The sequence below is a fragment of the Variovorax sp. GW821-FHT09A10 genome (genome assembly GCF_059418385.1).
The window spans coordinates 700225-741503 of the sequence record NZ_JBWKPT010000003.1; the positions used below are offsets into that span (position 1 = coordinate 700225).

Below are 41279 nucleotides of genomic sequence, written 5' to 3' on the forward strand. Positions count from 1 at the left end.
GGTGCCGTTGAAGTTCGGGTTCGGCGTGTAGACGTAGGTGCCATCGGGATTGACCGTGACAGAGCCGTTCGAAGGATTGCTGCCCTTGGTGTAGGTCAACGTGTCACCGTCGACGTCGCTGCCGGTGACCTTGCCGTTGACAGGCGTGTCCTCGTTCGTGGTCTGGTTGTAGTTGGGCGCCGTGGGGGCATCGTTGACCGGATCGACGGTGACCGTGATGGTGCTGGTTGTCGTGCCACCGTGGCCGTCGCTCACCGTGACGGTGAACGTATCGGTGCCGTTGAAATTCGGGTTCGGCGTGTACGTGTAGGTGCCGTCGGGGTTGACGACCACCGAGCCATTCGAAGGATTGCTGCCCTTCGTGTAGGTCAGCGCATCGCCGTCCACGTCAGCGCCCGTTACCTTGCCGTTGACAGGCGTGTCCTCGTTCGTGGTCTGGTTGTAGTTGGGCACCGTCGGTGCATCGTTGACCGGGTTGATGGTCACGTTCACCGTGCTGGTGGTCGTTCCACCGTGACCGTCGCTCACCGTCACGGTGAAGCTGTCGGTGCCATTGAAGTTCGTACCCGGGGTGTAGGTGTACGTGCCATCGGGATTGACTGTGACGGTGCCGTGCGCTGGATCGCTGCCCTTCGTGTAAGTCAGTGCGTCGCCATCGACGTCGCTGCCGATCACCTTCCCGCTGACTGGCGTGTCCTCGTCCGTGGTCTGGTTGTAGTTGGGTGCCGTCGGTGCATCGTTCACCGGATCGACGGTGACCGTGATGGTGCTGGTGACCGTGCCACCGTTGCCGTCGCTCACTGTCACAGTGAATGTGTCGGTGCCGTTGAAATTCGGGTTCGGCGTGTAGACGTAGGTGCCATCAGGATTGACCGTCACCGTGCCGTGCGCCGGATCGCTGCCCTTCACGTAGGTCAGTGCATCGCCATCGACGTCGCTGCCGATCACCTTCCCGCTGACCGGCGTGTCCTCGTTCGTGGTCTCGGTGTAGTTCGGTACCGTCGGTGCGTCGTTCACCGGAGTGACAGTCACGTTCACCGTGCTGGTGGTCGTGCCGCCGTGGCCGTCGTCGACGATGACGGTGAAGCTGTCAGTGCCGTTGAAGTTGGTACCGGGGGTGTACGTGTATGTGCCGTCGGCATTGACCGTGACCGTGCCGTGCGCTGGATCGCTGCCCTTCGTGTACGTCAGCGCATCACCATCGATATCGCTGCCGATCACCTTCCCGCTGACCGGCGTGTCTTCGCTCGTTGTCTCGGTGTAGTTCGGCGCCGTCGGCGCATCGTTCACCGGATCGACCGTCACGGTCACCGTGCTCGTCGTCGTGCCGCCATGACCATCACTCACCGTCACGGTGAAGCTGTCAGTGCCATTGAAGTTCGGATTCGGCGTGTAGACATACGTGCCATCGGGATTGACCGTGACCGTGCCGTTTGCCGGGTCGCTGCCCTTCACGTACGTCAGCGCATCGCCATCGACGTCGGTGCCGACCACGCTTCCGTTGACCGGCGTGTCTTCGTTCGTCGTCTCGTTGTAGTCGGGCGCCTCGGGCGCGTCGTTGACGGGCGAGACCGTCACCGTCACCGTGCTCGTCGTCGTACCGCCATGGCCATCGCTCACTGTGACAGTGAACGTATCGGTGCCGTTGAAGTCCGGGTTCGGCGTGTACGTGTACGTGCCGTCCGGGTTGACCGTCACCGTGCCATGCGCCGGGTCGCTGCCCTTCGTGTAGGTCAGCGTGTCGCCGCTGTCGATATCGCTGCCGGTCACCCGACCGCTCACGGGCGTGTCTTCGGCCGTGGTCTCGGTGTAGTCGGGCGCGGTGGGCGCGTCGTTCACGGGCGAGACGGTCACGGGCACCTTGACGGTGGTGGTGCCGCCCTTGCCGTCGCTGACGGTCACTTCGAAGCTGTCGGGCCCTTCGTAGCCGGGCTTGGGGGTGTAGACGAACTGGCCGGTAGACGGATCGACGGTGACGGTGCCGTGCTCGGGGCCCTTGGCGACGGTGTAGGTCAGCGTGTCGCGGTCCGGGTCGGTGGCATGCACCTGGCCCTGCACGGGCTTGTCCTGATCGGTGACGACAGGCTCGGCCTTGCCTTCGGGGCCGCGGTTCTGCGCGGGAAGCAACGGCGGGATGAAGGCCGGGCCACCACCGCCGCCGCCACCACCACCGCTCGCGGCGGCACCGACGCCCAGCACGCCGAGCGCACCCAGCAGCCAGCCCGGCACGCCGTCGGGCAGCAGGGCGCCGCCGGCGTCGTTCCATTCGATCTCGGTGAAGTGGAAGTCCTTCCAGGGCGCGGTGTACTGACCCCACCACTGCACGCCGGCGCCGTCTTCGAGCACGAGGTCGTTGCGGCCGCCGTCGGGGTACTCGGCGAAGAAGCCGCGCACGGCGACTTCCTGGCCGTCGCGCAGCACGAGCACGAGGTCGTCGCCGCGGCGCTCGAACTTGAGCACGCTCTCGGGCGCGATCTTCAGCGTGACGATCGACGGGCGATCCAGAACCAGAGGGGCTTCCGCCGTCGCTTTGCGGGATGACGCGCCACCAGACTTGTAAACAGCTTCCATGATTGGTCTTTCTCCTTGACTCCGGACCTCGGGCCAGCCCTCGCTTTCAGCGAACAGCCCGGGTCGCACGTTGGGAAATCTCGAAGGCCGCGGGTGGCTCTCGAGGACTCGCCGGCACGACCCGGTGCGCGGGTCACGCAGGCTTGCGCTTGCATGGGGCCGGATTCTTGGTTCGGGGGGGTGTCCGGACTTTTGCCGGAGAGGCCGTGGCGTTTGCCGTGGCGTACAACTGTTCACAAACGTGTGTGAATGTCGAATACTTCACACGATTGGCCAAAGAAATTCAGCAATTCGCAAGTTAGGAAAGCGAGCGCTGGCGGCCTTTTGGCTTACGCGCTTTTGCTGGAGCGTCCAATTCTTTTGATGGACGGAATCGGTCCGGCTATTTCCTGCAATACCGATCGGACCCTGTCCAGCCCCCCGTTTTCCCTCTGACAGACCCCCTCGCCGCGGCACCTTTTTTAAGGCCTCGGGCGGCAATGGCGGGTGAATCGATCAGGAATGAAGACCTGTCATTGGATGAATTTGCATTTCTTGTGACAATGATTACCAAATTAATTTCTTGGTTACATTGTTTCGGTCACAGGGCGTTCACACGCGGTGCCGGCGCCCCCTCTTTCCATGTCCTATTGGTCACCTCCGGAGCCCCGGAGAGCTCATCTGCTGGTTGTCGACGACAACGTTGACGAACTCAAGCTCTTGCTGGAAACGCTGCGGGGCACGGGCTACCGCATCACGCTCGCCTTCGACGCGATGGAGGGCTACCGGCGCGCGACGACGCTGCAGATGGACCTGGTGCTGCTGGACGTGCGCCTGGGCGGCACCGACGGGTTTGCCGCCTGCCGCCTGCTGAAGGCCGACCCGGCCACGGCGGACATTCCGGTGATCTTCGTGACCTCGTCGGCCAGCCTGGAAGAGCGCCTGACGGGCCTGCGGGCCGGCGCGGTCGACTACATCGTGAAGCCCTTCGACCCGGCCGAGGTGATGGCCCGCGTCGAAATTCACCTGGCGCTGGCGGAATCCCGCAGGGCGCGCACCGCCCCCGCCATGCAGGCGGCGCCCCCGCCCGATGACCCCGCCGCGAACGACGGCGGCGCGCCGGGCTCGGGCATGGACCGCGCGCTCATGCAGGCGGCGGAGCGACTGATATTGGCCGACCTGAGCCGCGTGCTGCCGCTGCGCGAGCTGGCGGCGCGCGTGGGCACGCACGAAAAGCGCCTGTCGCGCGTGTTCAAGGAGCTCGCGAACCGCACGGTGTTCGAGTTCGTGCGCGAGGCGCGGCTGCACGAGGCGCAGCGCCTGCTGCTCGAATCGGCCATGCGCATCGAGGAGATCGCCGCGGCGGTGGGGTTCTCGAGCGCCGCAAATTTCGCGACAGCGTTTCGCGAGTACTTCGACTGCACGCCCTCGGCCTGCCGCCAGGCCGGTGTCGAACGCTCCGGCACCTGACGCGCGATGCATCCGGTGCGCCCCCTGCCCCGATGGGCAAGCTGTCTGTTGCTGGGCCTCGCCTTGTGGCTGTGGACCGGAACGGCCAGTGCAGCAGCAGAAGCGATCAAGTTCAGTGCGCTCGCCCAAGGCAAGCTCTCTGTCGCGCAAGCCGTCGAGGTGTGGGAAGACCCCACGGCCCGCCTGTCGGCCAGCGAGGTGCTCGCCTTGCCGAGTGGCGGTGCGAACGGGCTCGTGCCCGCCACGCCCGACCAGTTGATGCGCGGGTTCTCGACCTCGGCGGTCTGGCTGCGCCTGTCGCTGGTCAACGATGCGCAGGAGGTGCGCACGGCGCGGCTCGGGCTCAATGTGACGTGGCTGCGGCATGTCGACTTTCATCTGCTGCGCACGCGCAATGGCCAACCCGCATGGACGCACGCGCAGGCCGGCGTGTCCGACCCGATGGACAGCACGCATCGCTACGACCGCATTCCGCAGTTGCAGATCGACCTGCAGCCGGGCGAGTCGGTGCAGGTGCTGGTGCGCGTCATAAGCACGGGCCAGATCAAGCTGGTGCTGGAGTTGCACACCGACGAGGCGTGGCATCACATCGAACGCAACCATGCGCTGCTCAGCGGCCTGCTGATCGGCGGGCTGCTGGCCTTCGCGGTGTACTCGGCCGCGCTGTGGTGGATTTCGCGCGCGCCGATGCTCGCGTTCCAGGCGGGGAGCTTTGCGCTGCTGGCGCTCTACGAGGCCACCTACCGGGGCTATGCGCGCATTGCGCTGTGGCCCGACAGCACGGTCTGGAGCTACCGCGGCCACAGCGTGATGGTGGCGGCCACGGCGTTGTGCCTGCTGCTGTACTTTCACGAGCGCGGCCGCCAGAGCCCGGTGCGCGTGCCGGGGCGCCCGCTGCTGTTCGTGCTGGCCGGCGTCGAGATCGTCGTGCTGCTGGGCACCCTGCTCGGCCCCTACGCGACCTTCGCCGCCATCGGCATCGTGAACGCGCCGCTGATCGTGCTCGCGCTGACGGTCTGCACTTTCATCTACCAGCGGCGCGCCGGGCCGGGCGGGCGGCTGTCGCTGATGGTGATGCTCGTGATCTGCGTGGGCGCGCTGATGCGCATGTCGGCGCTGATGTTCGCGGAGCGCTCGATGTCCGACTTCGACCACTATGCGCTGGCGTTCCCGGGCATGCTGGTGGGCGCGTTCGCGATCACGGCGTGGTCATTCCAGGAAACGCGCCAGCGCAACGCGGCGCAGCAGACGCTGCTGGCGTGGCAGGCCCAGGAGCAGCAGCGGCTCGAGGAAGAAGTGGTGCGCAAGACCCGCGCGCTGAGCGAGGCGCTGGGCCAGGCCGAGCAGCGCACGCGCGAGCAGAAGGAGCTGCTGGCCTACATCAGCCACGACCTGCGCGCGCCGGTGGCCACCATCCTGGGCAACCTGCGGCTGATGCAGGACGCCGGCGACATGCCCGCGCCGACGCGGCTCGCCACCATCGAACGCAGCGCGGCCTACCAGCTGGAGCTCATCGATGACCTGGTCGACTACGCCAAGGGCGAGCTGGCGCCGCTGGCCGTCGAAGCGCAGCCGGTGCAGCTGCGCACGCTGGTCGACAACGTCGCGCAGTACGCGGACGCGCTCGCGCAGCGCCAGCACAACAGCTTCGAACTCACGATCGACGGCGAGTTGCCGGCCCTGGTCCACCTCGACGGCAAGCGGCTGCAGCAGGTGGTGCTGAACCTGCTGTCGAACGCGGCCAGGTTCACGCGCAACGGCGCCATCGGGCTGCGCTTGCAGGCGCAACCGTCCCACGGCGCGTGGCTGTTGCATTTCGAGGTGACCGACAGCGGCACGGGCATCGACACCGACACGCTCGATCGCATGACCCGCCTGCTGGCCGACAACGCGCCCAGCATGGCGGGCGGCGGGCTCGGGCTGGTGATTGCGCAGCGCATCGTGCAGCGGATGGGCGGGCGGCTCGCCATTCACAGCGGCATGGGCACGGGGACGCGGGTGGTCTTCTCGCTGTCGACCGAGCCGGCGCCTTCGTCGGATGCGCCTGCACCGCCGTTGCCGGAACCCATCGCCGCGCCCGGTCCGCGCCCAAAGCCTAGGGCACGCCGGCCACTTCCGGTGTTGACGCCGTTGTCGCCGGCGCAGAAGGACGAACTCGAAGCGCTCGCCCGCGACGGGCGCTGGAGCGACCTGCACGAATGGGTGAACCGGCTGGCCGCCGAGGCGCACAGCCAGCCGATGGTGTTGACGCTGCGCCAGGCGCTGGACCGGCTGGACTTCGAGCAGATCCGCCTGATGGCGCGCGCGGCGCCTTTGCGTCCGCTGTAGCCCGCTCTCGCCCGCCGGCGCTGCGCCGCCAGAACCCATGCGACCGACAGGGTCGCCCGATGGGTGGGCTTTCGCTTTCTATTTCGATATATCTAGAATAGTCTCGACCCACTCAAGAAAGCCATCCCCATGCGCCACCTTCACCACGCTCCGCACCACCATCACCACCGCCACGCCCCGCGCGGCGAACACGAAGACGGCCTGGCCGGCGGCGGCCGCGGGATGCGCGGCGGACGCGGCGGCGGCGCGGGCCGGGTGTTCGGCCACGGCGGGCTGCGCTTCGTGCTGCTGCAGCTCATTGCCGACAAGCCCTCGCATGGCTACGAGCTCATCAAGGCCATCGAAGACCGCCTGGGCGGCACCTACGCACCGAGCCCCGGCGTGGTCTACCCCACGCTCACGCTGCTGGAAGAGCTGGGCTACCTGAGCGTGGAAACCGCCGACGTCGGCGGCCGCAAGCGCTACAGCATCACGCCGAGCGGCCAGGAGTTTTTGGCCGCCAACCGCGAGACGGCCGACGCCATGATGGCCCGCATGGCGGGCGGCGTGGACGGCGCCGGCCCGCGCGCCGGACGGCCCCCGCAAGTCACCCGCGCCATCGAGAACCTCAAGCTCGCGATGCGCCTGCGCCTCGGCGGCGCCCCCCTCACCGAACAACAAGCCCACGAATTCGCCGCGGTGCTCGACAGCGCCGCACAACAGCTGGAACGCATCTGAACCCATCTCTGCAAATGACTGACTTCACTACGACTCCCTCTTCCAACACGCCCGACCGCACGCCCCGCCGCGTGCGCCACGAACTGCGTTTTCGCCAGCTCACGGTGAAGACCGTGCAGCGCGTGACGCCGCACCTGATCCGCATCACGCTGACCGGCGACGCGCTCCAGGGCTTCACCAGCCCCGGCTTCGACGACCACGCGAAGCTGTTCTTTCCCGACGCCGCCACCGGCCAGCTCACGCTGCCGACCGCCGGCCCCGACGGCCCCGTGTGGCCCGAGGGCGGGCGCCCCGCCATGCGCGACTACACGCCGCGCCGCCACGACGCGCAAGCCAATACGCTGGAGATCGACTTCGCGCTGCACGACGCCGGCCCCGCCACGCAGTGGGCCGAGCAGGCCAAGCCCGGCGACATCGTCGGCGTGGGTGGCCCGCGCGGCTCGTTCATCGTGCCGACCGAATTCGACTGGCACCTGCTGATCGGCGACGACACCGCCCTGCCCGCCATCTCGCGCCGCCTGGCCGAACTGCCGGCCGGTGCGCGCGTGGTGGTGCTGGCGGAAGTCGACAGCGACGCCGACGAGATTCCCTTCGAGACGCAGGCCGAGCTCACGCTGCGCTGGGTGCACCGCCAGGGCGCCGCGCCGGGGCTGAGCCCCGTGCTGGTCGACACGCTGAAGGCGATGGCGCTGCCGGCGGGCGACTTCCATGCGTGGGTCGGGTGCGAATCAGCGATTGCGAAGGCGCTGCGCGCGCACCTCGTGGGCGAACGCGGCGCGAACCCGAAGTGGGTTCGGGCGTCGGGTTACTGGCGCCGCGGTGCGGTGGCAACGCACGACACGCACGACGAGTAAGTGTTGGTATTGCTCCTTCCCCTCCCGGGGGAAGGCTGGGATGGGGGCAAGCGGCCTGCGTCAAGCCGCTGAGGGTGGAAGCGCCGCGAGCCCCCACCCCAACCCTCCCCCGATGGGGAGGGAGAAAGTCATGTCAAAGCCAGCCGACGCGCCTGAACCGGTAGTACAGGTAGCCGCAAGTACTGACGATCAACCCCAGCGCCATCGCGTACCCATAGCGGAATTTCAGCTCAGGCATGTGCTCGAAGTTCATCCCCCAGATGCCCGCGAAGGCCGTGCACACCGCGAAGATGCTGGCCCAGGCAGCGAGCCGCTTGGTCACTTCGCTCTCCTCGATGGTGACCATCGAGAGGTTCACCTGCACCGCCGTGGCGATGGTGTCGCGCACCGCATCGATCGAGCCGTTGATGCGCACCAGGTGGTCGCCCACGTCGCGAAAGTACTCCTGCGTGCCCACGCAGATCTGCGGCACGCGCCCGCCGTGCAGCTTGCCCGCCGCCTCCACCAGCGGCGCCACCGCGCGCTTGAGGATGAGGCTGCGGCGCTTCAGGTCGTACAGCTGCTTGATCTTGTCGCGCGCCGCGCCGCCCTGGGCAAAGATCTGCTGCTCGATGGATTCGAGTTCCACTTCGAGCGCGTCGATCACCGGAAAGTAGCGGTCGACCACCGCGTCCATCAGCGCATAGAGCACGAAGCCCGCGCCATTGCGCAGCAGGTCGGGCTCGCGCTCGCAGCGCTCGCGCACGCCCAGGAAACCCTGCTGGCTGCGGTTGCGCACCGACAGCACATAGTTGCGGCCGACGAACACGTTGACCTCGCCCACGTTCACGCTGTGCTCGCCGTCGGCTTCGGTCGAAGGCTCGACCAGGTGCATCACGACGAACAGCGAGTCGCCGTACTCCTCCACCTTGGGCCGCTGGTGGCCGTGCTGGGCGTCTTCGACGGCCAGCGGGTGCAGGTCGAACTCGTCCTGCATCTGGGCCAGCTCTTCGGGCGTCGCGTCGCTCAGCGCCACCCAGACGAAGCAGCCGGCGCGGGAGATGTAGTCGCTGATGTCCTCGACGGGGATGTCGGCGAGCTTGGCGCCGTTTTCATAGGCCACGCAGTTGATCAGCATCGGGACGCTTCCCTCTTCGAACTTGGAATGAACTCAGGCGGCTGCATCGGTCGATGCGGTCGCGGCCAGGGCGGCCGTGTCGGCCAGCGAGGTCTCGATGGCCTGCGTCTCGCGCGCGAGCAGGGCCAGGCCCTGGTCGGCGAATGCGCGGTGGCTGTCCACGTCGGCCCACAGGCTCGCCGCGGCTTCGGCACACGTCAGCGACGTGAAGCGGATGCGGCCCTTGGCCAGCGCGACGAAGCGCTGCTCGCGCAGCGGATCGGCCCGGTCCCAGGCGCCGCCGATGAGCACGCGCTTGCCGCGCTTGATGCGCGGTTCGCGCTCGGCGAAGAAAGGCAGCTTGGCGCTGACCCAGCCCAGCAGGCCGGTGTTCAACGCGGTGTCGAAGGCGGAGGGGGCGGCGTTCGCCTTGGCAAATTCGCGCAGCGTGCCGAGCTGGTAGAGCGCCGGGTCCTTGGCGCCGCCCGTGCCTTCGACCGGCCGGATGACGGACGGGCCGCTGTTGCCCGCGCCCGGGCGCCCTTCGGGCCGTTTCGACTTGCGCAGGTCCGCCAGTTGGGCCGGCGACATGCACAGGTACAGCGCCGCGAGTTCGGCGGGCAGGGTGGCGGTGTCCGGGAGCGCGTCCGCTGCAGGGCCTTTGATTTCATCCGACGGGGCCATGGGCGCCTTTGTTCTTCACGCGGGGTTTGCGCCGAGGGATTTTAGGAGGGGCGATGCAGGCCGCCCGGCCGCGCCCGCCCGCGTCAGTGCCCGGGTCCGGCCTGCCCGTCCGGCTCGGGCGCCTCAGCCGGCAGCCATTGCAGCTCGTCCGGCAGGTAGGGCCGCGACCAGTTCATGCCGTCCAGCCGCACGCGCAGCGTGAGCCCCCGCACGGTGGTCACGGTGCCGGGCTGCCCGTGCACCAGCACCCTGGCGCCCTTGCGGGCAGGCACATGAAATCGTTTCCGGATGTCCTCGTAGCTCACTGGGGTCTCCATCGATGAAGGTCGCGCGCGCCCGCGTAGTCATGCGCATGCGCACGACTACGCGCGGGGGAAGCGTCTGGATTCAGGAACGGCCAAGAAGCGCGTGCGGCGGGGCGCCGCGCCTGGAACAGGCCACGTGGTGGATCTGCGCTGGATCCCCACAAAGTTCACGGTCATCGGGACCGGCATGGTGCCACGCGACGCGACAACCCCCGGCGCTTCTCGACAATGCCGACCCGAGCCAGAAGCACACGACCGCCCGGCAACCCCTCTCAGGAAGAACAGGCCATGAAGACCGACACCGCCATCCGCCACGTCACCCCGCCGGGCACCAACCTCTTTTTGGAACTGCGTTTTGCGCCCCCCGAGGCTCGCCGCCTGCAGGCCGCATCGCACAAGCAGATCGACGACGCGCGGGTCGCAATGCGCAACCGCATCGGCAAGCCGGTCACACCGACCGTCGGCTGATCCCCGTTCGCCCGTCCCCGATAATCCCCGAGTGAAAACGACGACTGCCCACCCCGCCCCCTCCTCCAGCGACTTCTCCGGGCACACGCCCATGATGGCGCAGTACCTGGGCCTCAAAGCCGACCACCCGGACACCCTGCTGTTCTACCGGATGGGCGATTTCTACGAACTGTTCTGGGCCGACGCCGAAAAGGCCTCGCGCCTGCTCGACATCACGCTCACCCAGCGCGGCCAGTCGGCCGGGCAGCCGGTGCTGATGTGCGGCGTGCCCTTCCACTCGGTCGACACCTACCTCGCGCGGCTCATCAAGCTCGGCGAATCGGTCGCCATCTGCGAGCAGGTGGGCGAGGTCGGCGCCAGCAAGGGGCCGGTCGAACGCAAGGTGGTGCGGGTGGTCACGCCCGGCACGCTGACCGACTCGGAACTGCTCAACGACAAGAGCGATTCGCTGCTGCTCGCGGTGCATGCGGGCACGCGCAATTTCTGCGGCCTCGCCTGGCTCAGCGTGACGGGTGCCGAGCTGCGGCTGGCCGAGTGCCCGGCCGACGCGCTCGAAGCCTGGATCGCGCGCATCGCGCCGAGCGAGCTGCTGTACAGCGCCGAGGTCACGCCCGCTTTCGAGCAGCGCCTGAAGGCCGCGCGCGCGGCCGTGCCGTTCACGCTGTCGCTGCGTCCGGCCTGGCAGTTCGACCCCGGCCTGGGCGAGCGCAAGCTCAGCGAGCAGATGGGCAGCCACAGCCTCGCGGCGTGGAACGCCGAATCGCTGGGCAACGCGCACGCCGCCGCCGCCGCGCTGCTGGGTTATGCCGAGCACACGCAGGGCCGCGCGCTGTCGCACGTGCAGCGGCTGTCGGTGGAACGCGACGGCGACCTGATCGAGCTGCCGCCGACCACGCGCCGCAACCTGGAGCTGGTGCAGACGCTGCGCGGCGAAGACGCGCCCACGATGTTCTCGCTGCTCGACACCTGCATGACGGGCATGGGCAGCCGCCTGCTCAAGCGCTGGCTGCTCTCGCCGCGCCGCGACCGCAGCGAAGCCCAGGGCCGGCTCGACGCCATCGGTGCGCTGCAGTCCCCCGGGCCCGGCGCCACCGCCGCGCCCTGGCGCACGCTGCGCGAGCAGCTGAAGAACACGAGCGACGTGGAACGCATCGCGGCGCGCATCGCGCTGCGCCAGGTGCGCCCGCGCGAACTGGTGGCGCTGCAGCTCGCGCTGGCGAAGGCCGAGCAGCTGGCGCCGCTGCTGCCGGGCGCCGCCGCGCTGCTGGCGCAGATCACCGAACGCCTGGCACCGCCGCCGGGCTGCGCCGACCTGCTGGTGCGCGCGATCAAGCCCGATCCGTCGGCGCTGGTGCGCGACGGCGGCGTGATCGCCACCGGCCACGACGCCGAGCTCGACGAGCTGCGCGAGATCAGCGAGAACTGCGACGACTTTTTGCTCAAGCTCGAGATCAGCGAACGCGAGCGCACCGGCATCAGCAACCTGCGCGTGCAGTTCAACCGCGTGCACGGCTTCTACATCGAGGTGACGCAAAGCGCGCTCTCGAAGGTGCCCGACAACTACCGCCGCCGCCAGACGCTGAAGAACGCCGAGCGCTTCATCACGCCCGAACTCAAGGCCTTCGAAGACAAGGCGCTGAGCGCACAAGACCGTGCGCTGGCGCGCGAGAAATGGCTGTACGAGCAGCTGCTCGACGCGCTGCAGCCTTCGGTGCCCGCACTCACGCAGCTGGCCGGCGGCATTGCCGCGCTCGACGCGCTGTGCGCGCTGGCCGAGCGCTCGCACACGCTGAACTGGCGCGCGCCGACCTTCGTGTCGCACCCGTGCATCGAGATCCAGCAGGGCCGCCACCCGGTGGTGGAGGCGCGGCTGGCCGAGAAGTCGTCGGGCGGCTTCATCGCCAACGACACGCAGATGGGGCCGCAGCAGCGCATGCAGATCATCACCGGCCCGAACATGGGCGGTAAGTCGACCTACATGCGGCAGGTGGCGATCGTGGTGCTGCTGGCCTCCATCGGCTCGCACGTGCCGGCCACGGCCTGCCGGCTCGGGCCGATCGACGCGATTCACACGCGCATCGGCGCGGCGGACGACTTGGCCAATGCGCAATCGACCTTCATGCTCGAGATGACCGAGGCCGCGCAGATTTTGCACAGCGCCACGGCGCAATCGCTGGTGCTGATGGACGAAATCGGCCGCGGCACCAGCACCTTCGACGGCCTGGCGCTGGCGGCCGGCATCGCGGCGCAGCTGCACGACCGCAGCAAGGCCTTCACGCTGTTCGCCACGCACTACTTCGAGCTGACCGAGTTCCCGGCCACGCACCACGGCGCGGTGAACATGCATGTGAGCGCGACCGAATCGGGCCGCGACATCGTGTTCCTGCATGAGATGCAGCCGGGCCCGGCCAGCAAGAGCTACGGCATCCAGGTGGCGCGCCTCGCGGGCATGCCCGCGGCGGTGGTCAACCACGCGCGGCAGGCGCTCGATGCGCTCGAATCACAGCATGCGCAAACGCGTGCACAGGTCGACCTGTTTGCGCCGCCGCCCGCCGCCGAAACCCCCATGGCCAGCGCCGTAGAATCCGCGCTGGCTGCCCTCGACCCGGACACCATGAGCCCGCGCGAAGCCCTCGACGCGCTCTATGCCCTCCAGAAACTGAACGCACGTGAACGCAGTACCGCATGAGCGGGCCCAGTTCCTGCAAGGCGAACCCATGACTTATTGCGTAGGCATCAAACTCAACGCCGGCCTGGTGTTTCTCTCCGACTCGCGCACGAACGCGGGGGTCGACCACATCAGCACCTTCCGCAAGATGATCGTCTACGAGCAGCCGGGCGACCGCGTCATGGTGCTGCTGTCGTCGGGCAACCTGAGCATCTCGCAGTCGGTGCGCGAAATCCTGCAGATCGAAGAGCTGCGCGAAACGCGCGAAGACGGCACGCAGGGCGAGCCGATCACGATCTGGAACGCCAAGAGCATGTTCGACGCCGCGCGCGTACTGGGCTCGGCCGTGCGCCATGTGTACGACCGCGACGCCGAGGCGCTCAAGCATGCGGGCCTCGATTTCAACGTGTCGTTCATCTTCGGCGGGCAGGTCAAGGGCGAAGGCATGCGCCTGTTCCTGGTCTACGCCGCGGGCAACTTCATCGAAGCCACCACCGAGACGCCCTACTTCCAGGTGGGCGAGTCGAAGTACGGCAAGCCCGTGCTCGACCGCGTGCTCACGCCCGAGACGCCGCTGGACGAAGCCGCCAAGTGCGCGCTGGTGTCGATGGACTCGACCATGAAGTCGAACCTGTCGGTCGGCCTGCCGCTGGACCTGGTGGTGTACGAGGCCAACAAGCTCGAGACCGACCGCGTGATCTGCATCGACGCCGACAACCCCTACTACCGCATGATGCACAACAGCTGGGGCCAGAAGCTGCGCGAGGTGTTCGACAGCATCGAAGACCCGGTGTGGGACGACAGCGCCACCGAACACCCGCTGCGGATGCCGGCCACGCGCCACAGCCCGCTGCGGAAAATCTCGACTCCAGACGAAAAGCTCATCTGAATCTGTCCGTGCCTCCTGTCATCTTTTCGCACGGCAACAGTTTTCCGGCGAGCACCTACCGCGTCGTTCTCGACAGCCTTCGCAACCGGGGCTTCGAGGTCGACGCCATCGAGAAATTCGGGCACGACCCGAAGTACCCCGTCACCGACAACTGGCCGCACCTGGTGCAGCAGCTGGCCGATTTCGCCAAGCTGCGCGCCGACCGCGCGGGCGGCCCGGTGTTCCTCATCGGCCATTCGCTGGGCGGCTTCCTGAGCCTGATGTGCGCGGCGCGCCATCCCGAGCTGGCGCGCGGCGTGCTGCTGATCGACTCGCCGATCCTCGGCGGCTGGCGCGCGAACACGCTCAACGTGGTCAAGCGCACGCCGCTCATGAAAAGCATCTCGCCCGGCGCCACCAGCCGCAAGCGCCGCAACAGCTGGGAGCACCGCGAGGCAGTGTTCGAGCACTTCCGCAGCAAGAAGGCGTTCGCGAAGTGGGACGAGCAGGTGCTGCACGACTACATCGACCACGGCACCTTCGACAGCGAAGACACGCGCGCCCTGAGCTTCGACCGCGACGTGGAAACCGCGATCTACAACACCCTGCCCCACACGCTGGGCGGGCTGCTGCGCCGCCACCCGATCAAGTGCAAGGTGGCCTTCATCGGTGGGCGCCAGTCGGTCGAGATGAAGCAGGTGGGCATGGCGATGACCGAGCAGGTCACCAAGGGCCGCATCACGATGCTCGACGGCAGCCACCTGTTTCCGATGGAAAAGCCGCTGGCCACGGCGGCGGCCATCGAAGCCTCGCTGCGCAACCTGATGTAGGTGGTGTTCAGGCGGTGATGCAGGCAACGGCGTCGCCGACGCGCAGCACACCGCCACGCAGCACCCGCGCCGTCACGCCGCCATGCCCGCGCATGGCGTTGTAACCGCCGGGGCCGAGCAGTTCTTCCATGCGCGAGCAGGGCTCGCAGGGCCCGGTGATCTCGAGCAGCACCTCGGGCCCGAGCGCCAACACCAGCGGCTGGTCGCGAAACAGCGAGCGCGCCGCCAGCAGGTTGAGACCCGACACGACGAGGTTGCGGCGCAGCAGCCCCGCGTCGACCCCTTCCATGCGCTGCGCGAGCGCCGCGACAACCGGCAGGTGCTCCGCCTGGATCAGCGTGACCTGCCGCTTGCCACCGCCGCGCCCGGCACTGCTGCGGTCGCCGGCCAGGCCCAGCCCTTCGATGGCCAGCACCTCCTCCACCGATTGAACTGGCGTGCGCCGCGCGGGGCGCAGCAGGATGGCGTCGAGCCGGCCAGGGTGCGGGAACTGCCGGGTCAGGGCGTGGAGGTCGGACATGCGTCGCATTGTCCACGCGGACTTTTTTTGCGCACCGCTGTCGGCCCGCCGCATACTGGCGCGTCCTTGGGGTTGAACCGACCTCCGTCGAAGGAACAGAAGCGACACCCACGCGCCGACGATGACCACCACCGAGCTGAGCTGGATCGCCACCACGTTGACCGCCGCGCGACCGCGCGCGGTGGCGGCGCTGCTGCGCTACTTCCGCGACCTGGACACGGCCGAGGAAGGTTTCCAGGAAGCCAGCCTGCGCGCGCTGCGGCACTGGCCCGAGCACGGGCCGCCCGACGATCCGCTGGCGTGGCTGATCCTCGTGGGGCGCAACGCGGCGCTCGACGAGCTGCGGCGGCGCGACCGGCACGATCCGTTGCCCGAGGAGGACGACGGCGACGCGGACATGGCCCTCGACCCCGACCTCGCCGAACAGCTCGACCAGTCGCACTACCGCGACGACGTGCTGCGCCTGCTGTTCGTGTGCTGCCACCCCGCGCTGCCGCTCGCACAACAGATCGCGCTGGCGCTGCGCATCGTCTCGGGGCTGTCGGTGCCGGAGATCGCGCGCGCCTTCCTGGTCGGCGAGCGCGCCATGGAGCAGCGCATCACGCGCGCCAAGCAGCGCGTGGCCGCGGCTGGCCTGCCCTTCGATGCGCCCGGCGCGCGCGAACGCGGCGAGCGGCTGGCGGCCGTGGGCGCGGTGGTCTACCTGCTGTTCAACGAAGGCTACGCGGCCAGCGGCGGCACGGCCCATGTGCGCATGGCGCTGTGCGAAGAAGCGATCCGGCTCGCGCGCCTGCTGTGCGACCTGTTCCCCGACGAGCCCGAGACCACCGGCCTGTGCGCCCTGCTGCTGTTGCAGCACGCGCGTGCCGACGCGCGGCTGGACGCGGCCGGCATGGTCGTGCTGCTCGAAGACCAGGACCGCACGCGCTGGCACTGCGCGGCGATCGACGAAGGGTTGGCCCTGCTCGACACCGCGCTGCGCCGGCGCCGCATCGGGCCGTACCAGCTGCAGGCGGCCATCGCGGCCACGCACGCACGGGCCACACGCGCGGCCGACACCGACTGGGCCGAGATCGACCGGCTCTACGCCGGGCTCGAAAAGCTGCAGCCTTCGCCCGTGGTCACGCTCAACCGCGCGGTGGCCGTGGCCAAGGTGCGCGGGCCCGATGCGGCGCTGGCGATGGTCGACGCGCTGGCGGAACCGCTGTCGGCGTACTTTCACTTCCACGGCCTGCGCGGCGGGCTGCTGATGCAGCTGGGCCGCGCCGACGAAGCGCGCCGTGCCTTTGCCGACGCGCTCGCGCTGGCCCGCACCGCCGCCGAAGCGGCCCACATCCGCTTGCTGCTCGACCGTCTCGGCGCGGGCGCCTCTTCCGACTCCCTTCAAGCAAAGGACGAACGATGCTCTATTCCATCCTGATCTACGGTTCCGAAGCTGCGGTGGCCGGCTGGGCGCCCGAGGTCGAAGACGAGATGCTCGAGCGCCACACCGACCTGCGCGACGAGCTGCAGGCCGCCGGCCGGCTCGGCACCGTGCTGCGCCTGATGCCCGACACCGCCACCACCGTGCGGCACGCCGGCGCCGCGCACCCGCTGGTGACCGACGGGCCGTTCGCCGAGACGAAGGAGCAGCTGATGGGCATCTACATCGTCGAGTGCGAGTCGCTCGAAGACGCGCGGCATGCGGCGCGGCGGCTGGACTTCGAGGGCGGCGTGTTCGAGATCCGTCCGGTGACCTGGTACGACCCGGGCGTGATCGCGCCGCGCATCCCGCAGGTCTGAAAAAACACCACTGCGCTGTCGGATCAGCTGGGCCTGCGCCGTCCTTGGAACGAGCGCCCGCATGTCGCGGGCGCCAAACCCTCCAAGGAGAAACGTCCATGCCCTCGAATGTCCAGTCCTTGCAAGACCGCTGCGCCGTGATCCACGGCGGCAGCGGTGCCCTCGGTGGCGCGGTGGCCCGCGCCTTTGCACGCGAAGGCGCCCGCGTGTTCATCACCGGCCGCAACCGCGACAAGCTCGACGCGGTGGTGCGAGACATCGCCAAAACCGGTGGCCGTGCGCAGGCCGCGGTGGTCGATGCGCTGGACGAAGCCGCGATGCTGCGCCATGCGGCCGAGGTCGCCGAGCAGGCCGGCAGCATCGACCTCGCGTTCAACGCCGTCGGCATCTTCCACGTGCAGGGCCGGCCGCTGGCCGAGCTGTCGCTGGAGGACTTCTTCCTCCCCATCCACGCCTACACGCGCGCCAACTTCCTCACCGCCAAGGCCGTGGCACCGCACATGGCGGCGCGCGGCGGCGGCGTGATCCTGTCGGTGTCGACGCCCGCTTCGCGCCTGCCCGGCCCGGGGTACCTCGGCCATGCCGTGGCCTGCGCCGGCGTGGAGGGGCTCGCGCGCCACATGGCGGGCGAACTCGCTGCGTTTCGCATCCGCACCGCCTGCATCCGCTCGCACGCGATTCCCGAGGCGGTGGCCGCGGGCTCGCACAGCGGCGAGGTATTTCGCCCGGCGGCCGAGCGCATGGGCCTCACGGTCGAGCAGATGCTGGCCGCGCGGCCGGAGGGGCTGCTGGTCGAACGCCTGCCCTCGCTGGACCAGCTCGCGGGCACCGCGGTGTTCCTGGCCTCGCCGCTGGCCGGGGCCATGACCGGGGCAATAGTCAACCTGAGCGGAGGGGTCATCCTCGATTAGGGTTGTGGTCGCTTTGAATTAACATCAAGATACAAATAGGAACTTTAGAAACAGTCGTTTCATTTAAGAAAAAACGTTGCACCACGTACACCACGGCTCAAAAATGTCGTCCTATGTCTGCCCCTCTTCTGGAAGACGTTGAAGTGGTCTCGCTGAGCCCCGCGCTGGTGGTCGAAGACGATCCGGCGATGCGCGAGCGCCTGGCGTACGTGCTGTCGACGCTCGGATGCGACGAGCCCCAGATCGCCTGGGCCGACAGCCTGACCTCGGCCCGCTCGCTGCTGGAGCAGCAGCATTTCGGTGTGGCGCTGATCGACATCGGCCTGCCCGACGGCAGCGGCGTCGACCTGATCGAGTGGATGCACGAGCACCACCGGCTGGTGCCCGCGGTGGTGATCTCGGCCTGGCGCACCGAGGCGGTGATCTTCGCGGCGCTGCGTGCCGGCGCCATCGGCTACCTGCTGAAGGAACGCGACGACCTCGAGCTCAGCATCGCGCTGCGCAGCATCGAGCAAGGCGGCGCACCGATCGACCCGGCCATCGCGCGCCGCATCCTCGGCTGGGTCGCGACCCAGCTGCCCAGCCTGCCCACGCCGCCCGACGACCCGACGCTGACGCCGGCCACCACGCCCGTCATGTTGACGCCGCGCGAGCGCAAAATCCTCGAGCTCGTGTCGCAAGGGATGAGCAACCGCGACATGGCGGAGGCGCTGTCGATCTCCAGACTGACCGTGGAATGCCACACCAAGAACATCTACCGCAAGCTGGCCGTCAACTCGCGCACCGAGGCGGTCTACCAGGGCCGAAGGCAGGGCTTGCTGCGCTGAGGCTTCTTGCGGGCCTCCTGCTGTGGGCCCTGTGGCTGCTGCTCTCGACGGGCAGCGCACACGCACAAACACCGGTGGTTCCTGAACTTCGCGCCGAAGCCGCACGCGGCACCGGCTGGGACGACACGACCCCACCCGCCGACGGCTGGACACCCGTCGCCCTGCCCGACAGCTGGGCCGCGCGCTGGCCCGGTTTCGACGGCGTGGTCTGGTACCGGCTGACCTGGGAGCAGCCCGCGCCCGCGCCCGTGACCGAGACCGGGCTGCTGCTGCACTACCTGAACATGGCCGGCGAGGTCTCGCTCAACGGCACGACGATCTGGCGCGACCGCAGCCTGGTCGAGCCGCTCACGCGCGCGTGGAACTCGCCGCGCTACTGGCTGCTGGCCGCGCCGCAGTTGCGTGCCGGCACCAACACGCTGCTCGTGCGCGTGTCGGGCCTGTCGGCCTACCAGGCCGGGCTGGGGCCGGTGAGCCTGGGCACGCCCGCCGCCCTGCAGGCGGAGTTCGACCGCGAGCAGCTCATGCGGCGCGACCTGCAGGTGTTCGGCCTGGCGACCAGCGCGGCGGTGTCGGCCTTCTTCGCGGCGTGGTGGCTGCTGCGCCGGCGCGAGACGGCCTACGGCTGGTTCGCGGCGATGTCGGTGCTGTGGCTGCTGTTCGGCTACAACCAGATCGCCACCAGCCCCTGGCCCTTTGCCAGCAACCACAGCTGGCAGGCGCTGAACACCTCGCTGCTGCTGGTGTTCAGCGTGTCGTACGGCGTGTTCGTGCTGCGCTTCGCCGGGCGGCGCCTGCCGCGCCTGGAGATCGCGGCCTTCGCGGTGGCGGCCGTGGGCGTGCTCGACCTGTGGTTCGCGGGCGCTGCGAACCTGCCCACCCACCGCGCGATCTGGACGCTGGTGGGCGGCCTCACCATCATCGTCGTGAACAGCAGCGGCATCTTCCACGCGCTGCGCCACCGGGGCAGCCCGATGCGCTCGCTCGCGCCGTTCATGGCGGTGTCGGCGCTCACGGGCGCGCACGACCTGCTGGTGTTCACGCAGGTGATCGACAGCAACATCTACTACACGACCATGTCCTCGTACGTGCTGCTCTTGGGCATGGCGCTCACGCAAGCCGGGCGCTTCGTGCAGAGCCTGCGGCGCATCGAGAACTTCAACACCGAGCTGATCGAGGAAGTGAACGCCGCCAAGGCCGAGCTCGCGTCCACGCTCGCGCAGCAGCATGCGCTGGAGCTCGCGCACGCGCGCATCGGCGAGCGCGTGGCGCTGGTGAGCGACCTGCACGACGGCCTGGGCGGCATGCTGGTGGGCAGCATCGCGACGCTGGAGCGCACGCCGGAGCACCTCAGCGCGCCGCAGTTGCTGGCGATGCTCAAGAGCCTGCGCGACGACCTGCGGCTGATCATCGACGCCACCGGCCGCGACGACGGCGCACGCGCGCTCGGCGAGCTGCTGGCGCCGCTGCGCTACCGCAGCGCGCAGCTGCTGGACGCGAACGGCATCGACTGCCGCTGGAAGGTCTCGGGCATAGACACGCTCGAACTCGCGCCCTCGCAGAGCCTGGACCTGATGCGCTTCCTGCAGGAGGCGCTGACCAACGTGCTCAAGCACAGCGCCGGCCGTCGCGTGGACGTGACGGTGGCGCGCGCGGGCGCCGAGCTGCAGCTCAGCGTGCGCGACGACGGCCGCGGGTTTGCAGTGGACGGCGTGAGCGGCGGCGCGGGGCTGCGCAACCTGCGGGCGCGCGCACGCCGCCTGGGCGCGCAGCTGCAGCTGCAGTCGCGCCCCGGCGAAACGCAGGTGGTGCTGCGGGTGCCCCTGGGCGGCGCGGCGCCTACTTGACCAGCGCCAGCGTGCCCTTCATGAGCGACGCGTGGCCCGGGAACGAGCAGAACCACGCATAGCTGTCCCCCGCCTTGAGCTTGCTCACGTCGAAGCTCACGGCATCGGTCTCGCCGCCGCCGATGACCTTCGAATGCGCGATGACGCGGGCATCGCCCGGCTTCACATAGGCCTTGTCCAGCCCCGCGCCGATGCCGTCCGCCGCCACGCCCTGTGCGTCGGTGGCCTTGCTCAGCACCCAGTTGTGGCCCATCGCGGCCTTGGGCAGCTTGCCGACATGCTTGAGCTTCACGGTGAACTGCTTGCAGCTGGCCGGCACGGCGATGGCGCTCTTGTTGAACTGCATCGCGTCGTTGCCTTCGATCTCGATGTCACAGGTGGCGGCCAGCACGGGGCCGGCGAGCAGCGCCGTGAAAAGCAGGGCCGCGGTGGTTTTCGTCTTCATCACATGGTTCCTTCGGTGAGGTGCCGATTCGGCACGCCCCACTGTGCGGTGGGCGTGCCACGGAACACTTGCGATGAATCAATGCGCGGCGAAAAGCCTCAAAGCTCGAGCACCAACCGTCCTTCGCAGGCGCGAGAACAGCAGGCCATCATCTTGGTGTTCGCATCGCGCTCGCTGCGCGTGAGCACCACGTCACGGTGATCGACCTTGCCGGCCAGCACGCGCACTTCGCACGAGCCGCACAGGCCTTCCTCGCAGTCGCTCTGCACATCGACGTTGGCCGCGCGCAGGGCCGTCAGCAAGGTCTGGTCGGGCGGCACGGTGATGACGAGGCCGGAGTCTTTCAGCTCCACCTCGAAGGCATGTTCCTTCGACGGGTCGAGCGTGGCCAGCGTCGATTCGAAATGCTCCACGCGCAAGGCGCCTTCAGGCCACGCGGCGCAGCAGTCTTCCAGCGCTTCGAGCATGCGCAGCGGGCCGCAGGCGTACACCTGCGCGCCGGGCACGGGCGTGGCCAGCAGCGCGCGCAGGTCGTTGCGCCGGCCTTCGTCGGTCGCGTGCACATGCAGGCGCTCGCCGTGCAGCGCGGCCAGCTCGTCGACGAAGGCCATGCTCGCGCGGCTGCGGCCGCTGTAGTGCAGCTCGTAGTCCATGCCCAGCGCCTTGGCGCGCCGCGCCATCGCGCTCACGGGCGTGATGCCGATGCCGCCGGCGATGAAGATCGCCTTCGGCAGCGACTCGTCGAGCCGGAAGTGGTTGCGCGGGCCGCGGATGCGCAGGCGGTCGCCCGCCTTCACGTTCGCATGCACCCAGGCCGAACCGCCGCGGCCTTCGGGCTCGTGCAGCACGGCGATCTCCAGCGCGTGGGCTTCGTCGGGGTCGCCGCACAGCGAGTACTGGCGCGACAGCTCGGGCGTGCCGCATTCGACGTCGATGTGCGAGCCCGGCGTCCAGCGCGGCAGCGGCTTGCCGTCGGGCGACACCAGGCGCAGGCGCACGATGCCGTCGGCCACCGGCGTCACGCGCTCGACCACCACGGGCCGCGCGATGGCGTGCGCCGACGGCTCGCCGATGCGCACCGGCACCTGCACGTCGCGCAAGCCGGCGTTGGCGCGCTCGGGGTTGGCGCGCGGGTCCCACTCGACCCACAGGTGCTCGGGGCCGCGGAACGAGGTGTTGGGCACGTAGCTGAAGCGTTGCGCCGACAGGCGCATGTGCGGCAGCCGGCGCGTGAACTCCTCCAGGAAGATCTGCATCTCCATGCGCGCCAGGTTCTTGCCCATGCACTGGTGCGAGCCGTAGCCGAAGGTCAGGTGGTCGCTGGCGTTGTCACGGCGGATGTCGAACAGGTCGGCATCGGCGAAGTGGCCTTCGTCGTGGTTGGCCGACGAGGTGACGATCAAGAGGCGCGAGCCCGCCGGCAGGTCGACGCCGCCGACCTGCGTGTCTTTGGTGACGAGCCGGCGCCAGGCGGCCACCGAGCCGTTGTGGCGCAGGCACTCTTCCACCGCGTTGGGAATGAGGCCCGGGTCGTCGCACAGCTCCTGCCACACCTGCGGATGCTGCAGCAGCAGCTTCACGGCGTTGGCGGTGGCGTTGGCGGTGGTCTCGTGCGCGGCCACGATGCCGGCCATCATCATCGAGTGCAGGTACGAGTCGGTGACGACCTCGGGGTGCTGCATCTGCTTGCGGATGCCGTACTGCATCCAGCCCGGTGCGTCGGGGTCCTGGCGCATCTTGTCGAGCACCTTGCCGGCGTACTGCCAGAAGTTGCCGACGGCGTGCGCCACGGCCACCTGTTCTTCGGGCTTGGGGCGGCCCCAGGTGTTGACGGTGTGCGCGATGGAATATTGGCGCAGCGTGTCCATGTCTTCCTCGGGCACGCCGAGAAAGTGCAGCGCCACGGTGAGCGGAATCTCCCACAGCATCTGGTCGACGAGGTCGGCGCGGCCGTCGTCGATGAAGCGGTCGACGTAGCTGCGCGCGAGTTCGCGCACCAGCGGCTCGTGGTGCTTCAGCGCCTCGGGCGTGAACGGGTCCATGAGCGCGCGGCGGCGCGGCATGTGGGCCGGCTCGTCCTCGTTCACCAGCGTGCGATTGAGCGCAAAGCCGTAGCTCGCGAGCACGGCGTTGGCTTCTTCACCCGTGGGCGTGATCTTCTCCAGCGCGTTCGACGGGCTGAAGGTGAGGTTGTCGCGGAACACCGCCTTGATGTCGTCGTAGCGCGTGATCACCCAGTAGCCCAGCTTGGGGCTGTAGAAGATCGGCTCCTGCTCGCGGGCCCAGCGCACGTACTCGGGCGGGTCCTGCTGGTAGCCGTCCTCGAAGGGGTCGAACTCGGCGGCGCGCTGGCTCACGGGGCAGCCGGTGGGTGTGCGCTCGGCGGAGAGCGCCCCGTGCGCGACGGGGCAACCGGAAGTGCGCGAAGGCATGGCGGTATCGGACATGGCAGCAGACTCAGTCGAGCGTGATCTTCAGGTCGCGGATCAGCTTGTGCCAGCGCGCGGTCTCGGCCTTGAGCAGCTCGGTGTACTGCGCGGGTGTGTTGCCCACGGGCTCGACGCCGAAGTCGACCATGCGCTTGTTCACCGAGGGCTCGTGGATGGCGGCCACCAGCTGGCGGTTGAGCGTGTTCACCACGTCGGCCGGCGTGGCCGCGGGCACCACCACGCCGACCAGTGCGGCGGCCTCGACGTTCTTGTAGCCGAGCTCGGCGAAGGTGGGCACGTCGGGCAGTTGCGGCAGGCGCGTGGGATTGGCCACGGCCAGCGGGCGCACCTTGCCGCCCTTGATGAAGCCGGCGCCGGCGGCCATGTCGACCATCATGGCCGGCAGTTGCCCGCCGACCACGTCGGCCAGCGCGGGCGCCGCGCCGCGGTACGGCACGTGGACCATGAAGAGCTTGGCTTCCACCTTCAGCAGTTCCATCGCCAGGTGGTGCGGGCTGCCCGCGCCGGCCGAGGCGTAGTTGATGCCGCCCGGCTTGGCCTTGGCCTGGGCGATGAAGTCCTTGGCGGAGGCAAAGCCCGAGTTGGCGCCGACCACCAGGATCATCGGGAACTTGCCCATCAGCGTGACGGGCGCCAGGTCCTTGGTGGGGCTGTAGCTCAGCGACTTGTACAGCGCCGGGTTGAACACCAGCGTGCCGTTGTCGGCCGAGAGCACGGTGTAGCCGTCGGCCGGGGCGCGCGCGGTTTCGGCGGCGGCCAGCGCGGTGTTGCCGCCCGGCTTGTTGTCCACCAGCACCGGCTGGCCGACCTGCGTCGACAGCGTCTGGGCGACGGTGCGCGCAAGGAAGTCGGAGCCGCCGCCCGCGGCGTAGGGCACGAGCCAGCGGATGGGCTTGGCGGGGAAGGCACTGGGTGTGGTCTGGGCGCTGGCGGCGGTGGCCAGGGCAGCCAGGGACAGGACCGCAAGGCCGCGGGCGAAGTGCTTCTTCATCGGGGTGTCTCCGGGGTGGAAATTGTGTATTGCGTAATTATCATACGCATTGCGTAATCACCGATCCACGGGTTTACCCGGCCATTTGGGCCGCCACCTAAGATGCCGACGACATGACCTCCCCTGCTGAAGCCCCTTCTTCCCCTCCCCGCGAGCGCCGCCAGCGCGTGCAGTCCGCCGAGACCGGCATGGCCGTGCTCAAGGGCCTGGCGCACCTGGGCGGGCGCAGCAGCCTCACCGCCCTGGCCACCCATGTGGGCGAGAGCCCGGCCAAGGTGCACCGCTACCTCGCGAGCCTGATGGAAGAAAGCCTGGTGCGCCAGGACACCGCCTCGCAGCACTACTACCTGGGGCCAGAGGCGATCCAGATCGGCCTGGCCGCCATGCGCCAGGCCGACCCGATCCGCGCGGCCGAGCCCTGCCTGATCCGCCTGCGCGAATCGCTGGAGGTGACCTGCTTCGTCGCGGTGATGGGCAACAAGGGCCCGACCATCGTGCGCTTCGAGGAGCCGGGCCTGCCGGTGACGGTGAACGTGCGCGCCGGCTCGGTGATGTCGATGCTGTGGTCGGCCACCGGGCGCGCCTTCCTGGGCCTGCTCGACGAGTCGCGTGTGGTGGCGCTGGCCGAGCAGGAACTGGCCGACGCCACCGAGGACATGCGGGCGCTGCTCGATGCCGACGACCCCATCGGCGCGCTGCGCCGCGAGGTGCAGCAGGCGCACTGCGCCATCGTGCGGGACACCTACCTGCGCGGCATCAGCGCCGTGGCGGCACCGGTGTACGACTACGCGGGAAGGGTGTGCGCCGTGATCACCGCGCTGGGTGCCACGGGCGGGTTCGACCCGGCTATCGACGGGCCGATCGCCATCGCCGTGCGGCGGGAGGCGAAGGCCGCCGGCGCGCTGCTGGGCGCGGCGGCCTGAAGCTGTTGCTTTACTCGGCCCAGACGACTGCGCCGGTCCACGCCGTGGCCAGCACCACGATGCCGAAGGCGATGCGATACCACGCGAACGGAATGAAGTTGTGCGTGCTGATGTACTTCAGCAGCCAGCGCACGCACAACCATGCGCTGATGAACGAGAAGGCCAGCCCCACCGTGAACAGCGGAATGTCGGCCACCGACAGCAGCGCGCGCTCCTTGTAGAGGCTGTACACGCCCGCGCCGATCAGCGTCGGAATCGCCAGGAAGAACGAGAAATCGGTGGCCGCCTGGCGCGACAGGCCCAGCAGCATGCCGCCGATGATGGTCGAGCCGCTGCGGCTGGTGCCGGGGATCATCGCGAAGCACTGCACCAGGCCGACCTTGAGCGCGTCCCAGGGCGTCATGTCGTCCACGTGCTCGACACGCACCGAGCCGGGCGGGCGCTTCTCGGCCCACAGGATGATGAAGCCGCCGATGATGAAGGTGCTCGCCACCACGGTCGGGATGAACAGGTGCGCCTTGATCATCTTGCCGAACAGCAGGCCCAGCACCACCGCGGGCAAAAAGCCGATGAGGATGTTCAGCGCCAGCCGGCGCGCCTTGGGCTGGCGCGGCAGCGCCACCACGGTCGAATGGATCTTCTGCCAGTAGACCAGGATCACCGCGAAGATCGCGCCGGTCTGGATGGCGATGTCGAACACCTTGGCCTTGGCGTCATCGAAGCCCAGCAGCGAGCCCGCAAGAATGAGGTGGCCGGTCGACGAGATCGGCAGGAATTCGGTCAGACCCTCCACGATGCCCATGACAGCGGCCTTGGCCAGCAAAACGATATCCACGCGTACTCCTTGAAAGAGCGGCAATTATGGCGAGCCCCCCGGTCAGGCCCTGTTCAGGCGCCGTTGCGCCGGCGAAACGCCAGGCAGCCGACCCACGGAAATACCTAGTTCGGGTGATGTTCGACGTCGGCGCATTAATACATATTGGTAACAGTTATTCATCTGCGTCCGAAGGAGCATCCATGTCAACGTTCACCACCGGGAGTGAACTCGAGGCGTGCGTCGCTGAAGAACGCCCCTCGACGCTCGACGACCATGTCGAAGACCGTCTCAAGAGCCCCTGCCAGCGGGAGCGGGAGCAGTGCCACGGCATGCTGCGCGTGGCCGAAGCCACCGGCGCCTCGGCCCACGAGCTGCGTCAGCTGACGCAGCGCCTGGCCGACATCGACCACTGCGGTGCCAGCGCCTGCATCGTCGCGCAGGGCCACGTGGAGGCCGACCGCATGGCCTCCGGCCTGCAGGACGACGCCGCCCTGTGCATCGACTTCCGTCTGCTCGAGCCGCTGGGCCCGGCCCATGACAAGAAATGGTTTGCGCGCTGGAAGTTCTGGAGCTTCCTGCTCGGCGCGGCCGGCCCGGTGGCCGCGCTCACGCTGCAGGGCCTGGCGCTGCGCCCGGCCGAACCGCACGACGCGCACGCCGACCTGGTCGCCAAGTCGCGCAAGGTGCTCGAAAGCTGGCGCCGCACCTCCGACACCCTCTTCTGGCACGCGGTGGAAGACTACGTGCGCCAGCAGGCCTTCTCGCTCGAAACGCAGGCCTACCTGATGCACTGCGTGGCGTCGGTCTTCGCCGCCGAGGCGCCCATGCGCTCCAACGCCGAGCGCGAGCGGCTGGCCGCCGTGCTCACCGACACCTACTGCGACGCACTCGGCACGGCGGCGACCATGCCCTCGTCGGACATCTACCGCCGCCTGGCGCAGGGCCTGGAAACCGACAGCGGCAACGCCGGCCCGGGCCGCCCGCTCGCGCGCGGCGAGGCGGCGCAGGTGGCGATGACCACGCTGTTCACGGTCGTCGGCAACGGCGGCTCACACTGAAGCTGAAGCGCGACGACGCAGCGCGCGCACCGCGCTGTCGACCGTCGTCAGCACCGGCAGTCCACTCGCTGCCTCGCAAGCACCACGCGCCCGCGCCATGCTGAACTGAGCCAGGGCGATGCGCGTGCAGCCGCGCGCACGCAGTGCGGCGGCCTGTTCGGCGATGAGCGCGTCGTGGCGTTGCGTGTCGCCCGCATCGAGCGCGGCCAGCGCGCCTTCGGCCAGCGCGAGTTCGAGCGCCATGCCCGCAGGAAACTCCGGCGGCATCGATTCCAGCGTGCGCGCGAAAGTCGCGATCAGGCCCAGCCGGCCTTCACCCTGCACGGCCTCCTCGATCATGGCCTCGTTGGGCTTGAGCACCGGAATGCCCGCGTGCCGCTGCGCCACCGCCTCGATGCACGGCCCGAAGGCCGAGCAGGTGAAGAGGATGCCGCGCGCGCCCGTGTCCACCGCGTACTGCGCCAGGCGCTGGAAGCGTTCGTGCATCGCCGCGTCGAGCCCCTTGCCGTCGCGCGCGAGGTCGGCCGAGAGGCTGTCGTCCAGCAGGTTCATGCGCACGGCCTCGGGCCAGTCGCGCGCGAAGGCTTCGTTGATGGGTGCGACGGAATGCGAGAGCGCGTGGATGAGGGCGATGCGTGTCATGAAGTCAGGTGAGATCAGATGCCCTTGGACGACGGGTTGGCAAAGGCCTCCTTCGTCTCGGCATTGAGCGGGTAGTTGATGTTGATGCCCTTGGGCGGAATCGGCGACATGAACCACTTGCTGTAGAGCTTTTCCATCTCGCCGGACTTCATCATGCCCGACACCACGCGGTCCACCAGCGCCTTGAAGGCCGGATCGTCCTTGCGGAACATCAGCGACTGGTTCTCGGTGCGCAGGCTCTCGCCGGTGATGACGAAATCCTTCGGGTTGCGCGCGTTGGCGATCTGGCCCGCCAGCAGGATGTCGTCGAGCACGAAGGCCTGTGCGCGGCCGCTCTCGACCAGCAGGAACGAGTCGGTGTGGTCCTTGCCCGAGAGCTGGTTCACCTCGAGGCTGCGGCCCTTGTCGGCCGCGCGCAGCAGGCGGAACGACGTGGTGCCGGCGGTGGTGACCACCGTCTTGCCCTGCAGGTCGGCGATGCTCTTGATGCCCGAATCGGCCTTCACCAGCGTGCGCACGTTGTAGCGGAAGATGTCCGGCGAGAAGGCCACCTGCGACTGGCGCTCGACCAGGTTGGTGGTGGAGCCGCACTCGATGTCCACCGTGCCGTTCTGCACCAGCGGGATGCGGTTGGCCGAGGTCACGGCCTGGTACTTGATGTCGAGGGCCGGCAGCTTCAGTTCGGTCTTCACCGCGTCGACGATGCGGTTGCAGATCTCGATGCTGTAGCCCACGGGCTTGAGGTTGGCGTCCAGGTACGAGAAGCCGAACGAGGCCTCGCGGTAGCCGAAGGTGATGGCGCCGCTGGCCTTGATCTTGGCGAGCGTGTCGTTGGCGGGCTGCGCCTGCGCGGCGGTGGTCGGCACCAGGGCGGCACAGGCCAGCGCGAAGGCGGCGGCGGCGATGGAAAGCGACGGGCGAAGCTGGGGCATGGAACGCTCCTCGGAACGGCGGTTGAAGAAAAAGGGGCGCTGGCTCAGCGCGTCGCGCCGCGCGTGACCGCGTCGACCGAGGCCGTGAGCCGCGCGACGATCTCGTGCAGGTGGTCGCGCGTCGCGATGTACGGCGGCGCCAGCAGCACGTGGTCGCCCTGGCGCCCGTCCACCGTGCCGCCGAAGGGGTAGCACAACAGGCCGCGCGCCATCGCGTCTTTCTTGAGGCGCGCGTTGACGACCAGGGCCGGATCGAAGGGCTTCTTGCTCGCGCGGTCGGCCACCAGCTCGACACCCCAGAAGAAGCCGCGCCCGCGGATGTCGCCCACGTGCGGGTGATCGCCCAGCGCCTCGGCCAGCATCGCGCCGAAGGCCATGCCGTCGTCGCGCACCTTGGTAACCAGACCGTCGCGGCGGATCACCTGCTGCACCGCGAGCGCCGCCGCGCAGGCCATCGGATGGCCCAGGTAGGTGTGGCCGTGCTGGAAGAAACCGCTGCCCTTGGACATGGCCTCGACGATGCGGCGCTGCGCCAGCACCGCGCCGATCGGCTGGTAGCCGCCGCCCAGGCCCTTGGCGATGGTCATCAGGTCGGGCACCACGCCCTCCTGCTCGCAGGCGTGCAGCGAGCCGGTGCGGCCCATGCCGCACATCACCTCGTCGAGGATCAGCAGCACGCCGTACTTGTCGCACACGGCGCGCACCGCTTTGAAATAGCCCGGCACCGGCGTGAGCACGCCGGCGGTGGCGCCGCCCACGGTCTCGGCCACGAAGGCGATCACGCGGTCGGCGCCCTGCGCGACGATGGCCGCTTCGAGCTCATCTGCCAGACGCAGGCCGTACTGCGCGGCGCTTTCATCGGCGCGCTGCTCGCGGTAGGGGTAGCACGGCGCGACGTGCGTGGCCGGCACGAGGATGGGCGCGAAGGGCTCGCGGCGCCAGGCGTTGCCGCCCACCGCGAGCGCGCCCAGCGTGTTGCCGTGGTAGCTCTGGCGGCGCGCGATGAAGTGCGTGCGCTGCGGCTGGCCGATTTCCACGAAGTACTGGCGCGCCATCTTCAGCGCCGACTCCACCGCCTCCGAGCCGCCGCTCACGAAGTACACGTGGCTCATGCCTTCGGGGGCAGAACCGATCAGTTCGTCGGCCAGCTGCTCGGCCACCTCGCTCGTGAAGAAGCTGGTGTGGGCGTAGGCCAGTGTGTCGATCTGCGCGTGCATGGCCGCCATCACCTCGGGATGGCCATGGCCGAGCGAGGACACGGCCGCGCCGCCCGAGGCGTCGAGGTACTCGCGCCCTTCGGCGTCGCGGATGAACATGCCCTGCGCGCTGGCGGCAACGGGCGGGGTCTGGCGAAGGTGGCGGTGGAAGACGTGCGTCATGGCGGCTGGCAACTGGACTGGGATTGGAACTAACGTTTCGGCAGAATTATTGTTTGGAACATTTGTTCCGTCAACTCCCGAGATTTCCCTGCTCCGGTACATTCGTTCCAGACACCGCACGAAAAGAGACACTGCCATGAGCGCTGCGCCGGGCCGCCCCAAGCAAGCTCGCACCGCAGTGCGAAGCACGAAGGTATTTCGATGAACGCCAAAGAACAGATCCGCCAACGCTTCAACGACCTGAGCCCCGCCCTGCAGCAGGTCGCGCGCTACGTGCTCGACCACCCCAACGAGGTGGTCACGGGCTCGATGCGCAACGTCGGCACGCGCGCACAGAGCACGCCAGCCACGCTGGTGCGCTTCGCGCAGCACCTGGGCTTCGAGGGCTGGCCGCAGCTGAAGGAGGCCTTCGCCGCCGACATGGGCCTGGGCACCGAGACCTACGGCGGTCGCGCCAAGCAGCTGGTGGGCCGCGTCGCCGACCAGGGCCTGGCGGGCGAGATGTTCGAGGTGCAGCGACGCAACCTGGAGCTCACGCACCAGCAGAGCGGGCCGGCGCTGCTCAAGGCCTGCGCGCTGCTGGAGAAGGCGCCGGCCGTGCACGCGGCGGGCTTTCGCGCGTGCTTTCCGATCGCGTTCTCGTTCGTGTACGTGTACCGGCTCTTTCGCACCAGCGTGCACCTGGTGGACGGCCAGGGCGGCTCGCTCGAGATGCAGCAGCGCGCCTTCGCCAAGGGCGACGCGCTGGTGGTGGCGAGCTTTGCGCCCTACTCGCGCGAAGCCTTGCAGGTGGCCGAGGCCGCGAAGGCGGCCGGCTGCCGCATCGTGGCGATCACCGACAGCGTGACCTCGCCGCTGTCGCTGCTGGCGGACGAGACGCTGCTCTTCACCATCCACAGCCCCTCGTTCTTTCCCTCGGTCGCCGCCGGCGTGGCCGTGACGGAAGCGCTGGTCGAGCTGCTGGCGAGCCGCGCGGGCAAGCCCGTGATCCGGCGCATCGACCAGGCCGAGGCGCAGCTGTTCGAGTCGGGGGCCTACCTCATGGCGCCGGTGGCGCGCGGCGGCTGATCAGGCGAGTGCGCGGGTGCGGCCGGCGCTCTGGCGCAGGTAGAGCACCAGCAGGTCGCGGTTGGCGTTGATGTGCTCGCGCATCGCGGCTTCGGCGCCGGCAGCCTCCTGCCGGCCGAGCGCCTCGACGATGCAGCGGTGCTCTTCCAGCGCCTGCAGGGCCTGGCCGTGCCGGTACATCAGCATCGCGGCGTCGTGCTTGTGGGGGCGCGAGCGGCTGTCGAAGATCACGGGCAGCTGGCAGGCGCGCTGCACGGCCTCGCTGAGCCAGCGGTTGTCGGCCAGCGACAGCAGCTTGTGGTGGAAGGCCTGGTTCAGGTCCTGCCACTGGTCGGCCCGCTCGTCGGTCCAGTCGCCGTCGGCGTGCAGCAGCGCGTGCTGCTCGTCGACCATGGCCGTCAGTTCGGCCAGCGCCTCGCCGTCCAGGCCGCGCTCGCTGAGCAGGCGGCAGCCCATGCCTTCGAGCGTGGCGCGCACGCTGAAGGCGTCGAACACGTCCTTGGCGTCGAAACGGCGCACCTGGAAACCCCGCTGCGGGTGGTAGACCAGCAGCCCCTCATCGGCCAGCCGCGCCATCGCGCCGCGCACAGGGGTGCGCGACACGCCAAGCTCGTTGGCGAGCGAAATCTCCATCAGGTGGGCGCCGGGAGCGATCGCACCGTCGAAGATGCGGGTGCGCAACGTGTCGGCCACGGACAGCACGCGCGTCCGCGAGGGGTCTGGGGGGGTCATCGAAAGTCGAAAACAGGGGACGGCCCGAAGCAGGCCGCGCGGATGGTACGGCGGCGTATCGAAGCTTCATATCCCCAATTTCCGTAAAAATCCCGTTCTGGCGACTTTTTCGATAGTTACGTAGAAATTATTAACTTCTGTAAACAACAACCCCGGTTTCTGCGTTAACGCCCCACCGTTTCGGCCGCCCGATGGATCGCCACGCGAATCCGCGGGTAGGTGCCGCAGCGGCAGATGTTGCCGCGCATGGCGTCCGACACCTGGTCGTCGCTGGGTTGGGGCGTGGTCTTGAGCAACGCGCAGGCCGACATGAGCTGGCCGCTCTGGCAGTAGCCGCACTGCACCACGTCGACCTCGGTCCAGGCCGCGCGCAGGGCGTCGGCTTCCCGGCCCTTCAGGCCCTCGATGGTGGTGACCTCGCGCCCGCCCACGGCCTCCAGCGGGGTGACGCAGGAGCGCACGGCCTGGCCGTCCAGGTGCACGGTGCAGGCGCCGCACAGCGCCTTGCCGCAGCCGAACTTGGTGCCGACGAGCTTCATCTCGCCGCGCAGCACCCACAGCAGCGGGGTGTCGGGCTCGGCGCTCACGGTGGCGGTCTGGCCGTTGATCTTCAGCGTGGTGGTGGTCATGGTGAGGTGTCCTTCTTGTTCTCGAGGGTCAGGCCAGCCGCAGAGGCAGGCTGCGCAGGCGCTGGCCGGTCAGCGCGAACACGGCGTTGGCCACGGCGGGCGCGATGGGCGGCGTGCCCGGTTCGCCCACCCCGCCGGGCGGCACCTCGGCGCCGGTGCCGGCGAGGATGTCGACCTCGATGGCCGGGCACTCGTCGATGCGCAGCGGCGTGTAGTCGTGGAAGTTGCTCTGCTGCACCTGGCCGCGCGCCACGGTGATCTCGCCGCGCAGCGCCGCCGACAGGCCGAACACGATGCCGCCTTCCATCTGCTGGCGGATCAGGTTGGGGTTGACCGGCAGGCCGCAGTCGATCACGCACACCACGCGGTGCACGCGGATCTGCCGCTCGGGCGTCACCGACACCTCGGCCACCTGCGCCACGATGCTGCCGAAGGCGCGGTGGATGGCCACGCCGCGCGCGCGCTTGGTGCCGTCGGGCCCGTCGGCCAGCGGCTCGCCCCACTTCGAGAGTTCGGCCACGCGTTGGAGCACCGCCAGGTGGCGCGCGTCCTTGGCGAGCAGGCCGGCGCGGAAGGCCACCGGGTCCTTGCCGGCGGCGACGGCGCATTCGTCGATGAAGCTCTCGACGAAGAAGCCGTTCTGCGAATGCGCCACCGAGCGCCAGATGCCGGTGGTGACGGCCGATTCGACCGGCACGTGCGCCACGCGGGCCTGCGGGAAGTCGTAGGCGGTGTTCCAGGCGCCGTCGGTGGAGTTGTCCATGAACGACGGCGCGCCCAGGCTGGAGCCGGCGCTGGTGGTCTGCCACGCGACCAGTGCCCCCGCCGCGTCGAAGCCGGCCTTGCACAGCGCCACGTAGGCCGGGCGGTAGAAGTCGTGCGTCATGTCTTCCTCGCGCGACCAGATGAGTTGCACCGGCGCGCCGCCGGCCTCGCGTGCGAGCTGCGCGGCCTGCACCAGGAAGTCGATGAAGTAGCGCCGCCCGAAGCCGCCGCCCAGGTAGGTGACGTGCAGCGTGACCTTCTCGGCGTCGATGCCCAGCGCCTTGGCGACCGCCGCGCGCGCGAAGCCCGGCGCCTGCGTGGGTGCCCAGACGGTGGCGGCACCGTCCTTGAACTGCACGGTGCAGTTCATCGGTTCCATCGTGGCGTGCGCCAGGAAGGGCACGCGGTACTCGACCTCGATCGTGCGCGCGGCGGACTTCAGCGCTGCTGCCACGCCGCCGGTGTCGAGGCGTGCATTGCCCGCTTCGGCGTCGAGCGTGCGCGCGAGGCGATCGATCATCTCGGCACTCGAGAGACTGGCGGCCGGGCCGTGGTCCCATTCGATGTCGACCTGCTTCAGCGCGCGCATCGCGTGGTACGGCGTGTCGGCGATCACCGCCACGCCGCCCGCCGTGCTGCCCGTGCCGACGAGGCTCGCGGCCACTGGCTCCAGCGCCATCACCTTGCGCACGCCGGGCAGCGCCTCGGCCGCTTTGGCATCGAAGTGCGCGACGCGGCCGGCCAGCGTCGGGCACATGGCGATGCTGGCGTACAGCAGGCCCGGCGGCAGCACGTCGATGCCGTAGGTGGCGGTGCCATTGAGCTTGCCGGCGTTGTCGATGCGCCGCTGCGGCTGGCCGATGACGCGGAAGTCGGCTTGTGCCTTGAGCTTCACCGCCGTGGGCAACGGCTGCTGCGCGGCCTTTGCCGCCAGCTCGCCGAAGCGCGCGCTGCGGTTGGAGGCCGGGTGCAGCACGCGGCCCGCTTCGGTGCGGCATTCGCTGGCGGGCACCTGCCACTGCGCCGCCGCCGCGCCCACCAGCATGAGCCGCGCCGAGGCGCCGGCCTCGCGCACCGGGCCCCACTGGTCGGTGACGCTCGACGAACCACCCGTGCCCGAGAGCCCCGGGATCGTGCGCAGCAGCTTGCCCACGACCTGGTGCGCCGCGCGCTTGCCGAAGCCCTCGTCGCCGGGCCTGAAGGGCAGCGCGTCGAGGATCATGGCCTGGTTGTTGTAGATGGCGTCGAAGCCGGCCTGCTCGAGCCGCACCTGCGACACCGAGGCGTCCATCTCCTCGGCCAGCAGCATCGCCAGGCCGGTGTGCGTGCCCTGCCCCATTTCCGATTGCGTCATCACCAGCGTGACGGTGTCGTCGCTGCCCACCTTGACCCAGCCGTTGAGCGCGACCTGCCCGTTGCCCGCCGGCAGTGGATTGCCCGGCACGAGGCGCGACGCCGCCGGCGTGGCGGCCCAGCCGACGACCAGGGCGCCGGCGGCCCCGAGGGTGCCGAGCACGAAGTGGCGGCGTTTGAGTGTGGGCATGGCGTGGTCTTTCTTCGGTGGAGGTCTTGTCGTTCGTGCGGGCGGTGTCTTCGTCGTCAGGGTGGCACGGCGATGCCTTGCCAGAAGATCTCGAAGCCGGCTTCGGCGTAGTCGAAGGCCTCTTGTTCATCACCGGCCTGCGCGATGTAGCCGACGGTGGTCTCGGCCATGGCCGTGAGCATCGCGCCCAGGAATTCGATCGGTCGCTCGACGACCAGCCCGCGCCGCATGCACTCCTGCGCCACCGCCTCCAGGCGCGCGAACGGCGCCATGCCGGCGGCGCGGCTCTCATCGCTCAGTTCGTCGGAGACCTTGAGCTGCGCCAGCACGCGCAGCTTGCCGGGATGCGCCACGCCCCATTGCACATAGCGGTCCCAGATGTGGTGGAACTGGGTGCGCGGATCGGCCGCTTCGGGCCAGTCGGCCAGCATCACGCCGGCCAGCTCGGTCTTCAGCACGCGGTACAGCGCGTCGGTCAGCAGCGCCTTGCTCGCGAAGTAGGTGAACAGCGTGCCCTCGGCCACACCCGCGGTGCGCGAGATCGCCGAGGTCGGCGTGGCCCACACGCCGCGCCGGCCGAACTCGACCAGCGCCGCCTCGAGGATCGCGTTGTGCTTGTCTGCGCTGCGGGGCCGGGCCATGCGTCGATGGTCTCCATCGTTCGTTTAAATGAGTGCGCACTCAAGTATAGGAAGGCAGCGCCGATCCGCAAGCCCCCGCTGCGTTGGCCCCGTGGAACCACGGCGTAACACAACGATCCAACCAGAGTCGTGGCGTCGTGCTGCGACAGGAGGTAACGACCATGAAGCATGTGAAGCATTGGCAGGACCCCGTCAACGCCGTCGCCGGTGTGTGGCTGATCGTCTCGCCATGGGTACTGGGCTTTCAGGGCAATTCGCTCGCCATGTGGACCATGGTGGCGACCGGCATCCTGCTGGGCGCCGTGGCCTTGGGCGCGACCTTCGTGCCGCACCAGTGGGAAGAGTGGACCGAAGTGGCGCTGGCAGCCTGGCTGGCGGTGTCGCCCTGGTTGCTCAACTTCCGCATGGTCGAGCCGGCGCTGGTCAACGCGGTGCTGATTGCCGCGCTGATCATGGTGCTCGCCCTCTGGGTCCTGGTGACAGACAAGGACTACCTGGGCGGTGCCATCGACCGTCCGGCGCACTGATGGGGAGAGAGCGATAGTGTGAGCGCCGAGCGGCGACCACCGCCGCGAAGCGACGACGCCCGGTCCGGTGTTCGCGCCGGGCCGGGCCGACGGGCCAGGCAGGTTCCCATGCCCGCCCGCGACGCCCGCCCCTTACGGTGTGCGGGAAGCGGCGTTGTTGTTTGAAGTGCTGTTGCCGGCCGGGCGGGCATCGCCCATCCAGTCGGCCTGCCAGCCGCCGCCCATGGCCTGGATCAGCGCGATTGCCGCGGCCTGGCGATTGACCTGAAGCTGCACGAGCGCGCGCCGCGCGCTCAGTGCAGCGGCCTGCGCCTGCACCACGTCGGTGTAGCTCACCTGCCCCGCGCGATACCGGTTGAGCAACTGCTGCTCCGTCTTGTCGGCCGCTGCCGTGGCCTCGCGGCGCAGCCCTTCCTGCTGCGCCAGCGTGGCGCCGGTGGTCAACTGGTCTTCGACGGTCTGGAACGCGGCCAGCACGGTCTGCCGGTAGCGCGCCACGCTGGCCTCGTGGCCGGCCTTGGCGGCATCGACGCTGGCGCTGATCGCGCCCGCATCGAACACCACCTGCGCCACCGACAGGCCCAGCCCCCACAGCGTGTTGGTCGCGCCGAAGAGGTCTTTCACGCGGCTCGCGTTGCTGCCGACCGAAGCCGTGAGCGAGATGTTCGGGTAGTAGGCCGAGCGCGCCACGCCGATCTGCGCATTGGCCGCGGCCACCGCGCGCTCCGCCGCCGCGATGTCGGGCCGGCGCTGCAGCAGCGTCGAAGGCACGCCGGTCGGCACGCCGGGCACCGTGGGCGTCCAGCGCGCGGGCGGCAGGCTGAAGTCGGCCGGCGCCACGCCCACCAGCATCGCGATGGCGTGCTCCAGCGTGGCACGCGTGCGCTGCAGGCCCACGCGGTCGGCCTTGGCGTTCACCAGTTGCGTCTGCGCCTGCAGCACGTCGGTCTGCGCGGCAATGCCGGCGGCGTAGCGGTTGCTCGTGATCTCGAAAGCGCGCTGGTAGCCGAGGATGGTTTCGTCGAGCAGCACGATCTCCGCGTCGGCCTCGCGCAGCGAGAAGTAGTTGGTGGCCAGGGCGCCGACGGCCGACAGCCGCGCCGAGGCCAGGTCGGCCTCGCTGGCCTGCGCGTTGGCCTGCGCGCTGTTCACGGCCTCGCGCAGGCGGCCCCACACATCGGGCGTCCAGCTCGCGCCCAGCGTGGCGCCGAAGGCATTCGACGGGCTGGTCGAGGCGTTGCCGCCCACCGTGCCCGAGCGCTTGCCGCTGCCGTCGAACGACACCGACGGGAACAGCCCCGCGCGCTGCTCGCGCACCAGTGCCTGGGCCTGCGTGTAGCTGGCGACGGCGGCGGCGATGTTCTGGTTCGACACCTGCACGCGCGCCGCGAGTTCGTCGAGCGTGGCGTCGCCGAAGAGCTTCCACCACTCGCCGCGGTCGAGCGCGTCGGCCGGCGCGGCGGGCAGCCAACCGTCGGCGGCGGGCTGCTCCTTCCAGCCGGCCGATGCCGCCGACTCGGGCACCTTGTAGGCCGGGCCCACGGCGCAGCCGGCGAGCACGGCGGCCAGCGCGAGCGTGCTCAGCGCGAAGAAACGGCGTGAAGGGCCGATGGAAGAAAAAGAGGCATTCATGGTCATGGGTCTCAGACGGCCGGCGCTCGGCTCAGCGCGTGTTCGTTCTTGCCGCGGCGGCGCAGCTTGTCCAGCAGCAGGTACACCACCGGCGTGGTGAGCAGCGTCAGCAGCTGGCTCGCGATGAGCCCGCCGATGATCGCCACGCCCAGCGGCCGGCGCAGCTCGGCGCCCTCGCCGAAGCCGATGGCCAGCGGCAGCGCGCCGAGCGCGGCGGCCAGCGTGGTCATCAGGATGGGGCGGAAGCGCAGCAGGCAGGCCTCGCGCACCGCCTCGAGCGGGCTCAGGCCGCGCGAGCGCTCGGCCTCCAGCGCGAAGTCGATGATCAGGATGGCGTTCTTCTTCACGATGCCGATCAGCAGGAACACGCCGATCAGCGCGATGATGGAAAACTCCATGCGGAACATCAAGAGCGCCAGCACCGCGCCCACGCCGGCCGAGGGCAGCGTCGACAGCACCGTCACCGGATGCACCAAGCTCTCGTACAGGATGCCCAGCACGATGTAGATCACCACCAGCGCCGCCAGGATCAGCATCGCCTGCTGCCCCTGCGACTGCTGCGCGCTCAGCGCGGTGCCGGCAAAGGCGCCGCGCACGTTGGTCGGCATGGCGATGTTGGCCTCGGCCTTCGCGATGGCCTCGCGCGCGTCGCCGAGGTTGGCGCCTTCGGCCAGGTTGAACGAGATGGTGGTGGCGAGCTCGCCGTCCTCGTGGCTCACCGACGTGGCCACCGACTGCTCCTCGAACTTCGCCACCGCCGACAGCGGCACCAGCGCGGTGGCCGTGTTGCTCAGCACGTTGCCGGTCGAGGCGTTGCGCGAGCCGGCGTTGGCCGACACCGGCACCGTCGCAGCGGCGGCACTGGTGGAGGCCGCCTTGCTGCCCGTGGATGCCGTGGTCGTTGCCGCCACCTGTGTGGTCACCGCCTGCCCCGCGACCACCGAGGTCTTCGTGGCCGGCACGTACACGTCACGCAGCGCGTTCGGGCTGCGCGTGTAGGCCGGCGCCCACTCCATCACCACGTGGTACTGGTTGAGCTCGGTGTAGATCGTGGCCACCTGCCGCTGGCCGAAGGCGTTGTACAGCGCGTTGTCGATGGCGGTGGAGGTCAGCCCCAGGCGCCGCGCGCTGTCAGGGTCGACCTTGGCCACCGTCTCCACGCCGTTCTGGTCCTGGTCGGTGTCGATGTCGGTCAGCGTGGGCTGCTGCTTCATCTCGTCGGCCAGCTTCACGGCCCAGGTGCGCAGGTCGGACAGGCTGTCGCTCTTGAGCGTGTACTGGTAAGTGGAGTTGCTGGAGCGCCCGCCCGAGCGCACGTCCTGCACCGGGCCGAGGAACACGCGCAACCCCGTCACCTGCGCCAGCTGCGGGCGCAGCCGCGCGATCACCGCCAGGCCGCTGTCCTTGCGCTGGTTCGCCGGCTTCAGGTTGACGAACATGAAGCCGCCGCCCGCGCGCCCGCCGCCCGTGAAGCCCACCACGGTGTCGACCGCCTCGTCCTTGCGGATGATGTCGACCACCTCGCGCAGCTTGGCGCCCATGGCCTGCGACGAAATGCTCTGGTCGGCGCGCAGGCCACCGTTGAGCTGGCCGCTGTCCTGCTGCGGGAAGAAGCCCTTGGGCGCCGCGCTGAACAGGTAGACATTGAGCCCCACCACCGCCAGCAGCACGACCATGACGATCGCCTTGCTGTCCAGCGCCCAGTCGAGCGCGCTCTCGTAGCGCTTGAGCATCCAGTCGTAGCTGCGCGCCGCCGCGCGGCCGAAGCGGCCTTGCGGTTTGTTCTTTTCGTGCTCGCCGCCCGGCTTGAGCATCCACGCGCACATCATCGGCGTGGTGGTGAGCGAGATGACCAGCGAGATCAGCACCGCCGCCGACAGCGTGACCGCGAACTCGCGGAACAGCCGCCCCACCTGCCCGCCCATGAACAGCAGCGGAATGAACACCGCCACCAGCGACACGCTGATCGACAGCACCGTGAAGCCCACCTCCTGCGCGCCGAGCAGCGCCGCCTTCATGCGCGACATGCCCGATTCGATGTGGCGGCTGGTGTTCTCCAGCACCACGATCGCGTCGTCCACCACGAAGCCCGTGGCCACCGTGAGCGCCATCAGGCTCAGGTTGTTGAGGCTGAAGCCCAGCAGGTGCATCACCCCGAACGTGCCCAAGAGCGCCACCACCGTGGCCACCGCCGGCACCACCGTCGCGCGCACGCTGCGCAGGAACAGGCTGACCACCAGCACGACCAGCAGCACCGCGATGACCAGCGTCATCTCCACCTCGCGCAGCGAGCTGCGGATGGAGTTGGTGCTGTCCGAGGCGACCTGCAGCGTCACGTCCGGCGGCAGTTGCGCCTGCAGTTCGGGCAGCAGCGCGCGCACGTTGTCGACGGTCTCGATGATGTTGGCCGAGGGCTGGCGCGTGATCAGCACGATGATCGCCGGCTCGCCGTTGAACAGGCCCAGCGTGCGCGTGTCTTCCACGCCGTCGATCACATCGGCCACCTCGCGCAGCCGCACCGCCGCGCCGTTGCGCCAGGCCACGACCATCGAGGCGTAGTCGCTTGCACGCAGTGCCGGGGTCTGGGTGTAGATCTGCAGCTTGCGGCCTTCGCCTTGCACCATCCCTTTGGGACGGTTCGCATTCGACGCCTGGATGGCAGCGCGCACGTCTTCGGTGCTGATGCCGTAGCGGTTGAGGGCGAAGGGGAGCAGTTCGATGCGCACCGCGGGGAGCGAGCCGCCGCCGATCTCTACGTCGCCTACGCCGTCTACCTGGGACAGGCGCTGGCTGACGATGTTGGAGACGGCGTCGTAGATCTGGCCTGGGGTCTTTGTCTTTGACGTGAGTGCCAGGATGATGACTGGGGAGGCAGCTGGGTTGGCTTTGCGGTAGGTGGGGTTGCTTCTTAGCGTGGCGGGCAAGTCGACGCGGCTGGCGTTGATGGCGGCCTGGACTTCTCTGGCGGCGCCGTCGATGTTGCGGCTGAGGTCGAATTGCAGGGTGACTCGGGAGGAGCCTACCGAGCTGGTGGACGTCATTTCGTTGACGCCTGCGATGGTGCCTAGGTGCCTTTCCAGCGGAGTCGCGACGCTTGTTGCCATCGTCTCGGGGCTTGCTCCTGGGATGGAGGCTCTTACCGAGATGACTGGATAGTCGACTTGGGGTAGCGGGGAGACTGGGAGGACGAAGAACGCTGCGATTCCTGCCAGGGCGATGCCTATGGTCAGGAGGACTGTGCCTATGGGGCGGCGGACGAAAGGACGCGACAGGTTCATCGCAGTGCCTCGTTTTGCTTCCCGAGGCCGGGTCTCGGCCCGGCGGCCGACCTACTTTTCTTTGCTTCGCCAAAGAAACGTAGGCAAAAGAAAGGCGACCCT

At 69.0% G+C, this 41279-nt stretch carries 35 protein-coding genes; 17 read left to right on the top strand and 18 right to left on the bottom strand.

The window, feature by feature from the left end; genetic code table 11:
- A partial coding sequence (locus tag AC07Q9_RS16475) for a tandem-95 repeat protein (protein WP_495310755.1) occupies positions 1-2571 on the bottom strand: 2571 nt, incomplete at its 3' end.
- A 621-nt stretch (positions 2572-3192) separates the two neighbouring features.
- Between AC07Q9_RS16475 and AC07Q9_RS16480 the strand changes: the two genes are divergently transcribed.
- The 4 genes from AC07Q9_RS16480 to AC07Q9_RS16495 all read left to right on the top strand — a co-directional run bounded on the left by AC07Q9_RS16480 (position 3193) and on the right by AC07Q9_RS16495 (position 7919).
- Positions 3193-4020: a response regulator transcription factor gene (locus tag AC07Q9_RS16480; protein ID WP_495310756.1), complete on the top strand. Its 828-nt coding sequence runs from the start codon at positions 3193-3195 to the stop codon at positions 4018-4020.
- Positions 4021-4083: 63 nt separating this feature from the next.
- Complete coding sequence (locus AC07Q9_RS16485; protein WP_495310757.1) at positions 4084-6348, top strand: sensor histidine kinase; 2265 nt, start codon at positions 4084-4086, stop codon at positions 6346-6348.
- Positions 6349-6477: 129 nt separating this feature from the next.
- On the top strand, positions 6478-7065 hold the full coding sequence (locus tag AC07Q9_RS16490) for a PadR family transcriptional regulator (RefSeq protein WP_062474958.1): 588 nt from the start codon (positions 6478-6480) through the stop codon (positions 7063-7065).
- A gap of 14 nt (positions 7066-7079) precedes the next feature.
- Positions 7080-7919: a siderophore-interacting protein gene (locus AC07Q9_RS16495; RefSeq protein ID WP_495310758.1), complete on the top strand. Its 840-nt coding sequence runs from the start codon at positions 7080-7082 to the stop codon at positions 7917-7919.
- 133 nt (positions 7920-8052) lie between these two features.
- Here the strand turns inward: AC07Q9_RS16495 and corA are convergent, their stop codons facing one another.
- The 3 genes from corA to AC07Q9_RS16510 all read right to left on the bottom strand — a co-directional run bounded on the left by corA (position 8053) and on the right by AC07Q9_RS16510 (position 9971).
- On the bottom strand, positions 8053-9036 hold the full coding sequence (gene corA / locus AC07Q9_RS16500; protein WP_487848323.1) for a magnesium/cobalt transporter CorA: 984 nt from the start codon (positions 9034-9036) through the stop codon (positions 8053-8055).
- Between the two features lie 33 nt (positions 9037-9069).
- A complete protein-coding gene (locus AC07Q9_RS16505) occupies positions 9070-9699 on the bottom strand; it encodes a hypothetical protein (RefSeq protein ID WP_495310759.1) in 630 nt (209 codons plus the stop codon).
- 83 nt (positions 9700-9782) lie between these two features.
- Positions 9783-9971, bottom strand: coding sequence for a polysaccharide deacetylase (locus tag AC07Q9_RS16510; RefSeq protein WP_495310760.1), 189 nt, complete (start codon positions 9969-9971; stop codon positions 9783-9785).
- A 321-nt stretch (positions 9972-10292) separates the two neighbouring features.
- Here AC07Q9_RS16510 and AC07Q9_RS16515 point away from each other — a divergent pair, with 321 nt between their 5' ends.
- The 4 genes from AC07Q9_RS16515 to AC07Q9_RS16530 all read left to right on the top strand — a co-directional run bounded on the left by AC07Q9_RS16515 (position 10293) and on the right by AC07Q9_RS16530 (position 14838).
- The gene (locus AC07Q9_RS16515) at positions 10293-10472 is read left to right on the top strand and encodes a hypothetical protein (RefSeq protein ID WP_495310761.1); all 180 of its coding nucleotides are present in this window, start codon (positions 10293-10295) and stop codon (positions 10470-10472) included.
- A 91-nt stretch (positions 10473-10563) separates the two neighbouring features.
- Positions 10564-13161, top strand: a complete 2598-nt coding sequence (mutS, locus tag AC07Q9_RS16520; RefSeq protein WP_495310814.1) for a DNA mismatch repair protein MutS — start codon at positions 10564-10566, stop codon at positions 13159-13161.
- A 28-nt stretch (positions 13162-13189) separates the two neighbouring features.
- Positions 13190-14029, top strand: a complete 840-nt coding sequence (locus AC07Q9_RS16525; protein WP_062474940.1) for a proteasome-type protease — start codon at positions 13190-13192, stop codon at positions 14027-14029.
- 2 nt (positions 14030-14031) lie between these two features.
- Entirely contained in the window at positions 14032-14838 is an 807-nt protein-coding gene (locus tag AC07Q9_RS16530) for an alpha/beta fold hydrolase (RefSeq protein ID WP_174543661.1), read from the top strand.
- A gap of 7 nt (positions 14839-14845) precedes the next feature.
- Here the strand turns inward: AC07Q9_RS16530 and AC07Q9_RS16535 are convergent, their stop codons facing one another.
- Positions 14846-15358 carry an MOSC domain-containing protein gene (locus AC07Q9_RS16535; protein WP_495310762.1) on the bottom strand — a complete coding sequence of 171 codons (513 nt, stop codon included), beginning with the start codon at positions 15356-15358 and terminating at the stop codon, positions 14846-14848.
- A gap of 121 nt (positions 15359-15479) precedes the next feature.
- Here AC07Q9_RS16535 and AC07Q9_RS16540 point away from each other — a divergent pair, with 121 nt between their 5' ends.
- The 5 genes from AC07Q9_RS16540 (at position 15480) to AC07Q9_RS16560 (ending at position 20725) form a co-directional block, all read left to right on the top strand.
- Positions 15480-16778 carry an RNA polymerase sigma factor gene (locus tag AC07Q9_RS16540; protein WP_495310763.1) on the top strand — a complete coding sequence of 433 codons (1299 nt, stop codon included), beginning with the start codon at positions 15480-15482 and terminating at the stop codon, positions 16776-16778.
- On the top strand, positions 16760-17140 hold the full coding sequence (locus tag AC07Q9_RS16545; protein ID WP_495310764.1) for a YciI family protein: 381 nt from the start codon (positions 16760-16762) through the stop codon (positions 17138-17140). Before AC07Q9_RS16540 ends, AC07Q9_RS16545 begins: the two co-directional genes overlap by 19 nt.
- A 98-nt stretch (positions 17141-17238) precedes the next feature.
- Positions 17239-18051, top strand: a complete 813-nt coding sequence (locus AC07Q9_RS16550) for an SDR family NAD(P)-dependent oxidoreductase (protein WP_495310765.1) — start codon at positions 17239-17241, stop codon at positions 18049-18051.
- 113 nt (positions 18052-18164) lie between these two features.
- Positions 18165-18878, top strand: coding sequence for a response regulator transcription factor (locus tag AC07Q9_RS16555; RefSeq protein WP_495310766.1), 714 nt, complete (start codon positions 18165-18167; stop codon positions 18876-18878).
- Positions 18788-20725, top strand: coding sequence for a sensor histidine kinase (locus AC07Q9_RS16560; protein ID WP_495310767.1), 1938 nt, complete (start codon positions 18788-18790; stop codon positions 20723-20725). Before AC07Q9_RS16555 ends, AC07Q9_RS16560 begins: the two co-directional genes overlap by 91 nt.
- On the opposite strand, the gene azu is transcribed toward AC07Q9_RS16560, so the two are convergent.
- The 3 genes from azu to AC07Q9_RS16575 all read right to left on the bottom strand — a co-directional run bounded on the left by azu (position 20718) and on the right by AC07Q9_RS16575 (position 24611).
- The gene (azu, locus tag AC07Q9_RS16565; RefSeq protein ID WP_495310769.1) at positions 20718-21170 is read right to left on the bottom strand and encodes an azurin; all 453 of its coding nucleotides are present in this window, start codon (positions 21168-21170) and stop codon (positions 20718-20720) included. The genes AC07Q9_RS16560 and azu overlap by 8 nt on opposite strands.
- A gap of 98 nt (positions 21171-21268) precedes the next feature.
- Positions 21269-23617 (bottom strand): cytochrome P450/oxidoreductase, encoded by a 2349-nt coding sequence (locus AC07Q9_RS16570; RefSeq protein WP_495310771.1) that lies wholly within the window; start codon positions 23615-23617, stop codon positions 21269-21271.
- Positions 23618-23627: 10 nt separating this feature from the next.
- Complete coding sequence (locus tag AC07Q9_RS16575) at positions 23628-24611, bottom strand: Bug family tripartite tricarboxylate transporter substrate binding protein (RefSeq protein WP_495310773.1); 984 nt, start codon at positions 24609-24611, stop codon at positions 23628-23630.
- Positions 24612-24724: 113 nt separating this feature from the next.
- On the opposite strand from AC07Q9_RS16575, the gene AC07Q9_RS16580 reads away from it, so the two are divergent.
- Positions 24725-25534 (top strand): IclR family transcriptional regulator, encoded by an 810-nt coding sequence (locus AC07Q9_RS16580; RefSeq protein WP_095948905.1) that lies wholly within the window; start codon positions 24725-24727, stop codon positions 25532-25534.
- 10 nt (positions 25535-25544) lie between these two features.
- Here AC07Q9_RS16580 and AC07Q9_RS16585 read toward each other — a convergent pair whose 3' ends face one another.
- Entirely contained in the window at positions 25545-26369 is an 825-nt protein-coding gene (locus tag AC07Q9_RS16585) for an undecaprenyl-diphosphate phosphatase (RefSeq protein ID WP_495310775.1), read from the bottom strand.
- A 182-nt stretch (positions 26370-26551) separates the two neighbouring features.
- Here AC07Q9_RS16585 and AC07Q9_RS16590 point away from each other — a divergent pair, with 182 nt between their 5' ends.
- A complete protein-coding gene (locus tag AC07Q9_RS16590; RefSeq protein ID WP_495310777.1) occupies positions 26552-27409 on the top strand; it encodes a hypothetical protein in 858 nt (285 codons plus the stop codon).
- Here the strand turns inward: AC07Q9_RS16590 and AC07Q9_RS16595 are convergent.
- Genes AC07Q9_RS16595 through AC07Q9_RS16605 form a run of 3 tightly spaced genes read right to left on the bottom strand, consistent with a single transcriptional unit; the run spans position 27401 to position 30362 of the window.
- Positions 27401-28051 carry an aspartate/glutamate racemase family protein gene (locus tag AC07Q9_RS16595; protein ID WP_307637585.1) on the bottom strand — a complete coding sequence of 217 codons (651 nt, stop codon included), beginning with the start codon at positions 28049-28051 and terminating at the stop codon, positions 27401-27403. The two genes, AC07Q9_RS16590 and AC07Q9_RS16595, sit on opposite strands and share 9 nt — an antisense overlap.
- A 14-nt stretch (positions 28052-28065) precedes the next feature.
- Positions 28066-28983, bottom strand: coding sequence for a transporter substrate-binding domain-containing protein (locus tag AC07Q9_RS16600; protein WP_495310778.1), 918 nt, complete (start codon positions 28981-28983; stop codon positions 28066-28068).
- Positions 28984-29027: 44 nt separating this feature from the next.
- Complete coding sequence (locus tag AC07Q9_RS16605) at positions 29028-30362, bottom strand: aspartate aminotransferase family protein (RefSeq protein ID WP_495310780.1); 1335 nt, start codon at positions 30360-30362, stop codon at positions 29028-29030.
- Between the two features lie 201 nt (positions 30363-30563).
- Between AC07Q9_RS16605 and AC07Q9_RS16610 the strand changes: the two genes are divergently transcribed.
- Positions 30564-31430 (top strand): MurR/RpiR family transcriptional regulator, encoded by an 867-nt coding sequence (locus tag AC07Q9_RS16610; protein ID WP_159276007.1) that lies wholly within the window; start codon positions 30564-30566, stop codon positions 31428-31430.
- Here the strand turns inward: AC07Q9_RS16610 and AC07Q9_RS16615 are convergent, their stop codons facing one another.
- From AC07Q9_RS16615 to AC07Q9_RS16630, 4 genes are all read right to left on the bottom strand, one after another.
- The gene (locus tag AC07Q9_RS16615) at positions 31431-32162 is read right to left on the bottom strand and encodes a GntR family transcriptional regulator (protein WP_489058307.1); all 732 of its coding nucleotides are present in this window, start codon (positions 32160-32162) and stop codon (positions 31431-31433) included.
- 164 nt (positions 32163-32326) lie between these two features.
- Positions 32327-32791, bottom strand: coding sequence for a (2Fe-2S)-binding protein (locus AC07Q9_RS16620; RefSeq protein WP_495310782.1), 465 nt, complete (start codon positions 32789-32791; stop codon positions 32327-32329).
- A 28-nt stretch (positions 32792-32819) separates the two neighbouring features.
- Complete coding sequence (locus tag AC07Q9_RS16625) at positions 32820-35099, bottom strand: xanthine dehydrogenase family protein molybdopterin-binding subunit (protein ID WP_495310784.1); 2280 nt, start codon at positions 35097-35099, stop codon at positions 32820-32822.
- 56 nt (positions 35100-35155) lie between these two features.
- Complete coding sequence (locus tag AC07Q9_RS16630; RefSeq protein ID WP_495310786.1) at positions 35156-35740, bottom strand: TetR/AcrR family transcriptional regulator; 585 nt, start codon at positions 35738-35740, stop codon at positions 35156-35158.
- Between the two features lie 161 nt (positions 35741-35901).
- Here AC07Q9_RS16630 and AC07Q9_RS16635 point away from each other — a divergent pair, with 161 nt between their 5' ends.
- Positions 35902-36267: an SPW repeat protein gene (locus AC07Q9_RS16635; protein ID WP_492683674.1), complete on the top strand. Its 366-nt coding sequence runs from the start codon at positions 35902-35904 to the stop codon at positions 36265-36267.
- Between the two features lie 132 nt (positions 36268-36399).
- Here AC07Q9_RS16635 and AC07Q9_RS16640 read toward each other — a convergent pair whose 3' ends face one another.
- Positions 36400-37899, bottom strand: coding sequence for an efflux transporter outer membrane subunit (locus AC07Q9_RS16640; protein WP_495310787.1), 1500 nt, complete (start codon positions 37897-37899; stop codon positions 36400-36402).
- Positions 37900-37910: 11 nt separating this feature from the next.
- Complete coding sequence (locus AC07Q9_RS16645; protein ID WP_495310789.1) at positions 37911-41177, bottom strand: efflux RND transporter permease subunit; 3267 nt, start codon at positions 41175-41177, stop codon at positions 37911-37913.
- Positions 41178-41279 lie beyond the last annotated feature (102 nt).

Coding starts and splice junctions, on each gene's coding strand:
- AC07Q9_RS16480 (WP_495310756.1), top strand. CDS start 3,193: ATGTCCTATTGGTCACCTCCGGAGCCCCGGAGAGCTCATCTGCTGGTT.
- AC07Q9_RS16490 (WP_062474958.1), top strand. CDS start 6,478: ATGCGCCACCTTCACCACGCTCCGCACCACCATCACCACCGCCACGCC.
- AC07Q9_RS16495 (WP_495310758.1), top strand. CDS start 7,080: ATGACTGACTTCACTACGACTCCCTCTTCCAACACGCCCGACCGCACG.
- corA (WP_487848323.1), bottom strand. CDS start 9,036: ATGCTGATCAACTGCGTGGCCTATGAAAACGGCGCCAAGCTCGCCGAC.
- AC07Q9_RS16505 (WP_495310759.1), bottom strand. CDS start 9,699: ATGGCCCCGTCGGATGAAATCAAAGGCCCTGCAGCGGACGCGCTCCCG.
- AC07Q9_RS16515 (WP_495310761.1), top strand. CDS start 10,293: ATGAAGACCGACACCGCCATCCGCCACGTCACCCCGCCGGGCACCAAC.
- mutS (WP_495310814.1), top strand. CDS start 10,564: ATGATGGCGCAGTACCTGGGCCTCAAAGCCGACCACCCGGACACCCTG.
- AC07Q9_RS16525 (WP_062474940.1), top strand. CDS start 13,190: ATGACTTATTGCGTAGGCATCAAACTCAACGCCGGCCTGGTGTTTCTC.
- AC07Q9_RS16535 (WP_495310762.1), bottom strand. CDS start 15,358: ATGTCCGACCTCCACGCCCTGACCCGGCAGTTCCCGCACCCTGGCCGG.
- AC07Q9_RS16540 (WP_495310763.1), top strand. CDS start 15,480: ATGACCACCACCGAGCTGAGCTGGATCGCCACCACGTTGACCGCCGCG.
- AC07Q9_RS16545 (WP_495310764.1), top strand. CDS start 16,760: ATGCTCTATTCCATCCTGATCTACGGTTCCGAAGCTGCGGTGGCCGGC.
- AC07Q9_RS16550 (WP_495310765.1), top strand. CDS start 17,239: ATGCCCTCGAATGTCCAGTCCTTGCAAGACCGCTGCGCCGTGATCCAC.
- AC07Q9_RS16555 (WP_495310766.1), top strand. CDS start 18,165: ATGTCTGCCCCTCTTCTGGAAGACGTTGAAGTGGTCTCGCTGAGCCCC.
- AC07Q9_RS16560 (WP_495310767.1), top strand. CDS start 18,788: ATGCCACACCAAGAACATCTACCGCAAGCTGGCCGTCAACTCGCGCAC.
- azu (WP_495310769.1), bottom strand. CDS start 21,170: ATGAAGACGAAAACCACCGCGGCCCTGCTTTTCACGGCGCTGCTCGCC.
- AC07Q9_RS16570 (WP_495310771.1), bottom strand. CDS start 23,617: ATGTCCGATACCGCCATGCCTTCGCGCACTTCCGGTTGCCCCGTCGCG.
- AC07Q9_RS16575 (WP_495310773.1), bottom strand. CDS start 24,611: ATGAAGAAGCACTTCGCCCGCGGCCTTGCGGTCCTGTCCCTGGCTGCC.
- AC07Q9_RS16580 (WP_095948905.1), top strand. CDS start 24,725: ATGACCTCCCCTGCTGAAGCCCCTTCTTCCCCTCCCCGCGAGCGCCGC.
- AC07Q9_RS16590 (WP_495310777.1), top strand. CDS start 26,552: ATGTCAACGTTCACCACCGGGAGTGAACTCGAGGCGTGCGTCGCTGAA.
- AC07Q9_RS16595 (WP_307637585.1), bottom strand. CDS start 28,051: ATGACACGCATCGCCCTCATCCACGCGCTCTCGCATTCCGTCGCACCC.
- AC07Q9_RS16600 (WP_495310778.1), bottom strand. CDS start 28,983: ATGCCCCAGCTTCGCCCGTCGCTTTCCATCGCCGCCGCCGCCTTCGCG.
- AC07Q9_RS16605 (WP_495310780.1), bottom strand. CDS start 30,362: ATGACGCACGTCTTCCACCGCCACCTTCGCCAGACCCCGCCCGTTGCC.
- AC07Q9_RS16610 (WP_159276007.1), top strand. CDS start 30,564: ATGAACGCCAAAGAACAGATCCGCCAACGCTTCAACGACCTGAGCCCC.
- AC07Q9_RS16615 (WP_489058307.1), bottom strand. CDS start 32,162: ATGACCCCCCCAGACCCCTCGCGGACGCGCGTGCTGTCCGTGGCCGAC.
- AC07Q9_RS16620 (WP_495310782.1), bottom strand. CDS start 32,791: ATGACCACCACCACGCTGAAGATCAACGGCCAGACCGCCACCGTGAGC.
- AC07Q9_RS16625 (WP_495310784.1), bottom strand. CDS start 35,099: ATGCCCACACTCAAACGCCGCCACTTCGTGCTCGGCACCCTCGGGGCC.
- AC07Q9_RS16630 (WP_495310786.1), bottom strand. CDS start 35,740: ATGGCCCGGCCCCGCAGCGCAGACAAGCACAACGCGATCCTCGAGGCG.
- AC07Q9_RS16635 (WP_492683674.1), top strand. CDS start 35,902: ATGAAGCATGTGAAGCATTGGCAGGACCCCGTCAACGCCGTCGCCGGT.
- AC07Q9_RS16640 (WP_495310787.1), bottom strand. CDS start 37,899: ATGAATGCCTCTTTTTCTTCCATCGGCCCTTCACGCCGTTTCTTCGCG.
- AC07Q9_RS16645 (WP_495310789.1), bottom strand. CDS start 41,177: ATGAACCTGTCGCGTCCTTTCGTCCGCCGCCCCATAGGCACAGTCCTC.